Source organism: Candidatus Omnitrophota bacterium (assembly GCA_030695905.1).
Taxonomy (GTDB): Bacteria; Omnitrophota; Gorgyraeia; order 2-01-FULL-45-10; family 2-01-FULL-45-10; genus CAZHPY01.
The window spans coordinates 1-57671 of record JAUYOL010000036.1 but is presented as its reverse complement, the minus strand read 5'-3'; the positions used below and the strand labels follow the sequence as shown (position 1 = coordinate 57671).

The window sequence follows — 57671 nt, the reverse complement described above, 5'->3', positions numbered from 1 at the left end:
GCCGTTCAGTAAGCGCCATAGTGTATGAAAAAGGCGGAGCGAAAAAGCCCGTAGAGCGATTAAGGACGGATATAAAAAGCCTTTTATTAAAAGCAGCGGGAAGATTAAAATACGGAAGTTTCGAAGAAATGGCCGGGGATTTTCGGGGAGTAAAGGTAAAGTTTACGGAAAATATCAATAATCCTGATAGTGTAGATTTTCTTAATTCGATCAGGCCCGACCTGATTGTGGTTGTCGGGACGAGGAAACTAAAGAAGGAGGTATTCTCTATAGCGCCGGCAGGCGCTATAAATCTTCATTCTGGAATACTGCCGTTCTATCGCGGTTCGGACTCAGAGTTTTGGGCCCTTTACAATAATGAGCCTGACAGGGTCGGCGTCTCAATCCATTTCATAGACGAATCTCTCGATACCGGCGATGTAATAGTACAGGAAAGGCTGCGTGTACACCCTTGTGATACCATAGGCGGTCTGAGGATAAAAAATATATACCTGGGAGCGAAAAAAATAAACGAGGCCATCTCCCGGATCGAGGCAGGAGTTAAGGTCTATTCGGTGCAGGACAGTAATTTCTCAAAGACATACGGGAGGGCACGTCCCGAAGAAAAAGCCTCTCTAAAGAAACGGCTGTCAGAATGGCGGAAGCGCGATTCGGTGCTCAAAGTTTTTGGAGACGGATCAGTGTCGGTTGTGGAAGAGGTGGCAAAGAAGCCGCTTATTACTTACATGAAGGGCATGAAGATCGACTATCCGAATATATTTTGTTTGCGCATAGATGCAGACGAATATCATGAGGATACTATCTCTGCATTCAGCTCTTTGCTTACTAAATACCGGGATGCAATAACCATATTTGTCAATGCAGATAATTTTTCCGATAAACAGGACTTAATAAAAAGATGGCACAACGAGGGTATCGATATACAATCGCATGGGTTTTATCATCACACCTACGGCGATTATGAAAGCAACCGCCATAATATTAAAAAGGCGCGGTTATTTTTTGATGGCCTCGGCATTCCTACAAAGGGCTTCGTTTCTCCCGCAGGAAGGTGGAATCCGGGGCTCTCGCGCGCATTAGAAGACGAAGGCTATGAGTACTCTTCGGAGTTTTCATATGATTACTTGGGCCTTCCAACATATCCCAGCTTGGGCAGCAGGATATCGAATGTCCTGCAGGTTCCGGTCTTTCCCGTAGCTCCCGAATTATTTTTAAACGCGGGAATGAAGGATATCGATAAGATAACAACATATTACAAGAGAGCTATAGATGAGATGCTCTCATGCGGCCTTCCCGTTATCGTGTATGCTCATACAAGTAAATATAAAGAAGTGCCGATCATACTGAATAATATTTTGGAATACGCTATTTCCAAAAAATCCCTCATACCTTCCAACATGACGTTATTTTATAAATGGTGGAGAGGCAGACCTGCCGAGAATTGCTATCCAACCAGCGCCATATGCATAACAGGCTTTCCGAGCAGCGCTTTTTTAGGTAGCATTGTAAAAGAGAATTGTTATAAAATGCTTAAAAGGTTCGTAAGGCGATTAATTGATCTTGAACGGGTTACTCCTGCAGAAGAGTTAAAAGGGCCTCCAATAAGAAAAATAATGAAAAAATTTATTGTAAAAATGAAAGGGGATTGTTGATGAAAAGTTTTTATAAAAGTAAAAGAATATTGGTTACGGGGGCCGACGGTTTTATGGGTTCGCATCTTGCGGAAAGACTGCTTGCGGATGGCGCCAAAGTCTCGGTTTATGTGCGAGGTAATTCTACCATAGGGACTACTCAATATAACCTCAAGAACATAAAGCCGCTGGAAAGAAGGTTTGCAGAGATAATAACGGGCGATATAGCAAGTGCTGACTGCAGGACGCTGGTAAAGAATAATTGTCCGGAGATTATATTCCATCTCGCGGCCGATGCTTATGTGCCTAATTCCTTTACGCATCCCTTAGAAGTAATGGAAACTAATGTTTTAGGGACGCTGAACATGTTGCATGCTGTTATGGAAACGAAGTGCACAAAAAGGATCGTATGCACTTCGTCGAGCGAGATATACGGAATGACGCTGGGCAGGAGAATCAGTGAAGAGCACCCTCTTTATCCATCATCGCCATATGCGGCAAGCAAAGTAGCTGCTGACCGATATTGTTATGCCTATTGGAATACCTATCACATACCGGTTGCTATTATAAGACCATTTAATACTTATGGGCCGCGTCATACTTACGATGTCATACCGAAATTTATAGACCTTGCACTGAAAGGCGAAACATTGACGATACACGGTGACGGCAAACAGACCAGGGATTTTACATATGTTGATGATATGATCGATGCCTTCCTTGTTATGGGCTCTCATCCGAAAGCGGTGGGAAATGCAGTGAACTTTGGAAATGGTAAGGATGTCAGTGTGAATTATATCGCAAAGAAGATAATAGACATCTCAGGCAGCGATTCCAGGATAGTGCATACTGCCGACAGGGCGGCACAGGTTAGAAAATTGAATTGTAATTACGGCCTGGCAGAAAGACTATTCGGCTGGAAACCGAAAATCGGTATCGAGGAAGGATTGAGGAGAAACGTAGAATGGGCAAAAGAGAATCTAAGATAAATCCGGGTAAGGGCGTTACCATAGCAAAAACAGCTGTAGTGGATAGATCTGCCAGGATAGGAAAGGGGACCGCGGTCTGGCATTTTTCGCAGATCATGCGTGATGCCGCAATAGGAGAAGATTGTGTAATAGGTAACGGTGTATTCATCGACCGGAAAGTTGTGGTAGGCAACAATGTAAAGATCATGAGCAAGGCCCTCATCCACAGGGGTATTAAGATCGAGGACGATTGTTTTATCGGACCGGCAGCATGCTTTATCAATGATAAAAACCCCAGAAACTGTAAAACGCGGGATATAAGCTCTCCTGAATGGGTCATGGGCAAAGGCGCTTCTATAGGAGCGGGAGCCCTGATACTCTGTGATATCAACATAGGTAAGTATTCTTTAGTCGGGGCAGGCGCTGTCGTGACTAAAGACGTTGAGCCTCATGGCATAGTTGCCGGTAACCCGGCCCGCTTAATAGGGCATGTGTGTTTTTGTGGGGAGAAATTAGAGAAGCGTTCCGGGGATCATTATTGCAAGAGTTGTAAAAAGGCCGTACTTATATGAAGGTAGCAGAATTGAGATTAGAAGATAGAATAGATCTTGCCGCAGGCTGGTTCCTGAATTCAGGGATCCAATCCGAAGAAGGCGGTTTCTATGCCTGGCAGGACCTGAAAGATAAGAGTCATCCTTATATATATTCAGAGATCACAGGCTACGCCTTAACTCTCATGAGTTTCTTGTACACGGTTACAAAGAATGAGCTATTCATAAAGAAGGCCAGGCATGCGGCGCAGTGGATATTGCAGGACGCGCTTGACGCAAGCGGAGCTGTCCTGACGCGGAAGTATTTAAAAGACGTGGTGGAACATTACTCTTTCGAAAGAGGTAATATATATTCGTTTGATTGTGCAATGGTGGCTTTCGGGATGCTGAAACTGCATAAGATAACTGGGGAAAAGGATTATCTGGCGTGCGCGGAAAAGACAATAAAATTTTTGAATAATAGGATGGCGAAAGACATCGGTCTGTACTATCCTGTATTTGATACCAAAAAAGATAACGCATATGAATCTCCGGAGAAATGGTCGACCCAATCAGGAAGTTTCCACTCTAAGCTTGCGCTGTGCCTGTGTGAATTGGCATCGGTAAAAAAGGACAATACCTATAATGAGATGGCCGCGAAGCTGATAGATTCGTCGATAAAAAATTTCTATAAAGATAAAAGGTTCATAACAGGCATGCCTGAAGGGACGTCGCACCTTCATCCTTATAGCTACACCCTGGAAGGCATGCTTTATTATTCATATAAACTTAAAACCGACAAGTATAAAGATGTCATGCGGGATGCCTTCGGGTGGTTAGCCAGGTTTCAGCAGGAAAACGGCGGATTTCCGACGCGAATATCCGGCAGCGGAGCTATAGATATCGCGCATCAGCGCTGCGATATACAGGCGCAGGTACTGAGGCTTTCTCATTTTATAAGATCCGGTTCCGATAATAATAAACTCCTTGAAAGACTTTTATCTTTTCAGAATGTTGAGCAGGGCAGCAGGGGTGGTTTTATTTATGGCAGCGACCAGGATGGCGCCAGGCAGAATCATAGCAACTCGTGGTGCAGTATGTTTGCATTACAGGCACTTTATCTTGCAGTCGGTAAGATAAATAATTCTATGGTATTGGAATATATCATATGAGGAAAAAAATACTTCTTACTTTTATACTGGGGACAAGGCCCGAGATAATAAAACTTTCTCCGCTAATAAGGTTGTGCCAGAAAAGGCGCATCCCTTTTAATATAATCCACTCGGGCCAACACTATTCTTATGATATGGACAGGGTATTTTTTAAGGAACTCGGCCTGCCTAAACCGGATTATCGCCTGGATATAAGATCGAGAGCGCCTTACCTGCAGGGCGAGCATACCGGGAGAATGCTCATAGAGATCGAACGGATACTTTTGAAAGATATGCCCAGGGCGGTCATAGTCCAGGGCGATACTAACACGGTCCTTGCGGGTGCAATGACAGCAGAAAAGATCTCGACCACAAAAAGTTACACGGGGTTCGATATTAAAGTCGCTCATGTAGAGGCCGGTTTGAGGAGTTTTGACAGGACGATGCCGGAGGAGATAAACAGGTTCATAGTGGATCACATATCGGACTTTCTGTTTGTACCCACCGCCGTAGAAAAATGTCTGGTTTTAAAGGAAGGCGTGCCTGAAGGAAATATTTATATAACCGGCAACACTATAGTCGATGCCGTGTCTGCAAATCTGAAGCTGGCCCGCCAAAAAAATAACATTCTCAATGTGCATAAAATAAAAAAGAATAATTACATATTGCTGACTTTGCATAGGCAGGAGAATGTCGATTCGAAGGAGAGGTTTTCATCGATTGTGCGCGGTATTAAGCTGGTAGCGGAAACTCTCAGGATGCCTGTGATATTCCCGGCGCATCCGCGAACAGTAAAAAAGATGGAGAGGTTTAAATTGAGATTCGGCCGCAATGTCAGCGTATTGGCACCCGTAGATTTTCTATCATTCCTGAATCTTGAGGCATGTGCCTCTTTGATACTGACCGATTCAGGCGGGGTTCAGGAAGAGGCCTGTATACTAAAAGTGCCGTGTGTTACGTTGCGCGAAAACACGGAGCGGCCGGAAACAGTGAAAGTAGGTTCAAATATGCTCGGCGGGATAAAACCGGGTACCATCCTGAAGGCATCTTTAAAGATGGCTGATAAAAGAGGGGGTTGGGCGAACCCGTTCGGCGACGGTCACGCGGCAGAGAAGATGCTCTCTGTATTGTTAAAAAATTTAAGGTGAATATGCCAAAACAGATAAGGGTCGCATTCTTCGTATATCCTTCTGCGTTCCAGAATATAGGCGGCGGCGAAATTCTGCTTCTTAAGACAAGGGAGTATCTGGAAAAAGAGGGTATCTATTGTAAGCTTTTTGATATGTGGAATGACAAACTGGATGATTTCGATATCCTTCATGTCATCGGTGCCGTAAAGGATTGCCTCGGATTGATGAAGACCGCGAAAAATAAGGGCGTAAAGATAGTCCTGGACCCCGTATTCTTTTCAACCTTCCAAAGGGCGCTCTACGAACAGGGGAGCATGAAGAGCAAAATGATCTCATGTGTCCGCCATCTTACGAAAGTTCTATTCCCGTATTTTCCTTCTGGCAGGCGCAGGATGCTCCTTCTGGCAGACGCCTTGGTACCCAATTCATATATCGAAAAAAGGCAGCTTGAAAGGCTCTTCCTGATAGACGGGAAGAAGATGCATGTAATACCTAACTGCGTAGACAAAAGTTTCGCCGAAGGTGATAGAAATATTTTCATATCGAAATACGGGATAAAAAAATTTGTTTTATCCGTAGGGAGGATAGAACCGAGAAAGAATCAGCTGAATCTGATAAGGGCCCTGAAGGGTTTTGAGGTGCCATTGGTTATAATTGGTAGCCCAGTCTCTGATTATAAAGATTATTATGATAAGTGTAAATCCCAGGGCGGCGGCAACGTCGTATTTATCGAAAGGTTAGGGCACGAAGACCCTCTTTTAAAATCCGCTTACAATACTTGCGCTTGTTTCGTCTCGCAAGGGTGGTTTGAGACACCGGGTTTGGCTGCGCTGGAGGCAGGCCTGGCCGGCGCAAAGATCGCGACAACGGATAAAGGCTGTACAAAAGAGTATTTTCACGGATTTGCGGAATATTTTAATCCTGCCAATCCGGCAGATATAAGGCGCGCCGTGGAAAAAGTTTTACGCCAGGATAAGAATGATAATCTGAGAAACCATATAAAGAAAGAATTTTTGTGGGAAGTTGCCGCACGGAAAAACATAGAAGTATATAAGGGCATCCTGAAAATATAGTGCCTATGAAATATACATTTAAGAAAAATAGATACAAGCTCTTTATCCCGCTCCTTGATATTATAGGGAGCGTCATTTTTTTTCCCGCGAAGCTTTTAAAGCCGCCCGTTCCGTTAAGCCCAAAAAAAATACTTGTAGTTCGCCTTGATCACATAGGCGATTTTATATGCACAACCCCGTTATTCAAAAACCTTAAAAATAAATTTCCGGATGCAAAAATCACAGTTTTGATAAACTCGGTATCAAAAGAGTTGGCGTATAGAAATCCGTATATAGACAAAGTAATAACATTTTCGCCTTTTTATCTTGCGCGTAACGATAGGTCATCTATGCTGAAGGGATTGAGCCGTGTAATAAAAGACATAAAGGCCTTGTCCTTTGACATAGGGATAGACTCCCGCGGCGATCTCTTGTCGATATTATTGATGTGGCTGGGAGGTGTAAGATATAGAGTTGGTTACCCAATTACCGGCGGCGGTTTTCTTCTGCATGCAGAGGGCAGGTATGATAGAGATAGCCATATAATTGATAGAAATTTATCTTTGTTGGAAAAGATAAATATTCAGGTAGAAAGCAGGCTGCCGGAAGTTTATTTTAACGATAAAGATATAAGTGTTGTTAACGAGATTAAAAAGGAGTTCGGCCCAGGCAGCAAGAAATCCGTTGTATTGCATCCGTTTGCCGGAGCAAAGGCCAAAGAGTGGCCGATTGGTAATTTTCAAAAGATAATTAATTGGTTAAAAGAAAATGGCTATAATGTTTTTCTCGTAGGCTCCAAAGAAGATGCCGGTATTTTTAACGATGTTATTGATCTGAGAGGGGGTATTAACTTGCCTCAATTGGCGTACTTGATCAAAGATGCAGGATTTTTTATCGGGCTTGATTCAGGGCCTGCCAATATAGCGGCGGCATTGAATGTTTCGTCGGTAATAATATGTTCCGGGACCAATATACCCCAATTGTGGATTCAGAATAGTCCGAATGTAAAATTTGTGTATAAAGATACGAAATGCAAGCCATGTGAAAACAAGATCTGTCCCGAAGCAAAAACTAATGAATGCATGACATCGATATCTGTCGAAGAGGTAATAGATGCGGTGAAAGGGCTTGAACGATGAAGGTGTATTTCGATGCTCGAATGATAGACCATCCAGGAATAGGCAGGTATATAAGGTGTCTTTTGTCTCTTATTGGAGAAGCTGGGTCGGTTGACCTGTATCTTCTTGGCAATAAGAAAAAAATAAAAAAGCTTTTAGGTATAGAGAAGAATGTCATAGATTTTGACTATCCTATATATTCAATTCAGGAGCAGATCAGTTTCTTAAAACTAAAGAGTATTATTAAGGACGATATTCTTCACGTGCCTCACTATAATATCCCTGTTCTGGCAAAGTTTAGTCTTATTGCGACTGTCCATGATCTCATACATATTATTTATCCGGAAGGGGCCAGCGGAAGATTAGCTCCGGTGTATATGAGGTTTATGATGAATAGGATATTAAAGTCTGCTAAAGCAGTGATATGTGTTTCGCAGGCGACGAAGGATGAGTTGTCGAAGAGGTTTTTACCGCCGCGGTGTGCAAGTAGTTTTATGTGTTCCCACCGCCGCGGTGTGGCGGTTATTTACGAAGGAGTCGATGATGTTTTCAAAAAAATCACTGATTCGGCATACCTGCAAAGTGTAAAAGAAAAATACAATCTGCCGGATAAATTCTTATTATATGTCGGAAGCATCAGGAGACACAAGAATATAAAAACTCTTTTAGATGCCTTTAGTAACCTCAAACAAAGAGTTCCCGAAGCGCATCTTGTTATGGTGGGCAGGCTAAGCCAGGATATTGATATAAAGAAAGATGGGGTTCTGTATTTAGGTGAAGTGGAAAGCGATAAAGAGCTGGCTGTAATATATAATCTCGCTTCTTGTTTATTTAACCTGTCATTGTACGAGGGGTTTGGGCTCACTATATTGGAAGCTCAATCCTGTGGGTTGCCCGTGGTCTGCAGTGACATACCCGTTCATAGAGAGATAGGTCACGATGGCATTTTACCGGTCAACCCGTCTTATATTGACCAAATATACGAAAATCTGTATAATGTACTGTCTAATAATGATATAAGAAAAGCGCTTATAGCCAAAGGCTTGGAAAATACCAAGCGATTTAATTGGCAGGATACTGCCGATAGAACTGTAGAATTATATAGAAAGATCTATAATGAGGGTGGCGATAGTTCACGATTGGCTTCTGGGGATGCGCGGAGGAGAAAGAATCCTCAATGTTTTCTGCAAAATATTCCCCCAAGCTGAACTATTCACGCTTATTCATGATAAGGGTTCCGTAGATTCTATTCTTGAAGAGCGGCCCATCCATACATCTTTTTTACAGAATTTCCCCGGCATCAAGACAAAATACAGAAATTATTTACCTCTTTTCCCATTAGCGGTGGAAAGTTTTAACCTAAAAGGGTACGATCTTGTCATAAGCTCTTCGCATTGTGTGGCAAAGGGGGTTAAAAAGCCCGAAGGATCCTTCCATTTTTGTTACTGTTACAGCCCTATGCGCTATATGTGGGTGCTATTTGATCAGTATTTTGGTTCATACCCTCCATGGAAAAGATCGCTTGTACGATTATTTGGTGAATATCTGAAGAAATGGGATTTGAACACATTGCCAAGGGTAGATGAATTTGTCGCGATTTCAAATACCATAAAAGACAGAATAAGGGATGTATATAATCGAGATTCGACAGTAATATATCCTCCGGTTGAAATTGACAAGTTCAGATTTAATCCATTACGCAAAAAAGGTGATTACTATGTGTGTGTATCGGCCCTTGTGCCGTATAAGAGAGTTGATATAATGATAGAAGCTTTTAACAGGATGCCGGATAAAAAATTGGTCATTGTGGGAGATGGCAATGTCCGGAAGGAATGGGAAGCCAAGAAAAGCTCTCCCAATATCAAATTTACCGGATGGGTTAATCACGACGAGGTTGTTAAGATTTGTGAAGGGGCAAAAGCTTTTTTATTTGCGGCTTTCGAGGACTTCGGCATAGCGCCCGTAGAGGCGCAAGCCCTAGGGCTTCCGGTAATAGCGTTTGGCTTGGGTGGCATGACAGAGACGGTTATCCCTATAAATGGCGCTTCAAAAAATACTAATCCCACAGGGTTATTCTTTTTTGAACAGACTGCGGATTCACTCATAGAAGCTATAAATGAATTCGAAAAGAGAGAGGGTGAGTTTAATCCCACAGATTGCAGGCACAATGCTGAAAGATTTTCTGAAGATAAATTTGTTAGCGGCATAAAAAATTTTGTAAAGGAGAGGGCGGGAAGGGTTATTGTATGATATCCATTCTGAATAAAAAAAGGCTTAACATGTTCTTCTCCGGCCTCCTGATGGCGGGAGATTCTCTCGTTATATTCTTCGCGCTATTTCTTTCGTATGAAGTACGTTTTCATTCCAACTTTTTTTCAACTCCTTTGGGCATACCATCCTTGGACCATTACTATTTACCCGTATTATGGATAGCGGTCCTTCTTATTTTGGTAATGAACTCACAAAGTCTTTATCGTCCGGATCCTACAAAAAAATTTATCGATTATTTCTTTTCCATATTTAAAAGCGTCGGAATAACGATGCTCTTTGTTCTCGCAGGCACGTTTTTTTACAGAGAGAGGGCTTACTCCAGGTCCCTGATATTTATTACATGGGTAAACCTGGTCATATTGCTCGCGTTTTCCAGGTATCTGTTGGGCATATTTTATAAAAGAAGAATTTTGCCCAAAACAAGAAAGAGGATAATTATAGTCGGCAAGCCTGAAAGCATGGAGATAATCAAATCTCACGAGCGGTATTTCAGGCAATATGGCGATATCGTGGGTGTTGTATCTTCCAGAAAAGTTACGCAGGAATATCCTATCCTGATGAAAAATTTAGGGTCCATTGAGAATTTCGAAGAGGTTCTTAACGCAGTAAAGCCGGATGAGGTAATACTGTCAGATCTTGAATTACCCAGGAAGAAGATCATTGCCATGATACTTGAATCGGAAAAAAGGCTGGTAACATTCAAGATAGTAGCGGACCTATTTGACGTTCTTATTCAGCAATTCGAAGTGGAGAATATAAATGGTTTAAATCTGATCAGGATAAAAGAATCGCCCTTGAATTATGCGCATAATAGGTTCCTGAAAAGAGTTGTGGATTTTTTAGCTTCAGGCATTGGTATCGTCGCTATTTCTCCTTTTTTAGCCCTCGTAGCCATTATTGTGAAACTGGATTCAAGGGGGATGGTTTTATTCTTGCAGGAAAGAGTGACCGAAGGGGGCAGAATATTCAAAATATATAAGTTCAGGACGATGCGTCCCGAGGCAGAGGTTCAGACAGGTCCGGTATTTGCGCAGGAAAATGATGAGCGATGTACAAGAATAGGACGATTTCTAAGAATGTACAATATTGATGAGCTTCCGCAGCTATTCAACGTTCTCAAGGGCGATATGAGCCTTGTTGGACCCAGGCCGGAAAGACCTTATTTTGTAGATCAATTTAAAGACGGCATACCGCGCTACATGAGCCGCCACCATATAAAGGCCGGTATGACCGGATGGGCACAGGTGAATGGGTTTAGGCAGGGAACGCCGATAGAATCCAGGGTCAAATATGATTTATATTATGCTGAAAACTGGTCGATATGGTTCGATCTTAAAATAATACTTATGTCGCTATTTGCGCTGAAAAATGCTTATTAATACATTTAATATTTTGACCGAAGCTTCTATATATCTCCTTTTACTAGGTATTACTTTTTCAAATTCCGCAACAGAGATATTTGCTATATCCACAATATGCTTTTTCATCGTAAAGAAGTTATTCCTAAAAAGCTACAAGCTGCCTAAAACACCTATTAATTTTCCAATATATATATTGTGTGCAGTTATATTGGTGACATTTTTTAGGAGTGCCTACTTTAACGAGAGTATACGAGGGTTTTTGCGAATAATTAAATTTGTATTCCTATTCTTCGCCCTTACCGACTTTTTTAGCGGTAACAAAAAACTGCTCGGCAGAACATTTTGGGTGATTGTGGGTATATCATGCTTTACTTTTTTTAATGGGATATTTCAGTCGGTATTTAATTTCGATATGGTGCGGCATAATGAGATCGCCCTTACCGACAAATTACACAGAATATCGGGTTCATTTGCTCATCCCAACGATTTTGCGGCATATATAATAGCCATTTTACCTATATCGCTCTGTTTTTTATGTCCTTACTTTAAAAAGAACCACAGGGCCTTTATTGCAATAAACTGTATCTTGGGAGCCTACTGTCTTATAAGGACCTCGTCCAGAGGGGCATGGGTAGCTTTTCTGTTAGGCATGATAGTCTACTTCTATTTTTATAATAAGAAAATTTCGGTTATTATTCCTTTAGCAATAATATCGGTTGTTATGTTGTCCCCGCATGGCTTCGACAGAATTAAGGGACTTTTTGCTTTTGAACAAAATACGGTATGGGAGAGGACTCAGCTATGGAAGGGCACATGGGAGATGATTAAAGTGCATCCTTTTTTTGGTTTTGGTGTCAATACTTTTTCCAGGTACTTTCCTATTTATAAGCCATCGGAATATTGGGGTATTATGTACTCTCATAACTCATATCTGCAGATGTGGTCTGAGATAGGAATATTCGGGCTTGCCGCTTTCCTTTCAGCCATATTTATTGTAGTAAAACAAACAGTGCGAGATCTAAGGAAGAAAATAAAAAGCGGCGTCGAAGGATTTATACTTTTAGGTGCACTGGCCGGCTATGTGGCATTTCTTATACAGTCTGGGCTGGATACCAATCTATTTTCTCTAAGGCTTACCACTCTTTTTTGGGTGATGACCGCATACATAGTGTCGTTAAATAAGTTTTTGGAAGAAAAAATTTAAATATGCCAAAGAATTATTCCATATCTGCAGTGGTTCTGTCCAAAAATTCGGAAAAGAAGATAGGCGATTGCCTGAAATCGCTTACCGGCTGGGCGGATGAAATTATTATTGTTGACGGCGAGAGCACTGACAATACTGCCAAAATAGTGGAAAGTTTTAACGCAAAAGTTTATCCACATAAATTTCTCGGAGAGTTTTCAGCCGAAAGAAACTTTGGTAGCGACAAAGCCTCCAGCCAATGGGTGCTGCAGCTTGACAGTGACGAGGTCATAACGGATGACTTTAAGCAAAAGTGCGACCTGATTTTGCCGGCCACGAATTATAACGCCTTTAAGTTCAGGAGAAAGAATATATTTTTGGGCCACGCTTTTACTTATGGCGGATGGTATCACTGGTCCCAGCATCTTTTTAGGAAAAATAAGGCTCGATATGAAGGAAGGGTGCATGAAAAGATGATAGTTGACGGGGATGTGGGACACCTTGATGCCGATATTATGCATACCCCGTTTGATTCGATATCGGAGTTTATCGATAGACAGAATAGATATACGGATTTGCAGGCCAGGGATATTATCGATACGGAGAAAGATCTTTCCATTAGGAACATAAAATATAATCTTAGAGCGAAACCAGCCAAGCTATTTAAAAAGATGTATATTAAAAACAAGGGTTATAAAGAGGGACTGTATGGATTTGTATTTGCTATCCTTTTTTCATGGGTGCATTTCTTAAAGTGGGCGAAGGTTTGGGAGTTAGTCAAAGATAGAAAAAACATTCTCGTTATGAGAAATGACAGATTTGGTGAATTCTTGCTCAATATCCCGGCAATACGCGCGTTAAAAGAAAAATTTCCAGCCTCAAAAATAATATTGGCTGTGGATAATCATGTAAAAGAAATTGCTGCGAAGATTCCTAATGTTGATGAAGTTATCGTGTGGAAGAGTGGAAAGCATTCTATGGTCGATATCCTTAAATTCTCCGGCCTGCTAAAGAAAAAGAGTATAGATATTGTATTTGTAATGAATCCTTCGAAAGATTCCAATATAGCGGTAAAGATAGCCGGTATCCCGGAGCGTATTGGTTATGCGCATAAGTGGGATTTTCTTCTGACGAAAAAGATAGAAGACAGGAAATATCTTGCACAAAAGCACGAGATTGAATATAACCTCGATCTTGTAAGAATAGTCGGAGCCGATACGAAAGATAAAAGCCTTTCTTTGAAAATTAACGAAACGGAATTACGCTGCTGCGGCGCTATGCCAATTAGCCGGGATTTCACCGCGGCGGTGGGATTAATCGTCATCCACCCCTGGACAAGTGACGCTATAAAACAGTGGCCCGTGGAACGGTTTCGCGAATTGGCGCTAAAGTTGGTAAAAGAATTTAACCTGGATGTTGTGATTGTGGGCGGCAAGGATGAAATAGAAAAAAGCGCAAGCTTCAATTATATAAATGACCGCATATTGAATCTAACAGGTAAGACGACGCTGCCGCAACTGGCGGCTATATTAAAGAAGTCAGGGCTTTTAATTTCCGGAGATTCGGGTCCGGTGCATCTTGCCTGCAGCGTAGGGACGCCAGTAATCGCGTTATTTAGAAATGATATGCCGGGTAAAGGTCCTAAAAGATGGGGGCCGTGGGGAAGTGGAAATATAGTTATCGAAAAAAATAACCTCTCCGATATCAGCGTAGAAGAGGTTTTAGATAAGGTAAGAGAGTGGAAAAATTCCTCATCATCAATCCTTTCGGTATAGGCGATGTATTGTTTACAACGCCTGTCATCAAAGCCATAAAAGAGAAGCATCCTGGTAGTTATATAGGTTATTGGTGCAATGAAAGAGTGGGGGAGTTGCTAAAAGGTAACCCCGATATTAGTAAGGTCTTCCCGCTATCAAGAGGTGATATTAAAAGGATCTATAAGGGCCTAAAAGGGATTAATAAGGGGTTAAAAGGGTTGGGGGCGTTATCGGGTTTGATAATGGGAATAAGAAGGGAAAGGTTTGATGCGGCTTTTGACTTTTCGCTTGATACTAGATACGGCTTATGGTCAAAACTGGCAGGAATAAAGAAACGCATAGGTTTTGACTATAAGGCAAGAGGCCGGTTTCTCACCGATAGGATTGTTTTAACGGGTTACTCCGGCAAGCATGTGGTCGAATATTACGCTGACCTTTTAAAGCTTATAGAAGTTTACCCAAAAGATAAATCGCTTTACCTAAATGTGTCGGATGAAAATAAGGCTAATGCAAGAAGAAGGTTGTCACAATCAGGAGTCGATCTATCCAGGCCCGTAATAGGGATAGCGATGGGCGGAGGGGCCAGCTGGGGGAAAGATGCTTTTTATAAGCAATGGCCGGCAGAAAATTTCGGACAGTTGGCGCAGAAAATATCCAGAGAAGCGGGTGCTCATATAGTTTTATTGGGTAGTTCGGATGAAAAATTGCTTGCCGGTAAAATAATTGATATTGCCGGCAATAAAAATATAGCAGATCTTACAGGAAAGTTCGACTTGGAAGAATTGGCGGCCGCTATAAAAGAATTAAGTATTTTAGTCTGCAACGATGGCGGCCCTTTGCACATGGCGGTAGCGTTGGGGGTAAGTACGGTTTCTATATTCGGCCCTGTCGATGAAAAGGTATATGGCCCTTATCCGCCCGGCCAAAAGCATGCGGTGATAAAGAAGGATGTATCCTGCAGGCCGTGTTATAAGGATTTTCGTTTTAATGGATGCGACAACGACAGGCGATGCCTCGAAGATGTGAGCGTTGATGAGGTATTTCAAAAAGTGAAAGACATGTTATGCGCTGCGACATAGTCATTCCGGTATGGAATCAACTTGAGCTTACGAAAGATTGTATAGACTCAATAGTAAAAAATACCGGAGATGTGGATTATAGGATAATTGTAATAGATAACGCGAGCGGTGAAGAGACCAAAAGCTATCTTGAGGGCTTGAGACAACCGCTGGGCAGGAAGCTGCTTCTTATAAGGAATGAAAATAATCTTGGGTTTGTCAAAGCGGCGAATCAGGGCGTGAGGTTGTCGGATGCCTCATATGTTTGCTTACTGAATAACGATGCCGTAACCGCAAACGGTTGGCTTGGCGAGATGATAAGAGTTGCCGAAGCTTCGTCTATAATAGGCCTTGTAAATCCTTCGAGTAATACTATGGGTCAGAAGCCCGATAAGGGGGCATCTATAGAGGAATATGCTTTGAGTATGAGAAGAGAGCCCGGGACATGGGAAGAGATAGGCTCCGCCATAGGTTTTTGCATGCTCATTAAAAAAGATGTCATTAACAAGATAGGCGTATTCGATGAAATATATGGTATGGGGAACTTTGAAGATACTGACTATTCCCGTCGCGCGATAAAAGCCGGATTTTTATGCGCGAGGGCAAGCGGCGCTTATGTTTATCACAGGGAAGGGACGTCATTCGGCCGCGATCAAGTCTTTGATGAAAATTTTGAACGTAATAGGCAGATCTATGAATTCAGGTGGGGCAAGCGCAGGTGGATAGCCTATATCCTGGATCCGGTAGATGAGTATATGCTGGTCAAATTCAATAAAGACGCGCTCAATACGGCCAGGAACGGTTTTTGGGTGTGGGCGTTTTCAAGAAAACGTTTGGATTTGCCGCGCCATTCCAATATAATAGCAGCTGAATTCGGCAAATTCTTTTGCATGAAGACGCTTTTTAAGATTTTATTCAAAAAAAAGAGATTCAGTGAAATATACGTTGCGGATGAAAGATTGATAAAAGTCTTAGAAGGGCTATCGTTTATCCACAAAGCAAAAGTCTACTCTTATTGATGAATTACACCGCCCCGGTGTCATAGTAGCATGCTACACTTCCACCGGGGCGGTGTAAAAGGAGTTACAATGGAGAAAGTTCCAGTTCCAGTTTCAGTGGTAGTGATAACAAAGAATGAAGAAGGCAATATAGCCGATTGCCTTAAAAGCGTATCGTGGGCTGACGAAATAATCGTGTTGGATGATAATAGTATCGATAAGACAGTAGAGATAGCAAAACAATTTACGGGAAGGGTATTTTTTAGGAAAATGGATGTTGAGGGTGCTCATAGGAATTATGCTTATAGTTTGGCGAAGAATGATTGGGTGCTTAGTCTTGATGCTGATGAGAGGGTCAGCCAGGAGCTTGCGAGTGAGTTACGGGAGTTGTTTAAAAAACCCATAAAAGACGTAGTTTTTTGCATACCAATAAAAACATATTTGGGAAAAAAATGGATCCGATACGGAGGATGGTACCCCGCCAGCAAAGACAGGCTTATAGACAAACGCATTGTCAGGTACGAAGAGAAGGGTGTGCATCCAAAGATAATATATCATGGCAGCTGCGGCCGTTTCTTAAAGGGGGATATCATACATTATTCTTATAATAATTTTCATGATTTCTTCCAGAGCCTCAACAACCAGACTACGCTCGAGGCAAAGAAATGGTTTGAAGAGAAGAGAAAAATCGGATTTCTCAAGGCGTATCGTAAATTTTTATCGAGGTTTTTAAGATATTATTTATTCGAGCAGGGATTTAGAGATGGGCTGGTGGGTTTAATGGCAGCCTGGGGTGGAGGCTTCTATCAAATAATGTCGTATGTTAAATATTGGGAGATGCTGCAGAATGAAAAAGAAAGGAAGGTCAAGTGAGCGCTACACTTTCCGTCGTAATGCCCGTATATAATGAAAAAAATACAGTTTTAAAGATTGTCGATAAGGTATTAAAGCTCAATATTGTAAAAGAGATAATAGTTGTTGACGATTATTCTACTGATGGAACCAGGGAGCTATTAAAAAGTGCAAAATTAGACAGTCGAGTTAAGCTATTATTTCACGATAAGAACATGGGTAAGGGCGCGGCTTTACGAACGGGTTTTAAAAACATAACCGCGGATGTTGCCGTTATACAGGACGCTGACCTGGAGTACGACCCTAATGAATTCACTGAAATGATAAAGCCTATTCAGGCGGGCTTAGCCGATGCTGTGTATGGCTCCAGGCTGTCAGGAGGTAAGCCGCAGAGGGTGCACCTATTCTGGCACAGAGTCGGCAATGATTTTCTCACATTCTTGACTAACCTTTTATATAATACAACACTCTCTGATATGGAAACGTGTTACAAGATGTTTAAGAAAGATGTTATAGCTGCAATTTCTATAAAGTCCAATGATTTTTCTGTAGAGCCGGAACTTACAGCCAAAATATTAAAGAATAAGAACCTTAGGATATATGAGATGCCGATATCGTATTATGGTAGAAATTATGCCGAAGGTAAAAAGATCAATTGGACACATGGATTCGGTGCATTGTGGGCGTTGCTAAAATATAGGTTTGTCGATTAGAATGGGCAAGAAAGCCGTAGTCAGGATCATATTAGCGGCCTGGGTCATCATCTGGGCCGTATTTTTAATAAGGCCGTATTTTAAAAAGGGCCTTTTGAGCGAATATACCAGCCTTATTAAGCTTTCCACGGAAGAGAAGAGAGCCCATGTAACGGGCGCGGAGCTCTATGCTTTTATAAATTTTTGTAAAGATTCCATAAAAGAGCCTTCGACATACGAAATTGCAGGAATTGAGAAATACTCCATCGAGCACAGGAGGATGCGTTATTATCTTTATCCGAATATCGAAAAAGAAGATCCGGAGTACGTCTTTGTTTATAAAACAAAAGGTTTTTTTCGGGATAAGTATAAAATTTTTAATAGGCTTGATACCCAAACATACATTTTAAGAAAGACGGGTTAATGATGGTTTCGGCGGTATTTTTTTTAGCTGAAAGAATAGCTCTCTTCTATTGCATAGGGCTCGGTTTTTTAACCTTAGAGATGGCCATGCTTTCATTAATTGGTATCAAATTTAGCATGCTTTCTTTAACTGTTTGTATTATCCCGCTTATAGTTGCGGCCTTATTAATTAAACCGGGGAAAGGAAAATCATGTAACCATAATGGAACAGATCCATTATCCGCCCTGGAAAATTTTTTTATATTAGGCATATCTTTCGAACTATTGTACGCTTTCTTTAGGACGCTTATAATGCCAATGGAGTCATATGACGCGATAGCGATATATGCGTTAAAAGCCAAGGTATTCTATATCAACCAATCTATACCGCATGATTTTTTCAGCTCTTTTAAAAACTTCGTTCCTCATATAGAGTATCCGCTGTTAATACCTCTTGCGGAGACATTTTTTTATACGCTTTTTGGTTCGCTAAATGATCTCTTGGTGAAGATTATCTTCCCTTTGTATTATGTAGCGCTTCTGGTAGTTTTTTATTCCGCTTGCAGAAGGTTCATAAGCAGAAGGCAATCATTATTTTTTACATTTCTACTTGCGACCATTCCCCAAATAACGGATTTTGCTACTAACGGATACGCGGACCTGCCATTCGCATTTTATTGTTCATCGGCTATATTTTACCTATATCTTTGGATCAGGGAAAAGAAAGGTGTATTTTTAATACTTTCCTTTATACTGTCGGCGCTGGCTATTTGGACCAAGTCCGAAGGAATAATGTTCGCATCCATAAATGCCGTTATCGCTGTGATTTATACGGCCAGGGGGAAGCCTTTTAACGTTAAAGGGTATGCTTACGCCGTCTTTTCCGTTCTTATGGTTGTAGTTTATGTGTTTGCGTGGGAGTCAGTGGGGCTTACAGTTAATTCCGACTTTGCATCTTCACAGTCTTCTTTTTTGACGAGATTAATATCCGGATTTGAAAGAATACCGCAGATATTATACGAATATCAAATACAATTTTTTGGCCCTAAGAAGTGGAATATAATATGGATACTCTTGATAGCGGCCACAGTATGGGGAGCTTGTGTAAAAGTGCTATCAAAGGATATCCTGCCTTTGGCCATTAGTATATTGCTAATACTCTTTGGATATTCGATGGTTTATATACTCTCTTCCGCGCCCCAGGGCATAGGGTGGCATCTTAGCACCACCGGTAGCAGATTATTTATGCATTTTGTGCCTGTGGCGGTATTATTCCTCGCCGTTTTATTTAATAAACTTAAACTGGAGATATAGAAGTGTTAAGTTGTCCGGCCTGCGGCTCTACAAAATGGGTTGATCGGTATAGAATAAAGAATTGGAATATACAAGAGTGCGCTCTGTGCTGTTTTGCCAAGATAGATCCCATGCCCGCAAGAGAAACACGTGCGGAATGTTATTCCGAAGCAAAGATAATCGAGAGGAATGTTAAGCGGAAGAATATTTTTCAGAAATTATCAAGAATGCTGAAGAGGTTTTTTGGTAGAATAGCGAAGCGTGATAAAAGCGCCATATTTTATAATAAGCTGCGCCGATATTTAGCGCCCGGGTCTAAAATTCTCGATATAGGTTGCGGAGACGGCAGTTTTCTAAAGTTAGCAAAAAAAGACTTTGTATGCGCCGGCATAGAGATATCGGATCATCTGGCCTCTTTAGCCAGAAAGGATCCTGAGATAAAAGTAATTACAGGTAATTTTATAAGCGTCGACTTCAGTAAAGAAAAATACAATGGCATAACGATGATATCTCTTCTTGAGCATCTGGATGATCCTCTGGCAGCGCTTAAAATTTGCTTCGAACACTTAAATGCCGGAGGTGTATTGTTATTAAAGACGGTAAATTATGGTTGTTTAAACAGGAAAATTAAAAAAGGGCGTTGGACGGGTTTTCGTCCGCCTGACCACATGATATATTTTGATCCCGTAAACTTAAAGAGCATATTGCAGAAGGCTGGTTTTAGGAAAATAAATATTTCAGCATGGTCTTTTAATGATAATATGTATTGCGAGGCCTGGAGATGAGCCGGCGTGCAAGTATAAGTTATATCTTCATAGATAGAGATGGTGTTATTAATAAAGATCCGTCCGGATGGACAGAACATAGCTATGTGACAGACTGGACCGAGTTTCACTTTTTGCCCGGAGTGTTTAAGGCGCTGAAGTTATTGAAGGAAAAGGGTATCAAAGTGATAATAGTTTCGAATCAGGGCGGCGTGAGTAAAGGTTTTTACACGCAGGAGAAGCTGGGCAAGATCAACGGTCTTATGCAAAAAGAGATAAGAAAAAACGGTGGTGAAGTCAAAGAGTCTTTTTACTGCATCCATAGGAGTGAAGATAATTGTAATTGCAGAAAGCCAAAACCCGGTATGTTCGAAATGGCGGCCAAGAAGCATAACATCGATCTTAAAAAAACATATTTTATCGGCGATGATAAAAGAGACGTTATAGCGGGAAAGAGCGCAGGCTGTAAGACAGTGCTTGTTTTGTCCGGTAAAAGTTCAAGGGAAGATGTAAAAGACTGGCCGGATAAACCTGATTATATATTTAAGGATCTTCTTGAGGCAGTTAACGGGTTAGTTAAGGGGGAATTATCATGAGAGTTCTTGTTACAGGCGGAGCGGGAATGGTGGGAAGCCACGCTGCCGAATATTACGCTAAAAAAGGCGATAACGTTGTAGTGCTGGACAACCTGATGAGATCGAAGCTGTTTAAATGTGATAAAAAGAGCGTGGAGTATAACTGGAATTATCTAAAAGGTTTCAAGAATATTAAAAGGATAAAAGGCGATGTTAGGGTCAAGAAAGATGTTTTAATGGCCATAGGCAAGGGCGTGGACTTATGTATACATACTGCGGGGCAGCCTGGAGTCGGCTTATCATGCGAAGAGCCGATGGAAGATTTTAGCATAAACGCTTTCGGCACTCTAAATGTTTTAGATGCCTTAAGGCTAAAATCGAAGAAAGTGACTTTTATATATTGCTCTACCAATAAAGTGTTCGGCGAGAATATCGATGTGATAAACCTTATAGAGAAAGAGAAGAGATATGTATATGATGGTGTATCCGGCGTCGGGGAGGATATGCCGATAGATTTGACCGGTCACACGCCTTACGGCGCAAGTAAGTATACGGGTGATATATACGTTCAGGAATATGCCAATACATACGGTATGAAGACGGCGGTATTCAGAATGAGTTGTATTTACGGTACAAGACAGTTCGGGTTCGAAGATCAGGGCTGGGTGGCGCATTTTGTCATATCGAATATAATGAAGAGGCCGATAACTATTTATGGTGACGGCAAACAAGTCCGCGACGTATTGTATGTTGATGACCTGGTCGAGGCGTATGATAAATTTTACAGATCTGGCATAAAGCACGGTGTATACAATATAGGCGGCGGACAGGGGAATACTATGTCGCTGCTTGAATTTATAGATATATTGGAGGCAAATACCGGGAACAAGATGAAGTATAAATTCGCCGGTTGGAGGCCGTCCGATCAGAAAGTTTACATATCAGATATATCAAAAGCTTCAAAAGAATTAGGCTGGAGTCCGAGGACAGGTCCGGTCGATGGCGTGGATATGCTGGTAAAATGGGTCAAAGAAAATAAGGAGCTATTTAAATAATGGCCAAGAAAAAAATATTAGTGGTTTACGCTACTGCTGGGATAGGGCACAAGAAGGCGTCAATAGCGGTAAAGAAGGCGTATGAAGAGATGAACCTGCCGGACGTAGAAGTTACGCTGATAGACGCGCTCGATTATACGAATAATTTCTTTAAATGGTCGTATCTGCAGGCGTATCTATTGATGGTGAATAAGTTACCGACATTCTGGGGGTTATCTTATTATCTTACCGACATCCCTTTTGTGGATCTTTTTGTGTCGGGCTTGAGGCGCATCAATAATTGGGCAAGTTCCAAAAAACTGGTGAGCCTTATCCTTGATATGAAGCCGGATGTGGTAATTTCGACACACTTTTTCGCAAGTGAAGTCATAGCGGACATGAAAAGGAAGGGTGTTGCGCATACAAAGCTCATTACGGTTATCACCGATTACCGGGTTCATGCATGGTGGATATCCGAGGGGACCGACTACTATGTTGTTGCCAGCGATGATGTGGGGCGTGAGCTTGAAGTTCGCAAAGTCGATCCTTCGATAATAAAAGTAATGGGTATTCCGGTTGAGCCGGTATTCTCGAGGCATTCGGACAGGGCCAATATATTTAAGGCAACCGGTTTGAAAGACGACCTATTTACTATCCTCGTTATTGGCGGCGGATTTGGCGTGGGGCCGATCGAAGGAATAGTGAAAGTTATAGCCCAGATAAAAAGAGATCTGCAGGCGGTGGTTGTATGCGGCCGCAATGAGGAACTGGTGAAAAAGATAGAACAGTTAAAAGCAGATCTGAAACTCAACATAAAAGTTACTGGCTTTATTGATAATGTGTATGAGTATATGGAGATCTCCGATATACTCATTTCAAAATCGGGCGGGATAACCGTTTCCGAAAGCCTGGCAAAAGATGTGCCTATGGTAGTAATATCGCCAATAATAGGGCAGGAAACAGCAAACTGTAATTTCCTTATTAAAAATGACGCGGCGGTTAAAGTTGACAAGTTAGAGGATTTAAAAGGCGCGCTCGAGGAGTTAATAAGTAATCCGATGAAATTGGATAGCATGAAAGAGTCGATAAGGCGCGTAAGAAAACCCAATGCCGCCTACGATGTGGCTAAGTTAGCGTATGAGTTATAGTTCTGAACTTAAAGACATAGTAGCTTCAATAAAGTCTTATATCGAACTCGATAAGGCATCGGGTATCGACGAAATATTTACGGCGCCGCGAAGTTGCCCGGCCGGAAGTCAGGATGGAGGCGTTTCGAATGAATTGGAAGCCTTAAGAAATAATGCGCTGACATGTAAATGCTGTGGTCTGCATAAGACGCGTCGCAATGTTGTATTTGGCGCGGGCAACCCGAAGGCAGAGCTTATGTTTATAGGCGAAGCGCCCGGGCAAGACGAAGATATCCAGGGCCTTCCATTTGTCGGTAGGGCAGGGAAGCTTTTGACCAAAATAATCGAAGCCATGGGTCTTAAAAGAGAAGATGTATATATAGCTAATATCTTAAAATGCAGGCCGCCGAACAACCGTATCCCGTCCCCTGAAGAGATAGCGGCATGTGAAGACATTGTAAAAAAGCAAGCCCAGATAATAAAGCCCAAGGTTATATGCACCTTAGGTAAATTTGCCAGTCAAACATTATTGAAGACCCAGACGACCATAAGTGTATTAAGAGGCCATTTTCAGGAATATAACGGCATCAAGGTTATGCCTACCTTTCATCCGGCATATCTTCTTCGCAATCCTAATGATAAGAAGCTGGTTTGGTCTGATATGAAGAAGATTATGAAGGAATTGGCATGTCAAAATTCGCAAAGATAGCGATAGCGCTGCCCATCGACAGGCTTTTCCATTACGGCATTCCCGATAATCTTGCAAGTAAAATAGCTATAGGTAAACGTGTCTTCATTCCTTTTACTAATAGAAGGGTCGTCGGCTATGTGGTTGACTTAAGTGATGAGGCTGATGTTAAAGATGTCAAGAGTATCGAAGGCGTCATAGATAAAGAACCGATTCTTTCCCAGGAGATGTTAAAGCTTACGCATTGGATAAAAGAGACATATTTTTGTTCATGGGGAGAGGCTATAGCTGCCGCCATTCCATCCGGAATAAAACAGGGAAAGAGAGAATTGGGCACGAGATTAAAGGATTCTCATATAAATTTCAATGACTTTCCTATTACGGGCCCGCATAAAGCCACTGAAGAACAGTCCAAGGCAATAAAGCATGTAATAGATGTTATAGATACAAAAAAATACGAGACATTTCTTTTGCACGGTATAACTTCAAGCGGCAAGACAGAAGTATATCTGCAGGCCATAGACCATGCTTTGAATAAAGGCAGGTCCGCGATAATGTTAGTGCCAGAAATATCCTTGACGCCTCAAACTGTTGAAAGGTTCGTCTCGAGATTTGGCGATAAGGTGGCCGTCATACATTCAAAACTTACTCCGGCGAATCGATTTCTTGAATGGAAAAGGATAAAAGACGGCCTGGCCAGTATAGTCGTTGGCCCGAGATCGGCAATATTCAGCCCTATGGCTAATCTGGGGGTTATCATAATAGATGAAGAGCATGAAACGAGTTACAAGCAGGACGATGTGCCGCGGTATCACGCGCGGGATGTCGCGGAAGAGAGGGCCAGGATCAATAATTGCCCTCTTATACTCGGAAGCGCGACACCCTCACTCGAGTCTTACTACAAAGCCAAGCGCGGAGAATATAAGCTTGTCAGGCTGACGAAGAGAATCGATGAGAGGTTGCTGCCCAAGGTTAAGATAGTTGATATGCGTATGGAGCTTGCGACGCGCAAAAAAATAGCGATATTCTCCAAGGTCCTTCTGGATGCCATAGATAGCACACTGAAAAAAGGCAAGCAGGCGATAATATTCTTAAACAGGCGCGGGTTCTCGACATTTGTAAGCTGTAAGAAATGCGGCCTTGTATTAAAATGCAAAAGATGTGATACGGTTATGGTTTATCATTTTGACGAGAAGAAGATGATATGCCACTACTGTGATTATAAGCAGCCGGCCCCTGATATATGCCCCAAATGTAAAAGTTCATACATAAAATATTTTGGCTTAGGTACGGAGCGTGTGGAATCGGAGATAAGTCATCAGTTCGCGAACGCGCATATCGCGAGAATGGATTCGGATACAACGCAAAAAAGAGGCTCGCACGATAAAATATTAGGCGATTTTAATTCGGGGGATACGAGTCTTTTGGTTGGCACTCAGATGATAGCGAAGGGGCTCGATTTTCCAGAGGTAACTTTAGTCGGCGTCGTGTCTGCCGATGTCACCCTGAATCTGCCTGACTTCAGGGCGAGTGAAAGAACATTTAATTTATTGACGCAGGTCGGGGGCAGGGCCGGCCGTGGCGAGCATGCCGGTGAGGTGATAATACAGACATACGCGCCAAGTCACTATTCCATACTCACAGCCGCGAAGCATGATTATGAGAAATTTTATGAGGAAGAGATAAAGTCACGCAAAGAATTACTCTTCCCTCCGTTCGTAAATCTTGTTAAAATAACTGTCAGGGCAAGAAACGACGAGCTTACTTTGAAATCGGCTCAAAACCTTGCGGAAGCTATTAGGGGTGCGGACAAAGATTTGATGGTTGCAGGTCCGGCGCCTGCACCGATAGCGAGAATGCGCGGATATTTCAGGTATAATATACTATTGAAGGGCTCCGACCGAGCCGCAATGTGCGCGTTTTTACGCAAGGTTCTTGGCTCATTTCGCAAGCCACACGGTGTTTTAATAGCGGTAGATGTTGACCCTATAGCGATGTAGAAAGGATATGACATAGCAGATAAAGTATGTCCTAGCTATGCTCTTTCTCGCAGCTTGCATATATCTATATCTGAAGATCCATTTTGGAAAAAAAGGATTGACAAGTAGATACTTATGATATATACTTTTAGTGTATACTAGAAGAGGAGGCATGATATGAGAGCTGAACATATAAATATAACCATCCCGGCAGGCTTAAAAGTCCGCATAGACGAAGAATCAAGGCGTGAACATATAGGCAGAAGTACGTTGATCCAAAAAGCGCTATCTTTTTATTTAGAGCTTTTAAAAAACAAAAGGATGAAGAAACTTCTTGCTGAGGGCTATGCTGAAATGGCCAGCGAATCGCTGAGGATAATGAAAGACTTTGAAGGTCTTGACGAAGAGGCGATGAAATATGTCAATTAAGCGGGGAGACATATTTTATGTCGATCTTAATCCGACAAAGGGTTCAGAGCAGGCGGGTAGAAGGCCGGTGCTCGTGATACAAAATAATGTGGGCAATGAAGCCGCGCCGACAGTAATAATAGCGCCTCTTACAACAAAGAAGTTTTCCAAAGAATACCCCACAAATGTACAAATTAAAAAAGGTACGGCCGGCCTCAAAGAGGATTCAACTGTTTTACTGTCCCAGATCCGAACTATAGACAAGGATAGGATTGAAAGAAAGGTTGGAAGTCTTTCGGCAGAGGAAATCCTTATGGTGGACGAGGCGATCAAAGTTAGTTTAGGCCTGGCATAGGAAGCGGAACATATTCATGAACATAGTGTTTTTCGGGACATCGGATTTTGCGCTTGGCATACTGCATAGGCTTATAGACTCGAAGCACAAAGTGCTCGCGGTCGTGACACAGCCTGACAGACAGAAGGGCAGGGCCCTAAAGATTTCTCCACCCCCAACCAAGGTTCTTGCCGAAACCAAAGATATTCCCGTCTATCAGCCAATCGACGCGTCTAGTGAGGAGTCGCTAAATTATCTCAAAACTCTTGGCGCGGACTTATTTGTCGTAGTCGCATTTGGCCAGATACTAAAAAATGAAGTGCTCAAGATCCCAAGTATATATTCGATAAATATTCATAGTTCGTTATTGCCTAAATACAGGGGTGCCGCGCCAACAAATTGGGCGATAATAAACGGCGATACAAAATCTGGTGTGACGATCATAAAGATGAATGAGAAGATGGATGAGGGCGATATCATATTAAAGAAAGAGACCGTAATCGATACAGAAGATACGAATATTACTCTAAGCGAAAAATTGTCCGATCTTGGTGCCGATGCGGTGCTGGAAACGATGGATCTGATACGGGCGGGCACGGCAAAATTGGTGCCGCAAGATGCCGGCCAGGCGACCTATGCGCCCAAGTTAAAGAAGGATGACGGCTTGATAGATTGGGGTGAGCCGGCCTTAAATATCCATAATAAGGTGCGTGGGTTCCTCCCATGGCCCAGCGCCTATACCCATTTTGGCAAAAAGATCCTGAAGATCTTGAAGACGGAAGTTCTTGATATAGGAAATAGAGATGTCCAAAATGGCGAGGTTATAGATATTCCAAAGCACAAAGGTATCGTAGTTAAGACGGGCGCCGGAAGCCTGTTGATACAATATGTTCAAATCGAAGGCAGGAAGCCCTTCGATACGGACGCCTTCCTCTGCGGCCATAAAATCCAGCCCGGTTACGTATTCGACTCCTAGAATTTTTATTGCATATTAGACCGATTATGCTATAATCTTGAAATTACCATGCAGAGAAAAGTTGCGCCAAAGGAACTGATTCAAGAGGATTTTCGGCATCTTAAGTCTTCAGAACGTCTTTATACAAGCCCCAGGGTGGAAGATCTTATATTTATGCAATCCATCGAAGGAAGGGCTCATAATGGGGCGGGAAGTTTCAATAAGCGTTTCTATGTAAATACGACTATTGACGATATAGTAAGGGCGCTGGGGCGGTCCCCTAAAGCGACAAAGGCTAAGCGGCAAGAAGCTATCGATGAGATAGTTGAGTTCGTTGATAGTGCTCTGGGCGATGACCCAAGGGACAGGCTCGTAACGAGGAACGGTAAGCCGTTTTTAGGCATTCCGTTCTTTAAAGAAAAGACAGTAAACTACCACGATATATTAAAAGGCCTGTATCTGGGGGGCTTAAGGGACGACCCCGATATAAGGCACGCGACAGAAGAGCTCTTTAAAATAGAGATCGGTTACGGCCAGTGTTATTTGGTCAATACCGATATAATGGAAGAGATGGGCCTCGACGGTGAAATGCTGGCGCATCAGGAGAATCAGGACAGGCTCGAAGAGTACAAAGAGTGCGGCCTGATAATCGAAGAAGAGAAGATAAAATACCGGGACTCCAAGCACATAAAGTATCTATATATACGCCACCATGTCGGGCCGGGTCAATCGGATGATACCGCGATAGTCGCAAGCGGACTTCTCTATAATATAGACGTGGCTCTGGGCGTATTTTTAGCGGATGCTATAGATACCTTGGAGAAATATGTTACTGTTTATCGCGATCAGGACAATGACCTGGCAAGGTATATAAAAGATAATTATGCGTTCCTGGATTGTGAAGAGCGCGACGCGTGCGAGCTTTCGTATCTGGCGGCAATACCAAAGGATAAGATAGACAGGGTTCCCGACAGTTCGCTAAGGTACCTGCTTACGATAGACGAAGATAGCGGCCAGTCGGCGCTTGAGACGCATATAAATTTTATAGAAGGGAAGCCTATACAGCAGATACCGATAAGCCATAAACACATACCGGTTACAGAATTATACGAATTTATAAAGGAAAAATTAAGAAGCATAAAAAAAGATGTGGTATTCAAGATCCCGGAGTTGGGCAAGCAGCTGGAAAGCTCCGTGACGCAGGTGATGCAGCGCCGCTTCATAACGGTAGGGCCTCACACGTCGTTAAAGACGGCGTTACAGAAGGCGGAAGCGAGAAAGAGCGAACTTATAATAGTCAAGGATGAGAACGGTAATATCCTTGGAGTAGTTAACCCCGGCGATTTTTTAGTTTTCTTAAAAGGAGAGAGTAATGCCTGAATTAAGACGTGATCCTGTTGTGGGTAGATGGGTAATAATCGCAACAGAAAGGGCGAGACGGCCTGACCAATTTAGTTCGGGCGTTGAAAAAGAAGAGATGGCGCAGGGAGAGAAGTGTCCGTTCTGCGAAGGCAATGAAAGCATGACGCCGCCGGAAATATGCGCTTTGAGGAAACAAGGAACAAAGCCTAATACGCCGGGTTGGGATGTGCGCGTGATTCCGTACAAGTTCCCGCTTCTGATGCCGGGTGGCGATTTAAACCGTCACGGCCATGGTATGTACGATATTATGGATGCGATAGGCGCGCACGAAATAATAGTGGAAACACCTAATCATATAGTCGAGGGGGCGCCTTCTAATGAGAACATGGCCAAGGTTTTTGGCGTTATGATAGATAGAATTAAGGATCTTGAAAAAGACCCCCGTATTAAATACGTGCTTGTGGTTAAGAACCACGGCAGGGCGGCAGGCGGCGGGCATTTGAAACATCAGAGACTTCAGCTTATAGGCACCCCGGTAAATTTAAAGAGAGTTAAGACCGAGCTTGAAGGAGCCAAAAAATATTACGATTATAAAGAGCGCTGCATATTCTGCGATATTATAAAGCAGGAAGTCGAAGCCGAGAAGAGAGTCGTTATGGAGACGAAGCATTTTATAGCCATAATGCCTTTTGCGTCGCGCTTTCCGTTCGAAACGTGGTTTCTCCCCAAAGAGCACTCATGTGATTTTTATAAGACGCCTAAAGACAGGGCCGAGGATTTCGGAGACATCGTCGGCCAGACATTCGCTAAACTGCGAAAAGTCATAGGCGATTTCCCGTACAATGTTGTGCTGCACACAGCGCCTTTTAGACGCGATGTGGGCAGGAGAAGGTATTGGGATACCATAGATTACGATTATCATTGGCACTTCGAGGTCCTGCCTATACTGACACGTGTCGCGGGATTCGAATGGGGCAGCGGTTTTTATATCAATCCGCTTCCGCCCGAGGACGCATGTAAGAGCGTCAGGGAGGCGAAAATATGAACGAACTAAGGCGAGAACCTGTTACGGGTAGATGGATAGTGACCTTCTTAGACAGGATCCCAAGCGTCGGTGATTTTAAGATAGAGTCGAATGAGAAGAAGGGGCAGGCTACGTGTCCTTTCTGCTGGGGTAAAGAGAATGAGACGCCTCCGGAAATCCTGGTTCACAGGAAATACGGGCCGCCGAATAGCCCCAACTGGACATTGAGAGTAGTGTCTAATAAATTCCCGGCGCTTCGCATAGAAGGGGAATTAAATAAACAGGGTTTCGGCGTATTCGACCAGATGAACGGTATCGGCGCGCACGAAGTTATAATAGAGACGCCCGACCATTTTAAAGATACGGCGGACCTTACATATCAGGAGGCCGAAGAGGTTATATGGGCATATGTATCGCGTTCGATAGATTTAAGGCGCGATAAAAGATTTAAATATTTACTCATATTCAAAAATTACGGCAAGATAGCGGGCGCGTCTTTGGAGCATTGCCACAGCCAGCTGATAGCTCTTCCTATAGTGCCAAAAAGAGTCCATGAGGAATTAGACGGCGCCAAAACATATTACAATTATAAAGAGCGCTGCGTATTCTGTGACATGATACGCGAAGAGCAAGACGAGAAAGAGCGCGTAATTTACGAAGACGCTAAAGTTATCGCATTCTGTCCTTATGTGTCGAGATTTCCTTACGAAGTATGGATAATGCCCAAACGCCACGCTTCCGATCTTACGACGCTCGATAGAGACACCGTTCCGAGCGTAGCTAAGGCGCTTCGCGATTGTTTATTAAGAATAAAAAAATACCTGGGTGACCCAGCTTATAATTTTATAGTCCACACCTCTCCTATAAACGGCCACGAGAGGGAGGACTACCATTGGCATATAGAGATTATGCCAAAACTTGTTAAGGTTGCCGGCTTTGAATGGGGAAGTGGATTTTATATTAATCCTGTACCACCTGATATAGCTGCGCAGAATCTTCTGAGTGTGAAGCTCGAAGGATAAGAGGGAGGAGACACAAAATGGCGGTAAAGATAGGCATCAACGGTTTTGGAAGAATAGGAAGGATGGTTGGGAGAGCTATATTAGAGAGGAACTCTAAGAATATAGAGCTTGTAGCTGTGAACGATATCACAGATGCGAAGAGTCTGGCGCATCTATTAAAATATGATTCTGTGCACGGCCGTTTTCCGGGTGGTAATGTAAAAGCGGGGACGGATTCGATAATCGTTAATGGCAAAGAGATAAAGGTGTTGGCAAAAAAAGATCCCGCGGAATTACCCTGGAAGCAGCTTGGCGTTGAAATAGTAGTTGAGTCAACCGGGCTTTTCACAGTGAAGAATGACGGTGTAAACAAAAAGGGTAAAGAGGTAAAGGGAGCTATAAACCATGTCGCAAAAGGCGGTGCGAAGAAAGTTATTATCTCTGCCCCGGCCGAAGGCGAGGACATTACTATAGTTATGGGCGTAAATGAAGATAAATACGACCCGAAGAAAGACGTTGTTATATCCAACGCGTCATGTACAACCAACTGTCTTGGGCCTGTGGCAAAAGTTTTGAATGACAACTGGGGTATCGAAAAAGGCTTGATGACGACCATACATGCTTATACAAACGATCAGCGCGTGCAGGATCTGCCTCACTCTGATATGAGGCGCGCCAGAGCCGCGGCGGTATCCATGATACCGACTTCAACCGGAGCCGCAAAGGCTATAGGCCTTGTAATCCCTGAATTAAAAGGCAAATTGGACGGGTATGCGGTAAGAGTGCCGATAGCGAACGTTTCCGTAGTAGACTTAACGTGTGTCTTAAAGAAAGAGGCAACCGCGGAAGATATTAACAAAATGTTAAAGTCTTATGCTGACGGCAAGATGAAAGGCGTGCTTGATTATACAGATGAAGATGTCGTATCAGTAGATTTTAACCACTATCCCGCATCGTCAACAGTTGATTCGAAGCTTACCAAGGTTATAGGCGGTAATTTCGCGAAAGTCGTCGCGTGGTACGATAACGAGTGGGGCTACTCATCGAGAGTGGTTGATTTAATCGAGTACATGATAAAGAAGGGGCTGTAGGATAAATGGCGAAGAAGACTATCAAAGACGTAGACTTGAAAGGTAAGCGTGTATTGATGAGGGTGGATTTTAATGTCCCTCTCGATGATAAGTTAAATATAACCGATGATATAAGGATACGCGCGGTCTTACCGACAATAAAATATGCTCTTGAGAAAGGCGCCAAGGTGGTTCTGATGAGTCACCTCGGAAGGCCGGAGGGCTCGGTAGTCGATTCCATGCGCCTTACGCCTGTCGCCAAAAGGCTTGAAGAGCTTTTTGGTAAAAGGATAGTAAAGACCGACGACTGTATAGGCGATGCGGCCAAAAAGGCTGTCGGCGCAATGAAGACAGGCGATGTGGTTCTTCTGGAAAACTTGAGGTTTCATGCCGAGGAAGAGAAGGACGATCCCGCGTTTGCCAAAGAATTAGCGAGCATGGGTGATATATTTGTGAACGATGCTTTTGGCACGGCTCACAGAGCGCACGCGTCTACGGAAGGCGTGACAAAGTATCTGCCTTCCGTTGCCGGATTTCTGCTTGGAAAAGAGATAGAATATTTGGGCGGCGCGGTAGATAATCCGAAAAGGCCGTTTGTTGCTATATTGGGTGGCGCGAAAGTTAAGGACAAGATAAAGGTTATAGACAATCTTCTGAATAAAGTAGACGCGCTTATAATAGGCGGCGGTATGGCTTATACATTTCTGAAGGCCAAAGGCAAGACTATAGGCACCTCGAAACTCGATAAAGACGGTTTCGAGACAGCAAAAGTTGCTTTAGGCAAGGCCGTGAAGAAGAATATACCCATCCTTCTTCCCATAGACAATATTATCGCGGACAAGTTCGACGCCAATGCCAACACCAAGTTGGTTGGTGAGGATATCCCGGATGGGTGGATGGGCCTGGACATAGGCCCTAAGACTATCAAATTGTTTGAGGATACCCTGAAGAACGCGAAGACCATTGTTTGGAACGGCCCTATGGGCGTATTTGAGATGGATAAGTTTGCCAAAGGCACGGAAGAGATAGCGAAATTCCTTGCCGGCCTAAAAGGCGCGACAACGGTTATAGGCGGAGGAGACACAGCGGCCGCTATGTCAAAATTCAAAGTTGAAGATAAGATGACGCATATTTCCACGGGCGGCGGAGCTTCATTGGAGTATCTTGAAGGGCGCGGCCTGCCGGGAATAGACGCATTACAGGACGGGCAGTCAGGCAGGTAATATGAGAAAGATAATAATAGCAGGCAACTGGAAGATGAATAAGAATATAGGCGAGTCGATAGATCTTGCCAATTCTATAAAACGCTCTGTCTATGATATAGAAGAGGTGGAGATGGTTGTATGCCCGCCTTATACTTCGTTAAGCGACGTCAGGGAAGTCCTGATGGATACAAATATAAAACTGGGCGCCCAGGATTGCTACTGGGAAAGGGAAGGCGCTTTCACGGGTGAGGTTTCGGCGCCGATGCTTAAAGATGTGGGCTGTGAATATGTTATTATAGGCCACTCGGAACGCAGGCAATTCTTCGGCGAGACGAACGAGACAGTAAATAAAAAGGCAAAAGCTCTTTTAAAAGAAGGGTTGAAACCGATAGTTTGCGTGGGAGAGAAGCTTGAAGAAAGAAAGAGCGGCAAGACATTCGATGTTATAAAAGACCACGTAGCTAATTCTCTCACAGGCCTTACCAAAGATGAAATGCTAAAGACCGTAATCGCTTATGAGCCTGTATGGGCTATAGGCACTGGTGTGAATGCCACTAAAGAGCAGGCGCAGGAAGTCCATCAATATATAAGAAAGTTATTGAAAGAGATCTTTGGAGAAGAGGTGGCGAAGGCCGTGAGGATACAGTATGGCGGCAGCGTAAAGCCGGATAATATAAAAGAGTTGATATCGCAGGAAGATGTTGACGGCGCGCTTGTAGGTGGAGCAAGCCTAAAAGCCGATTCGTTCATTCAGTTAGTGAAAAATTGCTTATAACAGAGAGGTAGAAAGATGCTCTACGGGTTGATTATCACGGTACATATAATAGTTTCGCTTATTCTTATAGCCGTAATACTGCTGCAGGCAGGCCGCGGCGGAGGATTGAGCGAGTCTTTTGGCGGAAGCCAGACGCAGACGATACTCGGAACGAAGTCATCGGTGTTTTTAAAGCGAGCGACAGCTGTTTCCGCGGTGCTCTACATACTGGTATGCCTGCTTTTAGGTGTAATGACGAGCCATAGGGGCAGGTCATTGGTAGCTAAAGGCGGAGGATTAATGCCGCCTGCCACGACGAGCGGGTCTTATCCTCAACCGCTTGCAGATGATTCGCCGCTGATGGATTATTAAAAAAGAAGGCCTATGCCTATTTATAGAAAAATACCGCTGTTAACCGCAGCGGTATTTTTTTTACTCTTAACCCATTCCGCACCGGGAGGGGAAAATTACCCTCCCGGTGCGGATAACGGTACGGCGTACGGTGACGCGATAATCGTCGCATCCAGCGGTGACGCGCGTACTCTCGTGCCTATTCTCGCCTCCGACTCAACCTCAAGCGACATATGCGGCAAGGTATTTAACGGCCTGGTAAAATATGATAAAAATGTGAATATTGTCGGTAGTCTTGCCGAGAAATGGGATATAGAGGACGAAGGCAAAATAATAATATTTTATCTGAAAAAAGGCGTCTTTTGGCACGATGGTGCTCCATTTACCGCGCGCGATGTAGAGTTTACGTATAAAAAACTTATCGACCCTTCGGTAAAAACCCCTTACAGCGGAGATTTTGAGCGGATAAAGGATTTTGTTGTTATAGATGATCACACAATAAAGATTGAATATAAAGAGCCGTTCGCTCCGGCCCTTTCGAGCTGGGGCATGTGGATAATGCCCAAACATATTCTGGAAAAGGAAGACCTCAATAAAACAAAATTTTCCCGCGCGCCCATAGGTACGGGCCCGTATAAATTTAAGATCTGGAAAACGGGTGAGAAGATAGAATTAGTATCAAATCACAGCTATTTTGAGGGTCGGCCTTACATAGATAGATATATAGTGCGCATAATTCCTGATGAGGCGACAACATTTCTGGAGCTGCAAACTCAAGGAGTCGACATGTCGCATCTTACGCCGCTTCAATATATACGCCAGACAGATAATAATTTTTTCAAAGACCACTATAATAAATTTAAGTATCCCAGTTTTGGGTTTACCTATATGGGATATAATCTCTCCGAGCCAAAATTTCAGGATATAAGAGTCAGGAGAGCGATAAATTACGCTGTGAACAAAAAAGAGATGATCGATACCATATATTTTGGGCTCGCGAGAGTGATAACAGGGCCGTTTATACCCGATGCATGGGCCTATAATAGGGATGTTAAATCTCCCGAATACGATCCCGCGCGGGCAAGGGTACTTTTGAAAGAAGCGGGATGGGTAGATTCGGATGGCGATGGATTAGTGGAAAAAGACGGAAATATATTCGAATTCACGGTCCTGGTAAATCAGGGCAATGCCGAACGCTTGCGCTGCGCAGAACTTATGCAGGGGTATCTTAAAGATGCCGGCATTTTAATGAAGATACGTGTCCTTGAATGGTCGAGCATGATAAATGAGTTTATCATCAAGAAGCGGTTTGAGGCGGTGCTCATGGGATGGTTCCTCTCGCAGGATCCCGATTGCTACGACATATGGCACTCGTCAAAGACGCGCGAGGGCGAGTTCAATTTTATCGGGTACAAGAATGAGCGGGTCGATAAATTATTGGAAGAGGGCAGACGCACGTTTAATCAGGCAAAGCGTGCCGAGATTTATCACGAGATACACAGGCTCATATATGAGGATCAGCCGTACTTATTTTTATTTTCATCCGATACATTACCGATTGTCAATTCACGTTTCAAAAATGTAGAATCATCACCCATCGGTATCGGCTACAATTTCATCGAGTGGTACGTGCCGAAAAGTGAACAAAGATACAGATAGCGGTAAATTTTCACATCAGCATGTAGGCGGACACAAAGGTTCCGCAGGACCCGCTATCAATATATTAGAGAGACAGGAAAGTTTTATATCATAAGGGAAGTATGCTGAAACATGTAATTCGGAAACTTTTGGGATTGATTCCGACGCTGATTGGGATTACGCTGATCTCGTTCTTCGTGATACATCTTGCGCCGGGAAAGCCGACGGATATCGAGACGAGTATGAATCCGAAGGTGTCGTATGAGGCGCGCTTGAGGCTCGAGAAGCTTTATGGGCTCGACAAGCCGCTGCATGTGCAATATTTTGATTGGCTCAAGCGGTTCGTGACGTTCGACTTCGGCCGCTCATATCTGGATGATAGGCCCGTATCCGAGAAGATCGCCGAGCGCATTCCGGTAACGCTGCTTATAAATTTTTCAGCGATTACACTGACTTTAGCTATAGGTGTTCCATTAGGTGTTCTATCCGCCGTAAGAAGAGGGAAGTTGTCCGATAAGCTCTCCACCATATTCGTATTTATAGGATTTTCCGCGCCCGAATTTTGGCTGGCTCTTCTTGCGATGAACTTATTCTGCATAAGTTTAGCATGGCTGCCTGTATCTGGCATAGTGTCCCTGGATTTTGAGAACTTCAGTCTGCTTGGCAGGATATTGGATGTAGCGAGACATCTTGCGCTGCCTGTTGCGATATCGGCATTTGGTGGCCTTGCCGCAATCTCGCGGTATATGCGCACAGAGATGATAGGAATAATGGGGCAAGACTATATAAGGACCGCCAGAGCCAAAGGGCTTAGCGAGAAAACCGTAATATATAAACACGCTTTGAAGAACGCGCTCTTACCTATAATAACGATACTCGGGCTTTCCGTCCCGGGCCTTATAGGCGGCAGCGTAATATTTGAATCTATATTCGCGATCCCGGGTATGGGCAGACTTTTTTATGAATCTGTCATGGCAAGGGATTACCCTGTGATAATGGGCGTGCTTTCGATAGGCGCTATCCTGACATTATTAGGAAATTTTCTGGCTGATGTCGCGTATTCTTACGCAGACCCAAGGATAAAAGCTCCTCCGGAAGAAAGCTTGTATGAGAGACTTTATAAATAATAAACTGGCGGTTGTCGCGGCGGCATTCATTCTGTTAATGGTTGTTTCAGCCTTGTTTGCGCCATTCATAGCTAATCATAGCCCGACAGTGGTAGATTCTAAATCGGTCCTTACTGCTCCGTCTAAAGAGCATATATTCGGAACCGACCGGCTCGGTCGCGATATATTTTCGCGGATTGTTTATGGCTCGAGAATATCATTATCTATAGGCTTTGTAGCGGTCGGCATCGCCGTGCTGATAGGTATGGTCTTTGGAGCGGTAGCCGGTTATTACGGAGGGAAGCTGGATAATATACTGATGAGACTTGTGGACCTCATGCTCTGTTTCCCGACAATATTTCTAATACTTGCCGTAATAGCCTTACTTGAGCCGTCCATATTTAACATAATGGTCATCATAGGCGCGACTGGTTGGATGGGCGTAGCGCGGCTTGTCCGGGCGCAGGTATTAACGCTGAAAGAAAGAGATTTTGTTTCTGCCGCGAAAGTTATGGGCGCGAATGATACATGGATAATATTCAAACATCTTATTCCCAATGCCATAGGGCCTGTCTTAGTCAGCGCGACGCTCGGTGTGGGCGGCGCTATACTTATCGAATCAGCTTTAAGTTTTTTGGGTATAGGGGTGCAACCGCCGACTCCCAGCTGGGGGAATATACTGATGGATGGCCGCTCTACGCTTGGTGTGGCGTGGTGGCTTACGGTATTTCCGGGCCTATTCATATTATTTACCGTGCTGTCATATAATATTCTTGGAGAGGCGCTGCGGGATCATTTGGAGCCGAGGCTGAAGAGATGAATATATTAGAAGTCATGAATCTTAAAACTTACTTTTATACATCGCAAGGCATACTTAATGCGGTAGATGGCGTAAATTTCAATATAGAAAAGGGCAAGGTCTTCGGCATTGTGGGAGAATCCGGCTCGGGTAAGACGCTGACAGCCCTGTCTATCCTAAAGTTAGTCTCTTTTCCGGGCAAAGTTGTCGATGGGCAAGCTCTATTTAATGGAATAGATTTATTGAAGACTGACGAAGGTTCGTTAAAGAGTATAAGGGGAGCGAAGATCTCTTTCGTTTTTCAGGAGCCATCGAGTTCATTTAATCCCGTATTTACGATCGGCGAGCAGATAATCGAAGCTATCCTTGCGCATAAAAGTATGAGTAAGGCAGAGGCTAAAGCCAGGGGGCTTGAATATTTGAAAAAAGCTCGAATAGCCGATTACGAAAGAGTGCTTAATGACTATCCTCACCAACTATCCGGCGGGACTAAGCAACGTGCCATGATAGCGATGGCGCTCGTTAATTCTCCGGAGCTGGTCATATTGGATGAGCCTACCACCGCGCTTGACGTAACCACGCAAGCTCAGATCCTTGATATGCTCGATGGCATAATCCATAAAGAAAATCTCTCCATTTTATTCATAAGCCATGATTTTGGCGTAATATCAAGGATGTGTGACGATGTGGGCGTAATGCATAAGGGTAAAATAGTTGAGGTAGGGCCCGTGAGAGAGGTTTTAAATAATCCTAAAGATGCATATACAATTTCACTGTTGAGTTCCGTAAAGGCGTTATCATGATGATAAGATGTGAAGATGTAAAAAAATATTTTAAGGGCAGGGCCGGCGTTATAAAGGCCGTTGACGGAGTCTCTCTTGAGATAGAAAAGGGCGATACGTTCGGTATCGTGGGAGAATCCGGTTGCGGCAAGACCACTTTGGGTAAGATGATGCTGGGGATTTTAAGTCCGGATTCAGGCAATATTGTTCTCGGGACAGACAATGTGCAGGTTATATTTCAGGATCCGTATCATAGCCTTGATCCAAAGATGAAGATATTTGATATTCTGGCAGAGGGGCTGATAGTTGGGAGATCAGACAATATTAAGCAGCGCGTGGAAAGAATCCTTGATCTTATAAAGCTGCCTGAGAATGCGCTAAAGAAATACCCGCATCAATTTTCCGGAGGAGAACGCCAGAGGATAGCCATAGGCCGTGCCGTCTTAACCAATCCTGAGTTTATAGTATGCGATGAGCCTGTTTCGAGCCTCGATGTTACGATACAATTTCAGATATTGACCCTGCTTAAAGATGTCCAGAAAAAATTCAATATCACATATCTGTTCATAAGCCATGACCTTAGAGTGGTAAAATTTATGTGCAATAAACTGGCCGTAATGTACGCAGGCAAGATAATAGAATCCGGCAATGTAAAAGATGTGTATGCCGATCCATCGCAAGGCTATACTAAGACCTTGTTATCATCGGCTTTTTATGATACCATAAAAAAGTAATGGAAAATAAGGCTTATAAAAAAAGCATAAAGACAGAGATCTTGAGCATAGTCCTTCTTTCCGTTTTTATCATCACCGCCATACTGGGCTATCTTTCATTTACCTTCAGCAAAACCCGTCTTAACTCAATGTTGTCCGATTCGGTAAAGGGTATCGCGGCCACAACCGCGAGCTTCATAAAACCAGAAGACATTTTACTGATCCGCCTTTATTCAGACAAGATAAAAGAGCGGTATATGTCGACAAGTTCCGTAACTTTTTCCCATATTTATGAAAAGATGGGCGAGGCCGCGCAGCCGTCGGCGCCGGATCGTTTAAATGACGCTATAGCCGCGTATATAAAATATAAAGATCTCCTTACAAATATCAAGAAGATGAATAAAATAGACAGTCCTATAAATGTATACGTTGCCGACAACCAGGAATTAAACCTAATACTTACGACTGAAAATATATTATTGGCGAATGCCGTTTATAATCTAAGGCCGGAATCTAAAAAAGCGCTTTCGGAAAACTTCGCGCAATCGACAGGCGTTTATCGCGATAAGGACGGGACCTGGATATCTGCGTACGCGCCCGTTCCTTCCGTCTATTCTGTCCGGGACAAGATACTGGTCGAAATAAACTACAAGATAGACTCTTATATAGCAAGATTAAGGAAGGAATTGGGCATAATAGTCCTCATCTGCCTGGCAGGTTTTTTAATAACCGCTTTGATGGGATATAAACTTGTGACCGCGCTGGTATCGGCCATACAAAAACTTGATAAGGCCGCGCATGAACTTGAGAATGAAAATTACTACACTCCTATAGATGTAAAAAGTGATGATGAAGTTGGCCATCTGGCCGATACTTTCGAGAAGTTAAGGGTATCCATCGGAGAGAAGATAGATGAATTGAAGCTTTCTATAGTGCGCGAAAAGAGGGCGCATCTGGAGTCTGTGGTCGCGCTTACAAACGCTATCGAGATGAGAGACCCCTACACTAAAGAGCATCTTAGTAGAGTTGTAAAATACGCTCTGTTGATAGCGAAAGAGCTCGGCCTTAGTAAGGACGAAATGATTGAATTGAAATACGCCTGTTTTCTCCACGATGTAGGCAAAATTTATATCGAAACAGAACTTCTTAACAAGAAGATAAAGCTGGATGCCGGTGATATGGAGGAGATAAAGAAACATTCCGAAAGAGGCGCCAAAATAATAGAAGGCATAAAGTTTCTTGAGGGAGTCAAGTCCGCGGTGCTGTACCATCAGGAGCGCTATGACGGAAAAGGCTACCCGGAGGGGCTCAAAGGCGACCAGATACCGCCTTTAGCAAGGATAGTGTCTGTGGCGGATGCTTTTGACGCCATGACAAGCGATAGGCCGTATAAGCCCAAGATGAGCTTCGCCGAAGCTATGGATGAAGTAGAGAAACACGCCGGGACGCAGTTTGACCCTAAGATAGCCAGGGCATTTTTAAAGTACAGGAATAGCATAGAAGACATAGCGAAGAAGCATTTCGAATCCTCCGATTAAGCCCACAAAAATACCCTTGCCAATATCCGCCTTTTAGACTATAATGTTACACTCTATTACCAAAAAATAGGGCATATACAATGATAAGAAAAGCTACGGTAAGTGACGTAAAGAAGATTCAAAAGCTGGTTAATTATTACGCTAAACGCGAACGAATGCTCCCCAGATCTCTCAATGAGCTTTATGAGAACATAAGGGACTTTTTCGTTTACTGCGAGGGTAATAATATATACGGATGCTGCGCGCTTCACATAGACTGGGAAGATCTCGCTGAAATCAAGAGCCTTGCCGTGGCAAGCTCAAAGTCTGGCAAAGGCATAGGCGCGAAACTTCTTGCCCAATGCCTTAGGGACGCAAGAAGCCTTAAGGTGCGCAAGGTATTTGCCCTCACATACATTCCTGAATTTTTTGAAAAATTCGGATTCAGCATAGTCGACAAAAAAGAATTGCCCCATAAGATATGGAGCGAGTGCATAAGGTGCATGTACTTTCCGGGCTGCAAAGAAATAGCGATGGCAAAGGAACTATAAAAAATGGGTTATACAATAACTGAAAAGATTCTATTAAAGCATACAAAGGCGAAAGATATCCATCCGGGAGAGTTTATAAAAGCCAAGATAGATTTTTGTCTCGGTAACGATATAACGGCGCCTCTGGCCATAGAAGAGTTCCAGCGCCTTGGGTATAAGGAAGTATTTGACAAAAAGAGAATAGCTTTAGTGCCGGACCATTTTGCTCCCGCCAAAGATATGAAGAGCGCCAACCAGTGCAAGGTCATGGCCAATTTTGCTAAAAAATACGGGATAAAAAATTATTTTGAAATAGGGAAGATGGGCATAGAGCATGTGTTGCTTCCCGAGATGGGGCTTGTTCTGCCGGGCGACCTTGTAATAGGAGCCGATTCCCATACATGCACTTACGGCGCGCTTGGCGCTTTTTCTACAGGTATTGGCTCTACGGATCTCGCGGCGGCGTTTGCTACGGGCGAGTGCTGGTTTAAAGTTCCGGAATCGATAAAATTTGTATTTTCAGGCAGGCTGAGCAAGTGGGTGGGCGGCAAGGATCTGATATTGCACATTATAGGCAAGATAGGCGTCGATGGCGCGTTATATAAGTCGATGGAGTTCTGCGGGCCTGTGATAGAAGAGTTACCCATGGACGACAGGCTGTCGATGTGCAACATGGCGATAGAAGCGGGCGGCAAGAACGGTATAATAGCCCCCGATAAAATAACTAAAAAATTTGTTAAGAATTCCATCGCGCTCGGTAAGAAACATGGCATATCCAGGCAAACCGTGGGTAGATTTTATTCCAGTGACCCTGACGCCAAATATTCCACCGTATATGAATATGATGCGCGCAAACTCGAGCCTTTAGTGGCCTGCCCGAACTTGCCAAGCAACGTAAAGCCGGTAAGCGCGTTAAAAGATGTGGGCATAGATCAGGTAGTCATAGGTTCGTGCACAAATGGCCGGATCTCCGATTTAAGGATCGCCGCAAAGATATTGCGCGGCAAGAAGGCAAAATCGAATATAAGGCTTATAGTAATACCGGGAAGCCAGCACGTATATTTGGAGGCTGTCAGGGAAGGCCTGGCAAAGATATTTATTGAGTCGGGCGGAGTGTTTTCGACTCCCACATGCGGGCCATGTCTTGGCGGGCATGTCGGGATTCTTGCTGCGGGCGAGAAGGCGATATCCACGACAAACAGGAATTTTATCGGCAGGATGGGAGACCCGACGAGCCAGGTGTTCCTTTCTAATCCTGCTGTTGCGGCCGCCAGCGCGATTAAGGGGCGGATCGCTCATCCGGAAGAGGTATTATAAAATGGCATACAAGGGAAGAGTGTTTAAATTCGGCGAGGACGTAAATACCGATGATATAATAGCGGCTAAATATTTAAACACGACAGATAAAAAGGAACTTGCCAGCCATTGCATGGAGCATATAGATAAGGACTTCGCCGGCAAAGTAAAGCCGAGCGACATTATAGTCGCGGGCAAGAATTTCGGTTGCGGCTCTTCAAGAGAGCACGCTCCCGTGGCGATAAAGGCCGCCGGTGTGGCATGTGTTATTGCCCAAAACTTTGCCAGGATATTTTTTAGGAACAGCATCAATATTGGTCTTCCGATAGTCGAGTGCGAAGAGGCATCGAAGAAGATAAAGGCCGGCGACACCGTTGCGGTCGATACCGTGAAAGGCGTAATAAGGAATTTAACGAGAAAAGAGAATTACAAGTTTGAAAAGTATCCGCCCTTTATGCAGAAGATAATAAAGGCGGGCGGACTTATAGAACAGATAAAAAAAGCAAAGTAGAGGAGGTTGGGATAGAAGCGATGGGTAATAGATCTTATAAAATTGCGGTAATAGGCGGAGACGGGACAGGGCCAGAGGTTATAAGGGAAGGCTTGAAAGTCCTGGAGGCCGCGTCGAAGAAATTCGGATTCAAATACGCCAATACGATGTTTAGCTATGGCGGCGAGAGGTATCTTAAGACAGGCAAGATCATTTCCGACAAAGAGATCAGAGATTTAAAAAAGTTTGACGCTATATATTTGGGGGCCATAGGCCATCCTGATGTTAAACCCGGCATATTGGAACAGGGGCTTCTGCTGAAATTAAGATTTGGTCTTGATCAGTATATAAATTTAAGGCCGATAAAATTATATAACCCCGACTTTTGTCCCATAAAGGACAAAAAACCGGAGGATATAGATTTTGTTGTCATAAGAGAAAACTCCGAAGGCCTTTATAAAGGTCTTGGCAAATTTATAAAGAAGGGCACAAAGAATGAAGTCGCGATACAGATATCGCACAATACCAGGAAAGGCGTTGAGAGATGCGTACGCTATGCCTTCGACTATTGCAGAAAGCGTAACAAGAGGAAAAAATTGACGTTATGCGGTAAGACGAACGTTCTTACGTATGCCTGGGACCTTTGGCAGAGGACTTTCAACGAGGTTAAAGAAGAATACCCTGATATACAGACAGATTATGCTCATGTTGACGCGACTACCATGTGGTTTGTGAAGAATCCGGAGTGGTTTGATTGTATAGTCACTGACAATATGTTCGGGGATATCATTACTGACCTGGGCGCTATGATACAGGGCGGCATGGGTATAGCGGCGGGCGGCAATGTCAACCCAAAAGGCGTTTCGATGTTTGAGCCTATAGGCGGTTCGGCGCCTAAGTATACAGGCAAAAATGTTATAAATCCTCTCGCGGCTATATGCGCGCTTGCTATGCTTCTGGAGAATGTCGGCCAGACCGAGGCGGCTAAAGCCATTGAGGATTCCGTAATAAAAATAACCAGGACGGAATTAAAAAGCCTCGCGGCTGGCAAGATGGGTTATTCGACTCAGGAAGTCGGCGACCTTGTGGTAAAGTTTTTGTAAGAGGAAGAGAAGATGGGAAAGCTTTATAATGTAGCGGTAATGGGCGCGACCGGAGTGGTCGGAAGCTGTTTTTTGGATATACTCCAGCAGCGGAAGTTTCCGATAAAAAATTTGCGCCTTCTTGCCTCGGATCGTTCAAAGGGTAAGAAATTAAAATTTAACGGCAAGCTATATCCTGTTGAGGTGCTTGGCCACGATTCATTTAAAGATATAGATATAGTGCTATCGAGCGCCGGGGCTTCCAGGAGCTTGGAATTTTTGCCCAGCGCTGTAAAAGCGGGCGCGGTATGCGTCGATAATACAAGCGCGTACAGGATGGATAAAGATGTGCCTTTGGTGGTTCCGGAAGTTAACGCGCACCGTATAAAAGAGCATAAAGGAATAATAGCTAATCCCAATTGTTCCACCATACAGATGGTGGTAGCTTTGTATCCAATACACAAGATAGCGAAGATAAAGAGGATAGTCGTAACGACTTACCAGTCTGTCTCAGGGGCGGGCCAGAAGAAGATACAGGAGCTTCGCGACCAGACGAAAGATTTCCTTGATGGCAAAAAAATAAAACCCGTAGAATTTTCGCATCCTATAGCGTTCAATTTAATACCTCAGATAGACGTCTTTCTCGATAATGGATACACAAAAGAAGAGATAAAGATGGTCAACGAGACCAAGAAGATAATGGAAGACGATTCAATACAAGTCAATGCCACATGTGTAAGAGTGCCTGTCTTCTACGCGCATTCGGAGAGCGTAAATATAGAGACCGAGAAGCATATCACGGCCGATGAGGTAAGAAAGATCCTGTCAAAATCACCCGGTGTATCTGTGGTCGATGACCCTAAGAATAAATCTTATCCTATGCCTATTTACGCGGAAGGTAAGGATGATACTTTTGTGGGCAGGATACGCCAGGATGAGTCGATTAAAAACGGCATCTCTATGTGGGTCGTCAGCGATAATATTCGCAAGGGCGCGGCATTGAACGCTATCCAGATAGCGGAAATTTTGGCAAAGTGATTATAAATATCTCGATAAACGACGTTGAATATCCGGAAAATTTAAAAAATATTCACAGGCCTCCCGCGCAGCTCTATGTAAACGGTTCTTTAAAAAAAGATGATTCGAACGCCATAGCGATAGTAGGATCACGCCGCGCCACGATATACGGCTTAGAAATGGCTGAAAAAATAGCCTTTGATATTGCGTCGCACGGTATTACAGTGGTTAGCGGTATGGCGCGCGGGATAGATTCGGCGGCCCATAAAGGAGCCCTGAAGGCTAAAGGCAGGACCATAGCGGTTATGGGAAGCGGGCATGGTCATATATATCCGCCTGAAAACAAAAAATTGTATGACCAGATAGCCGAGTTCGGCGCGGTTATAACAGAATTCGAAGACGACATGACGCCGCTGCCAAGGAACTTTCCGATACGCAACAGGATCATAAGCGGCCTGTCTTTAGGCCTGGTCGTTGTTGAGGCGGCGCGCAATTCCGGAGCGTTGATAACCGCAGGCTTAGCGCTTGAACAGGGGCGCGAAGTATTCGCGGTGCCCGGAAAGATATCGTCGGCTACATCGGCCGGCACTCATGACCTGATAAAGGATGGCGCCAAACTTATCCAGTCGGTGGATGATATATTTGAAGAGCTGCAGCTTCATGATATTGAGCCTGTGACCGGTAAAGATAAAGAGCTTATGGATGACAGGATAGCCAAGAAGACAAAATCCTATATCTATAATTCTCTTACGGATGATGAGAGAAAAGTTTATAAGATACTGAACGATGAGCCGTTGTATATAGACGATTTAGTCAAAGAGTCAAAAGTGCCTTTGAATATAATATCAAAGGTTGTGCTCGGCCTGGAGATGAAGAGGCTTATTAAGCAGTTACCGGGTAAACAATTTGTGAGGGCGGCCAATGTCTAAAAAGCTTGTAATAGTAGAATCTCCCGCAAAGTCAAAGACGATAAAAAAGTTTCTGGGTCCCGATTATACGGTAGAGGCGAGCATGGGTCACATAATAGACCTGCCCAAGAGTAAGATCGGTGTCGATGTAGAGAATAATTTCGAGCCGGAATACATAGTCATTCAAGAGAGAAGAAAACACCTTGCCGTACTGAAAAAAGCCACCAAGTCCAAAGAAGCCGTATATCTCGCGCAGGACCCTGATAGAGAAGGTGAGGCTATAAGCTGGCACTTAAGGAACGTCCTTTCCGAAGATAAGAAGGCCAAGTCTAAATCCAAGTCCAAAGATGAAGTTAAGCCCAAATTCTACCGCGTAACATTCGATGAAATTACAAAAGAAGCCGTAACCAACGCCTTCAAGCATCCGCGCGACATAGACATGAACCTTGTTAACGCCCAACAGGCGCGAAGGATTTTGGATAGGCTCGTAGGATATACATTAAGCCCGCTATTATGGAAAAAGGTCTCCAGGGGCTTAAGCGCGGGCCGTGTTCAGTCAGTCGCTGTGCGGATAATAGTGGAACGCGAGGATGAGATAAATAAATTTAAACCCGAGGAGTATTGGCATATAGAAGCCGAGTTGAAGAGAAAAGGCGACACGCCGAAAGAAAAATTCAGAGCGAAGCTTGAAAAGTATCAGGGCGAGCCAATAGATGTTAAAAAGCACGCGCAGTCCGAAGAAGTTCTGGCGATTCTTAAAAAAGAGCATTACGTAGTAAGTGATATCCGCGAGACAAAGAAGAGGAAGAAGCCTTATCCTCCGTTTACTACAAGCAAGCTACAGCAGGAAGCGTTCAATAAATTAAGGTTCTCCAGCGTAAAGACTATGCATGTAGCGCAGACGCTTTATGAAGGCGTCGAGATAGGCGACGAGGGCAGCATCGGTCTTATCACTTATATGAGGACCGACTCCGTAAAGATATCGAAAGAAGCGCAGGAAGACGCGAAGAAATATGTGCTGGAAAAATACGGCAAAAAATATTATCCTGACATACCCAACGTATACAAATCCAAGAAGAGCGCCCAGGAGGCGCATGAAGCGACACGGCCGACACTCCCCCTAAGAGAGCCGAATGATATCAAAGATTATCTGACGCCTGATCAGCTAAAATTATACACATTGATATGGAACCGGTTTATTTCAAGCCAGATGACAGAGGCTATTCTCGCCCAGACATCCGCGGATATAAAAGCAGGGGAATATCTATTCAGGACGACTACTACGAAGGTTGCCTTTGACGGATATATGGTCCTTTACGATATCGACGCGGAAAAGGAAGAGGAAAAAAAGATTGAAGGCAAGATGCCTCTTCTTTCCGTAGATGAACCGCTTGATCTATTGGAGCTTATACCAAGCCAGCATTTTACCAAACCGCCGCCAAGATATTCGGACGGTTCTTTGGTAAAGGCCCTTGAAGAGCTGGGTATCGGCAGGCCGTCCACATACGCGCCGACAATGCAGACGATAGTAATGCGCGATTATGTAAGGCGCGAATCGGGTTATCTAAAACCGACAGAACTCGGAACCATAGTTACGAGGCTTTTAATGGAGCATTTCCCAAAAGTTCTCGATGTGGAGTTTACCGCGAAGATGGAAGACGAGCTTGACGGTATAGAGGAAGGCGAAATTGACTGGAAGATACTTTTAAAGAGTTTCTACTCTCCGTTCATGCATACCGTGGATAAGGCCAAGGTGGCGATGCAGGATGTGAAGAAAGAGGTTATTCCGACCAATGAAGTATGCACTCTCTGCGGCAAGCCTATGGTAATAAAGTGGGGCCGCCGCGGAAAGTTTTTAAGCTGTTCGGACTATCCAAGATGCAAGCACGCCAGGTCGATAACCAGCGGCGTAAAATGTCCTTCGCCCGGTTGCGAAGGGGAACTTGTTGAGAGGCGCTCAACGCGGGGTATATTCTACGGCTGCACAAAATTTCCTACCTGCAGGTATACGGCAAGGAAGCTGCCCGGCAAGGAAGAGACAAAAGAAGAAGCGGTAGAAGAGGTCTGATGCAAAGGTTTATCGACAAATTTATAAATTATTTAAAAGTCGAGAAGAATGCATCCGAACATACAATAAAGAATTACACGATAGACCTTGACTCGTTTGCCGATTTTTTGGCCGATAAGGACATCGCCCAGACAGACCACCTCGCGTTAAGAAGATTTTTGGCAGAGATGCGGGCCAAAAATTACGCCAAGAGAACTATCGCCCGCAAACTTGCCAGCTTACGCAGTCTTTTCAGGTTTCTCTACAGGGAAGGATATATAAAATCAAATCCTATAACGTCTATAAGCTCTCCGAAATTAGATAAAAAACTTCCTAAGTTTCTCGATGTAGACAAGATTACAAAAGTTATTCTCAAGCCTGATACGAGCACATTGCCCGGCTTAAGAGACAGAGCCATTTTGGAGACATTATATTCAACGGGCATACGAGTAAGCGAGCTGGTGGGCCTTGATTCGGGCGACGTAGATTTTATAAGCGGTGTAATAAAAGTATTCGGCAAGGGCTCAAAAGAGAGAGTGGTGCCTATCGGCGACGAAGCGCTGGGTTCTATAAGAAGATATAATGATAAGAAGAGCAAAAAGGACAAGGATAAAGACACGATATTTTTAAATAACCGCGGCGGCAGGCTTACGGATAGAAGCGTGCGAAGGATGCTGGACAAATATATACACGCCTGCTCGATAGAAGAGAAGATATCGCCGCATTCATTTCGCCATTCGTTCGCTACGCATCTATTGGATAGAGGCGCTGACTTAAGAAGCGTTCAGGAGCTGCTGGGCCACATGAATCTTTCCACGACCCAGATATATACACACGTAACAATGGATAGGCTTAAAACGGTTTACGATAAGGCTCACCCGAGGGCTTAAATTTTATGCACCCTGTATTAGCGAAGATAGGACCACTGTATATTTACTCATACGGCCTGATGGTCGCGTTGGCCTTTGCGGTGGCGATACTGCTTTCATATAGAGAGGCGCCGCGCTTCAATATCGACAAGGACAAAATAGTAGACTTTGGTATCGTGATACTGATCGGCGGTCTTATAGGCGCGAGACTATTTTTTGTGCTGATGAATTTTAGATATTATATAGCGAATCCGATCGAGATAATAAATCTTACAAAAGGCGGGCTTGTCTGGTATGGAGGTTTTTTGATAGGTATCTTAGTCGGGATAGTATTCGTAAAAAAGAATAATATAAATTTCTGGGACGGCGCGGACCTATTGGCGCCTTTTATGGCGCTGGCGCAATCCATAGGAAGGATAGGCTGTTTTCTAAACGGCTGTTGTTATGGGATTCCCGCGCACAAAGATTATCCGCTTGGCGTGATCTTTCCCCAGGAACCTATATTAAGGCATCCGGCTCAAATTTATGAATCGATTACTATGCTTATAGTATTCCTGGTCTTGAGGAGATGGCAGAAGTCGCGCCATTTCAAAGGAGAGATATTTTTAGGATACGCGATGCTTTATTCCTTATCGAGATTTTTGATCGAATTTTTAAGAGGGGATAATCCCAAAATATTTATCGGCCTTACGATAGCCCAGGTCATAAGTATTATGATATTACCGGTTTGCGCAATTATACTAATAGTAAGGTTCTCGTTATGGAAGAAAAACTCCTCAAGATCCGCGTAGACGCGGCGCACAAAGGTAAGCGGCTGGATAAATTCTTAGCTGAAGAATTTTCCGAAGAATTCTCGCGTTCCTACCTGCAGAAATTATTAAAAGAAGGAAAGGTGCTGTTAAACGGCGGTGTTCCAAAAGGCCACCACATAATAGACACAGGCGAACGCGTGGAGATAATCGTGCCCGCCCCGGTAGAGTCCGTGATAAAAGCCGAAAAGATACCTCTCGATATCGTATATGAAGATAAATATCTTCTGGTTGTAAATAAGCCCCAGGGCATGGTGACGCATCCCGCTCCCGGAAATTACACAGGAACTTTAGTTAACGCGCTTTTAGGACGCTGCCGCGACCTGTCGGGCATAGGTGGCGTGCACAAGCCGGGTATCGTGCATAGGCTCGATAAGGGGACGTCCGGCCTCCTGGTTGTGGCGAAGACAGACGAAGTCCACAGGAAGCTGTCGAAACAGTTTAAGAACAAGACCACCAAAAGAGTTTATATCGCGATAGTAAGGGGAAATGTAGAGCTTGATCATGGAACGATAGAACTTCCTATAGGAAGAAGCGTGCGGGACAGAAAGAAGATGGCTGTGAAATTTGATGATGAGAGAAGCAAGTCCGCTACGACACACTATAAGGTGATAAAGAGGTTCGGGGATTTTACCATTTTAGAATGTGTTCTGGGCACAGGCAGGACTCATCAGATAAGGGTGCACTTATCTTACATAGGGCATCCGATACTTGGCGATGAAAAATATGGAAGCAAGGGAAAATTCAAGTTTCCAATGCTTCATGCCGCGAAGATAGGTTTTACTCATCCTATCACTAAGAAGTTTATGGAATTTTCCCAAGAGCCGCCCAGGGAGATGGCGGATGTTATAAAAACCGGTGAACTGTAGTATAATGGAAAGGTTGTAGGATCTTAGTAGCATAGGGTCAATAGGGTATGGAAATAAAAATAAAACCAGCTAAGAAAGTTTTGGGCCAGATAACTGTTCCTGGAGATAAGTCGATTTCTCACAGAGCTGTCATGATCGGCTCTATCGCGCGCGGCATAACCACCGTAAAGGGCATGGCCGAATCCGACGACTGTAATTATACTATAAATGCCTTTAAAGCGATGGGGGTAGGGATAAGCAGTGAAGGCAATACCACGGTAATAGAAGGCAAAGGCTTAAAGGGATTGTCCAGGCCGAGCAACGCAATAAACGTAGGAAATTCAGGTACCACCATGAGAGTTCTTGCCGGTATATTGGCTGGCCAGAATTTTGAGACAACGTTAACCGGTGATGAGGGCCTGCAAAGAAGGCCGATGAAAAGGATAGTTGAGCCGTTGTCCAGGATGGGCGTTGATATAAGCGCGCGTAAAGGTGATTACCCTCCTATCCGCATAGAGGGCGGGATTGTTAAGCCCATAATCTACAAGACGCCGGTGCCCAGCGCGCAGATAAAGAGCGCGATTCTCTTCGCGGGGCTTTATGCGAAAGGCACGACGAGGGTTATAGAAAAGTTCAAATCACGGGATCATACCGAAAGGATGCTAAAGTATTTCGGCGCCGATATCAGTTTTAACAGTAGGAGCGTGTCTATAAGCGGAGGCAAGGAGCTGTTGGCAAGGTCTTTTGAAATACCCGGTGATATATCGAGCGCGAGCTTTTTTATTGCGGCAGCGATCATTCTTAAGGGGTCCAGTATAAAAGTAAAGAATGTTTCCATTAATCCTACGAGAGCCGGGATACTTAAAATATTGAAAAAGATGGGCGCGAAAGTTAAAGTGGTTAACAAGAAAGACGGCTTTGAGCCGGTCGGAGACATAATTGCCCAGTATTCAAAGACGCGCGGTATAACGATAGATAAATCGATGATACCTTCTGTCATAGACGAACTGCCCATAATATTTGTTTTGGCGGCGCTTTCTAAGGGCAGGACCGTAATAAAGGGCTCGGAAGAGTTAAGAGTAAAAGAGACCGATAGAGTAAGTTCTATGGAATATAATCTCAAGAAGGCGGGCGCCGTATTTAATATAAGGGGCAACGATATTATAATAGACGGCGTGGATAAATTACACGGCGCGCGCTTGAATAGCTTTCAGGACCACAGGACTTGTATGTCGATGGCTGTGGCAGCGCTGTCAGCGGATAGTGAAAGTGTGATAAGAGGCGCGGAAAGTGTTTCCAAATCGTTCCCGGGGTTTTTCGATACCTTATTTAAATTGACAATAGTATGATTTTTTGTTAATATCACTGAACTACTGAACTAAGCCTGCCTGCCGGCAGGCAGGGAGATAATGTAATGAGGCCAAGGTTTTTAGATTTACTTACCGGAGCATATAATAAACTTTTCGGTTTCTTTTCTAACGATATCGGTATAGACTTAGGGACCGCCACAACATTAGTTTATCTTAAGAATCAGGGTATAGTCCTGTGCGAGCCGTCAGTAGTTGCTGTCGAAGCCGGCACTTCAAATGTTTTGGCCGTGGGAGAAGAAGCTAAAAGGATGCTCGGCAGAACCCCCGGCAATATAGTCGCTATCAGGCCCATGAGGCACGGCGTAATTACCGATTTCGAAATATCCGAAGCAATGCTCCGCTACTTCATACAAAAAGTAAATAAATCCAAAAGGTTTGTCCGTCCGCGCATAGTCATTGCGATACCTTCAGGTATAACTGAGGTTGAAAAGCGCGCGGTTGAAGATTCGGCGCTTCACGCCGGCGCCCGCGAAGTTATTACTATAGAAGAGCCTATGGCAGCGGCCATAGGCGTAGGCTTGCCCATATCCGAGCCCTCCGGAAACATGATAATAGATATAGGCGGAGGCACCACCGAGATAGCCGTTATATCCTTGACGGGCATGGTATTTTCTAAATCTGTCAGGATCGGCGGGGACGAGATGGATGAGGCAATAATAAATTCGCTTAAGAAAAACTACAACCTGATGATAGGGGAGAGAACGGCCGAAAATATAAAGATGAAGATAGGTTCTGTATATCCGCTCGAAGAAGAATTGACGATGGAGGTAAAGGGGAGAGACCTCGTTGCCGGACTGCCGAAAACGGTCTCTGTGACCAGCGAAGAGATCCGCGAAGCGATGTCCGAGCCGATGTCCCAGATAGTCGAAGCGGTGAGAATTACGCTCGAAAGGATTCCTCCGGAACTTTCCGCGGATCTGATAGAAAAAGGTATAGTGCTTGCGGGCGGAGGCTCTCTTTTAAAAGGCATAGACAAGCTGCTTTCCGAAGAAACCGGGTTGCCGGTTCATCTCGCGGAAGATCCGCTTACCGCAGTCGCGCTTGGCACGGGAAAAGTGCTTGGCGAGGAAAAGATATTAAAGGCAATCGTTAAACTGCAGAAGCGCAAGCGTTAAAATAAAATAGATGTGCGCAATCAAAAGAAAAGCATTGTAAAAGCCCTCGTAATAATATCCATAGCCACCCTCATAGTATTAACATCTTCAGCAGCGCGCCTTATAAGAATAAATATTACGGATACCACAAGCCCTGTTTTAAAAACTTTCCATTCTTTCCTGGGCCTCCTGGATAACATTGCCCCGTTCGCCGCCTTAAGGGAAGAAAATAAAATATTACACGACAGGCTGGACTTATTAACGAGGATGGCCGAAGAGACCCAGGCCATACACGATGAGAATGCCCGCTTAAGAAACCTGCTCAATTTCCAGAAGATAATACCGTACACAAGTATCGCCGCCCAGGTTATAGGCAGGGATTCGTCCAACTGGTCGAATTCCATAATAATAGGTAAAGGCTCTTCCAGCGGAATAAGACAGAACATGGCGGTCATGTCTACTCGCGGACTTGTGGGCAGAATAGTCGAAGTCGGAAAAAATTTAAGCAAGGTGCTATTAATTACCGATCCCAATTTAAAAGTAGGCATCATGATCCGCCGCAACAGGCAAGGCGGCGTTATGGTTGGCCGCCCCGGAGGACGGTGCAAGGTGATATATATATCGCTGGATTCCGATGCGAAGGCCGGTGACAAAATAATAACCGCTGGGTTCGGCAGTGTATTTCCCAAAGGCATACTCATAGGCGATATAGAAAAGGTCGATAAGGAGCAGGGACGCCTATATAAATACGCGATAGTAAGGCCTTCACAGGATCTGTCGAAGCTGGAAGAGGTACTGTGCATAATAAAGTAAATAGAATGCAGATGTATCTTATTCTGTTAACCGCGTTTTTTTTACAGGTAACGCTTCTCGATTTTATAAGGATAGCCGGCACAAAGCCCGACCTGGGCGCTTTATTCGTGATATTTATCGCGATATTTTTTGGGTGGAGCTCCGGCATAGAGGCCGGATTTGTATTTGGTTTATTAAAAGACATATATTCCGTAGATATATTCGGCATCAATACAGCCACTCTCGCTATTACCGGATTAATTGCCGGATTATTAAGCCCTAAATTTTTAAAGGAATCGAGGGCGATCCAGACTCTCATAGTATTTGTACTCACACTGTTCTATTTTTTTATACACTATTTTATCTCATCGGCAATCTCTAATATTACCTACATAAGCCTTGCGGAATATATCATCCATTCTTTTATCCCGGTCTCTTTGTATACAGCCTGCCTGGCATTCCTTATATTTCCTTTTTTTGTAAGCAGATTTGGTCTTGAAGAGACCGCGGAATATTTATGAGAGAAAAATATCTGCAGGCGCCGATACGGGTCCTTTTTATCTTATTAGTATTGGGGCTGGCCTATACCCAGGTCTTGAGATTTCCTTATTACTCCAGATTGTCCAAGGACAATGCTATAAGGATAATACCCATTGAGGGGCCTCGCGGAACCATATTTGACAAAAACGGTGTCCCCTTAGTAAATGATAGGGTCTCTTTTAATGTGGCGGTTGTGTATCAGGAATTAAGGAATAGGGAAAAACTGATAAGGCTTCTTACAAATCTATTGGATGTGCCGCGTAAAAAGGTGGAAGACGCTGTGGATAAATCGGCAAGGAAGCCTTACGCGCCCGTTACTATCGTTGAGGACATAGAAAAAGATAAGGCATTTATACTGGAGGAGGAAAGTTTTGACATAAGAGGGCTTGTAATAGAGACAAAGTCTGTGCGTAATTATGGTTATGGCAGTGTCGGCAGCCATATATTCGGCTATTTAAGCGAAATAAGCGAGCGGGAGTTGGAAAGCCTTAAAGAATACGGCTATCGCATGAAAGATCTTGTGGGCCGCGATGGCCTTGAAAAATATTATGATAAAGACCTTGCGGGAGTGGACGGTGGAATACAGATACAGGTCGATAATAGAGGCAGGCAGGTAGGTGTCCTTGGGTACAAAGAGCCGCGAAAAGGAAAAGATCTGTATTTAACCATAGACCTTAACTTACAGAAAGTTTGCGATAAAGCTCTTGAAGATAAATCCGGAGCGATTATGGTAATGGATCCGGGCACTGGCGAGGTGCTGGCGTTGTCCAGCAGCCCTTCATATGATCCCAATATATTCATAAAGCCGGAAGGATCCTCTGAAAGGTTGAAATTGCTGAAAGACAAGATGAGGCGTCCGTTATTAAACAGGGCGATATCGGGAGCGTATCCCCCGGGTTCTATCTTTAAAATTGTTGTGGCATCGGCCGCCCTGCAGATTAAAAGGATAAATACGCGCACACATTTTAATTGCACCGGAACCTATATTTTAGGTAGAGGCAGATTTGACTGCTGGAAAGAGCTCGGCCACGGCCCGCAGGATGTTGTCAACGCTATTATGAATTCCTGCAACGTATTTTTTTATAATATAGGTAGGGCTGTAGGCGTGGATAATATAGAAAACTTTGCCCATATTTTTGGATTTGGCAAAAAGACCGGCATAGACCTTCCGGACGAAGTAAAAGGTGTAGCGCCCGGCAGACTGTGGAAGAAATTGCATAAAAAAGATGTATGGTATGAAGGTGATACCGTAAATTATGCTATAGGTCAGGGGTATGTGCTTGTTACGCCGGTACAGATACTTGATATGACGGCTATAATAGCCAACAAAGGGAGCATCGTTAAGCCCTATATAGTCAAGCGCATAGATACAAGAGATTTAATGCCGGCTGAACGCAAACCCGCGGGCCTGAACAGCGGTGTTATCAAAACTGTCCGTGAAGGCATGTACAAAGTTGTGAATGCTGAATTTGGTACGGGCAAGCGTGCCAAGATAGAGGGCGTGGCTATAGCCGGTAAGACGGGCACCGCGCAAAATCCTCAGGGCAGGACCCACGCGTGGTTTACCGGATTTGCGCCTTTTGACCCTTCGACTTCGCTCAGGGTCAATGGTGAGCGTAGTCGAACCATTGATAATTCCAGGATCTGTGTAGTCGTCTTTTTAGAGCATGGCGGTAAGGGCGGCATGGAGCCGAGCGAAATAGCTAAGGATATATTTGAGGAAGCGAAGAATAGAGGATATTTGTGATTTTTGATAAGAGGCTCATAAAAGATTTTGACAAGACCATACTTGCCGTTGTTTTTATTTTATGCTTGATAGGCCTGCTTACTTTATACAGCGCGACAAAGGTTAAGGACCTGTCTTTTGTAGAGAGCTTTGTATTTAAGCAGATCAACTGGATAGCTTTTGGCGCGATACTTCTTGTGTTGGTAATAAACATTTCCTACCAGAAATTTGTGGATATTTCATACATACTGTATGGTTTGAATATAGTTTTGCTTATGCTCGTATTGGTAATAGGTCGCGAGAGGCTCGGAGCGCAACGCTGGTTTACAATAGGCAATTTTACGCTTCAACCGTCAGAATTTATAAAGATAAATTTTATCCTGATGCTTGCTAGCTACCTTGGGTCTAAAAAAGGAAAGATGGAAAGCTTTAGCGGTTTTATCGTCCCTCTTATCTTATTAGCCATACCATTTTTGCTCGTAGTCATACAGCCGGATCTTGGTACCGCGCTTTTACTGATTCCGATATTCCTATCTATGATGTTTGTGGCGGGCGCCCGCACGAAATATTTAATTACTCTCATCATTATGGGTTTAGTTTCGATGCCGATATTCTGGCATTTCTTAAGAGACTACCAGAGGCAGCGGCTTATGGTATTTTTGAATCCCAATGTTGATCCGTTGGGCGCGGGCTACACCATAATACAGTCGAAGATAGCTGTCGGTTCCGGCGGGCTCATAGGGAAGGGCTGGCTTGCCGGCACGCAGAACCAGCTGAACTTTCTTCCGGAGCGCCACACAGACTTCATATTCTCGGTTATAGGTGAAGAGTGGGGACTCTTTGGCGCGCTTATCCTGATACTTCTGTTCTTCATGATAGTAAGGCGCGGACTCGACATAGCCTACTCGACCAATGATATGCATGGCAAACTTATCGCGACAGGCATAGTTGTGCTGTTGGCGTTGCAGGTTACGATAAACATAGCGATGACGATAGGCATGATGCCGGTTGTCGGTATTCCGCTGCCGCTGATAAGTTATGGTGGCTCGAGCATGCTCACAACATTTATCGCCGTGGGCCTCTTGCTTAACATCGGCATGCGCCGCTCAAGGTTTTAGAAAATTTTCTCTTCCGAGAGGCAGTCCCCTCTCGGGGCTGTGCTTCACATCAGCATGTAGGCGGTTACCTTTGTGTCCGCCTTCTGCTGACGTAAATTGGTATTAGGCATACCAATTTACTCCGGAAAAATTCTTTACTATATCGCCACAAGGAGTCAGAATTTTTGACGGCAGCTTCAGGCGGGCCACAAAGGTTCCGCCTGCGACATGGATGCATAAACCTAAGCCTACGGTTATGGGAAGCACAATAAAAATGTTAGGTCTTTTGTGATGACGAAAAACGGTTAAAAAGGGCCGAGGATGTTCGCCTTCGTTTTAAACTTAGGCGATACCGCCGCTTTTTGGCGGGATGAGGCCCCGTTTAGGGGCCGAGTTCCGCAGGCCCCCGTTTTTCGACAGAACAAAAGACCGACCTCACCGTAGCATCTGGTCTACTACATAGTTGATTGCGAAGGCGGGGGAACATTTTTCCTGCCACCTATACATGACTATCTTACATACT

Annotated in this window: 56 protein-coding genes (1 of these 56 running past the window's edge); all 56 read left to right on the top strand. The window is 43.9% G+C overall.

Annotation, left to right across the window (positions count from 1 at the left end; all coding sequences use genetic code 11):
- Positions 1-1652, top strand: partial view of a formyltransferase family protein gene (locus Q8R38_05660; protein MDP3791508.1) — the 3' portion only. It extends 70 nt beyond the left edge of the window; 1652 of the gene's 1722 nt are visible here — the last part of the coding sequence; its start codon lies off the left edge, out of view; it ends in the stop codon at positions 1650-1652.
- A complete protein-coding gene (locus Q8R38_05655; GenBank protein ID MDP3791507.1) occupies positions 1652-2620 on the top strand; it encodes a GDP-mannose 4,6-dehydratase in 969 nt (322 codons plus the stop codon). The genes Q8R38_05660 and Q8R38_05655 overlap by 1 nt, the downstream gene beginning before the upstream one ends.
- On the top strand, positions 2596-3171 hold the full coding sequence (locus Q8R38_05650) for an acyltransferase (GenBank protein MDP3791506.1): 576 nt from the start codon (positions 2596-2598) through the stop codon (positions 3169-3171). Before Q8R38_05655 ends, Q8R38_05650 begins: the two co-directional genes overlap by 25 nt.
- Positions 3168-4301, top strand: coding sequence for a glycoside hydrolase family 76 protein (locus tag Q8R38_05645; GenBank protein ID MDP3791505.1), 1134 nt, complete (start codon positions 3168-3170; stop codon positions 4299-4301). The genes Q8R38_05650 and Q8R38_05645 overlap by 4 nt, the downstream gene beginning before the upstream one ends.
- Positions 4298-5428 carry a UDP-N-acetylglucosamine 2-epimerase (non-hydrolyzing) gene (wecB, locus tag Q8R38_05640; protein ID MDP3791504.1) on the top strand — a complete coding sequence of 377 codons (1131 nt, stop codon included), beginning with the start codon at positions 4298-4300 and terminating at the stop codon, positions 5426-5428. Before Q8R38_05645 ends, wecB begins: the two co-directional genes overlap by 4 nt.
- A 2-nt stretch (positions 5429-5430) precedes the next feature.
- On the top strand, positions 5431-6483 hold the full coding sequence (locus Q8R38_05635; protein MDP3791503.1) for a glycosyltransferase: 1053 nt from the start codon (positions 5431-5433) through the stop codon (positions 6481-6483).
- Positions 6484-6488: 5 nt separating this feature from the next.
- Positions 6489-7601 carry a glycosyltransferase family 9 protein gene (locus Q8R38_05630; protein MDP3791502.1) on the top strand — a complete coding sequence of 371 codons (1113 nt, stop codon included), beginning with the start codon at positions 6489-6491 and terminating at the stop codon, positions 7599-7601.
- Positions 7598-8788, top strand: coding sequence for a glycosyltransferase family 1 protein (locus tag Q8R38_05625; GenBank protein MDP3791501.1), 1191 nt, complete (start codon positions 7598-7600; stop codon positions 8786-8788). The genes Q8R38_05630 and Q8R38_05625 overlap by 4 nt, the downstream gene beginning before the upstream one ends.
- Complete coding sequence (locus Q8R38_05620) at positions 8697-9830, top strand: glycosyltransferase (GenBank protein MDP3791500.1); 1134 nt, start codon at positions 8697-8699, stop codon at positions 9828-9830. The genes Q8R38_05625 and Q8R38_05620 overlap by 92 nt, the downstream gene beginning before the upstream one ends.
- Positions 9827-11230: a sugar transferase gene (locus tag Q8R38_05615; protein MDP3791499.1), complete on the top strand. Its 1404-nt coding sequence runs from the start codon at positions 9827-9829 to the stop codon at positions 11228-11230. Before Q8R38_05620 ends, Q8R38_05615 begins: the two co-directional genes overlap by 4 nt.
- A gap of 241 nt (positions 11231-11471) precedes the next feature.
- On the top strand, positions 11472-12416 hold the full coding sequence (locus Q8R38_05610) for an O-antigen ligase family protein (protein ID MDP3791498.1): 945 nt from the start codon (positions 11472-11474) through the stop codon (positions 12414-12416).
- A gap of 2 nt (positions 12417-12418) precedes the next feature.
- On the top strand, positions 12419-14170 hold the full coding sequence (locus Q8R38_05605; GenBank protein MDP3791497.1) for a glycosyltransferase family 9 protein: 1752 nt from the start codon (positions 12419-12421) through the stop codon (positions 14168-14170).
- On the top strand, positions 14134-15231 hold the full coding sequence (locus tag Q8R38_05600; protein ID MDP3791496.1) for a glycosyltransferase family 9 protein: 1098 nt from the start codon (positions 14134-14136) through the stop codon (positions 15229-15231). Before Q8R38_05605 ends, Q8R38_05600 begins: the two co-directional genes overlap by 37 nt.
- Positions 15216-16229 carry a glycosyltransferase family 2 protein gene (locus Q8R38_05595; GenBank protein MDP3791495.1) on the top strand — a complete coding sequence of 338 codons (1014 nt, stop codon included), beginning with the start codon at positions 15216-15218 and terminating at the stop codon, positions 16227-16229. Before Q8R38_05600 ends, Q8R38_05595 begins: the two co-directional genes overlap by 16 nt.
- A 69-nt stretch (positions 16230-16298) precedes the next feature.
- The gene (locus Q8R38_05590; GenBank protein ID MDP3791494.1) at positions 16299-17081 is read left to right on the top strand and encodes a glycosyltransferase family 2 protein; all 783 of its coding nucleotides are present in this window, start codon (positions 16299-16301) and stop codon (positions 17079-17081) included.
- The gene (locus tag Q8R38_05585) at positions 17078-17773 is read left to right on the top strand and encodes a glycosyltransferase family 2 protein (GenBank protein MDP3791493.1); all 696 of its coding nucleotides are present in this window, start codon (positions 17078-17080) and stop codon (positions 17771-17773) included. Before Q8R38_05590 ends, Q8R38_05585 begins: the two co-directional genes overlap by 4 nt.
- Position 17774: 1 nt before the next feature.
- On the top strand, positions 17775-18176 hold the full coding sequence (locus tag Q8R38_05580; protein ID MDP3791492.1) for a hypothetical protein: 402 nt from the start codon (positions 17775-17777) through the stop codon (positions 18174-18176).
- Positions 18176-19468 (top strand): glycosyltransferase family 39 protein, encoded by a 1293-nt coding sequence (locus Q8R38_05575; protein ID MDP3791491.1) that lies wholly within the window; start codon positions 18176-18178, stop codon positions 19466-19468. The genes Q8R38_05580 and Q8R38_05575 overlap by 1 nt, the downstream gene beginning before the upstream one ends.
- 110 nt (positions 19469-19578) lie before the next feature.
- Positions 19579-20232 carry a class I SAM-dependent methyltransferase gene (locus Q8R38_05570; protein ID MDP3791490.1) on the top strand — a complete coding sequence of 218 codons (654 nt, stop codon included), beginning with the start codon at positions 19579-19581 and terminating at the stop codon, positions 20230-20232.
- Complete coding sequence (locus tag Q8R38_05565) at positions 20229-20807, top strand: HAD family hydrolase (protein MDP3791489.1); 579 nt, start codon at positions 20229-20231, stop codon at positions 20805-20807. The genes Q8R38_05570 and Q8R38_05565 overlap by 4 nt, the downstream gene beginning before the upstream one ends.
- On the top strand, positions 20804-21841 hold the full coding sequence (locus tag Q8R38_05560) for a GDP-mannose 4,6-dehydratase (GenBank protein MDP3791488.1): 1038 nt from the start codon (positions 20804-20806) through the stop codon (positions 21839-21841). Before Q8R38_05565 ends, Q8R38_05560 begins: the two co-directional genes overlap by 4 nt.
- A complete protein-coding gene (locus Q8R38_05555; GenBank protein ID MDP3791487.1) occupies positions 21841-22968 on the top strand; it encodes a glycosyltransferase in 1128 nt (375 codons plus the stop codon). The genes Q8R38_05560 and Q8R38_05555 overlap by 1 nt, the downstream gene beginning before the upstream one ends.
- Entirely contained in the window at positions 22958-23656 is a 699-nt protein-coding gene (locus tag Q8R38_05550; protein MDP3791486.1) for a uracil-DNA glycosylase, read from the top strand. The genes Q8R38_05555 and Q8R38_05550 overlap by 11 nt, the downstream gene beginning before the upstream one ends.
- The gene (gene priA / locus Q8R38_05545; GenBank protein ID MDP3791485.1) at positions 23635-25635 is read left to right on the top strand and encodes a primosomal protein N'; all 2001 of its coding nucleotides are present in this window, start codon (positions 23635-23637) and stop codon (positions 25633-25635) included. Before Q8R38_05550 ends, priA begins: the two co-directional genes overlap by 22 nt.
- Positions 25636-25791: 156 nt before the next feature.
- Positions 25792-26043 (top strand): hypothetical protein, encoded by a 252-nt coding sequence (locus Q8R38_05540; protein ID MDP3791484.1) that lies wholly within the window; start codon positions 25792-25794, stop codon positions 26041-26043.
- Positions 26033-26377 (top strand): type II toxin-antitoxin system PemK/MazF family toxin, encoded by a 345-nt coding sequence (locus Q8R38_05535; protein ID MDP3791483.1) that lies wholly within the window; start codon positions 26033-26035, stop codon positions 26375-26377. The genes Q8R38_05540 and Q8R38_05535 overlap by 11 nt, the downstream gene beginning before the upstream one ends.
- A gap of 16 nt (positions 26378-26393) precedes the next feature.
- Positions 26394-27332: a methionyl-tRNA formyltransferase gene (gene fmt, locus Q8R38_05530; GenBank protein MDP3791482.1), complete on the top strand. Its 939-nt coding sequence runs from the start codon at positions 26394-26396 to the stop codon at positions 27330-27332.
- A 48-nt stretch (positions 27333-27380) separates the two neighbouring features.
- The gene (locus Q8R38_05525) at positions 27381-28691 is read left to right on the top strand and encodes a CBS domain-containing protein (protein ID MDP3791481.1); all 1311 of its coding nucleotides are present in this window, start codon (positions 27381-27383) and stop codon (positions 28689-28691) included.
- Positions 28684-29718 carry a galactose-1-phosphate uridylyltransferase gene (locus Q8R38_05520; protein MDP3791480.1) on the top strand — a complete coding sequence of 345 codons (1035 nt, stop codon included), beginning with the start codon at positions 28684-28686 and terminating at the stop codon, positions 29716-29718. The genes Q8R38_05525 and Q8R38_05520 overlap by 8 nt, the downstream gene beginning before the upstream one ends.
- A complete protein-coding gene (gene galT, locus Q8R38_05515; GenBank protein MDP3791479.1) occupies positions 29715-30719 on the top strand; it encodes a galactose-1-phosphate uridylyltransferase in 1005 nt (334 codons plus the stop codon). The genes Q8R38_05520 and galT overlap by 4 nt, the downstream gene beginning before the upstream one ends.
- A 17-nt stretch (positions 30720-30736) precedes the next feature.
- The gene (gap, locus tag Q8R38_05510; protein ID MDP3791478.1) at positions 30737-31789 is read left to right on the top strand and encodes a type I glyceraldehyde-3-phosphate dehydrogenase; all 1053 of its coding nucleotides are present in this window, start codon (positions 30737-30739) and stop codon (positions 31787-31789) included.
- Between the two features lie 5 nt (positions 31790-31794).
- Positions 31795-32991 carry a phosphoglycerate kinase gene (locus Q8R38_05505; protein ID MDP3791477.1) on the top strand — a complete coding sequence of 399 codons (1197 nt, stop codon included), beginning with the start codon at positions 31795-31797 and terminating at the stop codon, positions 32989-32991.
- Position 32992: 1 nt separating this feature from the next.
- Positions 32993-33748: a triose-phosphate isomerase gene (tpiA, locus tag Q8R38_05500; protein MDP3791476.1), complete on the top strand. Its 756-nt coding sequence runs from the start codon at positions 32993-32995 to the stop codon at positions 33746-33748.
- A gap of 15 nt (positions 33749-33763) precedes the next feature.
- Positions 33764-34099, top strand: a complete 336-nt coding sequence (secG, locus tag Q8R38_05495) for a preprotein translocase subunit SecG (protein ID MDP3791475.1) — start codon at positions 33764-33766, stop codon at positions 34097-34099.
- Positions 34100-34111: 12 nt separating this feature from the next.
- A complete protein-coding gene (locus Q8R38_05490; protein MDP3791474.1) occupies positions 34112-35737 on the top strand; it encodes a peptide-binding protein in 1626 nt (541 codons plus the stop codon).
- 101 nt (positions 35738-35838) lie between these two features.
- Positions 35839-36843 (top strand): ABC transporter permease, encoded by a 1005-nt coding sequence (locus Q8R38_05485; GenBank protein ID MDP3791473.1) that lies wholly within the window; start codon positions 35839-35841, stop codon positions 36841-36843.
- Positions 36824-37642, top strand: coding sequence for an ABC transporter permease (locus Q8R38_05480; protein MDP3791472.1), 819 nt, complete (start codon positions 36824-36826; stop codon positions 37640-37642). The genes Q8R38_05485 and Q8R38_05480 overlap by 20 nt, the downstream gene beginning before the upstream one ends.
- On the top strand, positions 37639-38424 hold the full coding sequence (locus tag Q8R38_05475; GenBank protein ID MDP3791471.1) for an ABC transporter ATP-binding protein: 786 nt from the start codon (positions 37639-37641) through the stop codon (positions 38422-38424). Before Q8R38_05480 ends, Q8R38_05475 begins: the two co-directional genes overlap by 4 nt.
- Complete coding sequence (locus tag Q8R38_05470) at positions 38421-39137, top strand: dipeptide/oligopeptide/nickel ABC transporter ATP-binding protein (protein ID MDP3791470.1); 717 nt, start codon at positions 38421-38423, stop codon at positions 39135-39137. Before Q8R38_05475 ends, Q8R38_05470 begins: the two co-directional genes overlap by 4 nt.
- On the top strand, positions 39137-40654 hold the full coding sequence (locus Q8R38_05465; protein MDP3791469.1) for an HD-GYP domain-containing protein: 1518 nt from the start codon (positions 39137-39139) through the stop codon (positions 40652-40654). Before Q8R38_05470 ends, Q8R38_05465 begins: the two co-directional genes overlap by 1 nt.
- A gap of 80 nt (positions 40655-40734) precedes the next feature.
- Positions 40735-41184, top strand: coding sequence for an N-acetyltransferase (locus Q8R38_05460; protein ID MDP3791468.1), 450 nt, complete (start codon positions 40735-40737; stop codon positions 41182-41184).
- 3 nt (positions 41185-41187) lie between these two features.
- On the top strand, positions 41188-42480 hold the full coding sequence (gene leuC, locus Q8R38_05455; GenBank protein MDP3791467.1) for a 3-isopropylmalate dehydratase large subunit: 1293 nt from the start codon (positions 41188-41190) through the stop codon (positions 42478-42480).
- Between the two features lies 1 nt (position 42481).
- A complete protein-coding gene (locus Q8R38_05450) occupies positions 42482-42970 on the top strand; it encodes a 3-isopropylmalate dehydratase small subunit (GenBank protein MDP3791466.1) in 489 nt (162 codons plus the stop codon).
- 20 nt (positions 42971-42990) lie between these two features.
- On the top strand, positions 42991-44052 hold the full coding sequence (locus Q8R38_05445) for a 3-isopropylmalate dehydrogenase (protein MDP3791465.1): 1062 nt from the start codon (positions 42991-42993) through the stop codon (positions 44050-44052).
- A 12-nt stretch (positions 44053-44064) separates the two neighbouring features.
- The gene (locus Q8R38_05440) at positions 44065-45069 is read left to right on the top strand and encodes an aspartate-semialdehyde dehydrogenase (protein ID MDP3791464.1); all 1005 of its coding nucleotides are present in this window, start codon (positions 44065-44067) and stop codon (positions 45067-45069) included.
- Complete coding sequence (gene dprA / locus Q8R38_05435) at positions 45066-45977, top strand: DNA-processing protein DprA (GenBank protein ID MDP3791463.1); 912 nt, start codon at positions 45066-45068, stop codon at positions 45975-45977. The genes Q8R38_05440 and dprA overlap by 4 nt, the downstream gene beginning before the upstream one ends.
- Entirely contained in the window at positions 45970-48024 is a 2055-nt protein-coding gene (gene topA, locus Q8R38_05430) for a type I DNA topoisomerase (protein MDP3791462.1), read from the top strand. Before dprA ends, topA begins: the two co-directional genes overlap by 8 nt.
- Positions 48024-48893: a tyrosine recombinase XerC gene (xerC, locus tag Q8R38_05425; GenBank protein ID MDP3791461.1), complete on the top strand. Its 870-nt coding sequence runs from the start codon at positions 48024-48026 to the stop codon at positions 48891-48893. The genes topA and xerC overlap by 1 nt, the downstream gene beginning before the upstream one ends.
- Before the next feature lie 5 nt (positions 48894-48898).
- Positions 48899-49663, top strand: a complete 765-nt coding sequence (gene lgt, locus Q8R38_05420) for a prolipoprotein diacylglyceryl transferase (protein MDP3791460.1) — start codon at positions 48899-48901, stop codon at positions 49661-49663.
- Positions 49633-50550, top strand: coding sequence for an RluA family pseudouridine synthase (locus tag Q8R38_05415; protein ID MDP3791459.1), 918 nt, complete (start codon positions 49633-49635; stop codon positions 50548-50550). The genes lgt and Q8R38_05415 overlap by 31 nt, the downstream gene beginning before the upstream one ends.
- A gap of 47 nt (positions 50551-50597) precedes the next feature.
- On the top strand, positions 50598-51878 hold the full coding sequence (gene aroA / locus Q8R38_05410) for a 3-phosphoshikimate 1-carboxyvinyltransferase (GenBank protein ID MDP3791458.1): 1281 nt from the start codon (positions 50598-50600) through the stop codon (positions 51876-51878).
- Positions 51879-51943: 65 nt separating this feature from the next.
- On the top strand, positions 51944-53014 hold the full coding sequence (locus tag Q8R38_05405) for a rod shape-determining protein (GenBank protein MDP3791457.1): 1071 nt from the start codon (positions 51944-51946) through the stop codon (positions 53012-53014).
- A gap of 12 nt (positions 53015-53026) precedes the next feature.
- Positions 53027-53806: a rod shape-determining protein MreC gene (gene mreC, locus Q8R38_05400; protein ID MDP3791456.1), complete on the top strand. Its 780-nt coding sequence runs from the start codon at positions 53027-53029 to the stop codon at positions 53804-53806.
- Positions 53791-54306 (top strand): rod shape-determining protein MreD, encoded by a 516-nt coding sequence (gene mreD / locus Q8R38_05395; protein MDP3791455.1) that lies wholly within the window; start codon positions 53791-53793, stop codon positions 54304-54306. The genes mreC and mreD overlap by 16 nt, the downstream gene beginning before the upstream one ends.
- Entirely contained in the window at positions 54303-56072 is a 1770-nt protein-coding gene (gene mrdA / locus Q8R38_05390; protein MDP3791454.1) for a penicillin-binding protein 2, read from the top strand. Before mreD ends, mrdA begins: the two co-directional genes overlap by 4 nt.
- Entirely contained in the window at positions 56069-57169 is a 1101-nt protein-coding gene (gene rodA, locus Q8R38_05385) for a rod shape-determining protein RodA (GenBank protein MDP3791453.1), read from the top strand. The genes mrdA and rodA overlap by 4 nt, the downstream gene beginning before the upstream one ends.
- The last annotated feature ends 502 nt before the right edge of the window (positions 57170-57671 follow it).

Coding starts and splice junctions, on each gene's coding strand:
- Q8R38_05655 (MDP3791507.1), top strand. CDS start 1,652: ATGAAAAGTTTTTATAAAAGTAAAAGAATATTGGTTACGGGGGCCGAC.
- Q8R38_05650 (MDP3791506.1), top strand. CDS start 2,596: ATGGGCAAAAGAGAATCTAAGATAAATCCGGGTAAGGGCGTTACCATA.
- Q8R38_05645 (MDP3791505.1), top strand. CDS start 3,168: ATGAAGGTAGCAGAATTGAGATTAGAAGATAGAATAGATCTTGCCGCA.
- wecB (MDP3791504.1), top strand. CDS start 4,298: ATGAGGAAAAAAATACTTCTTACTTTTATACTGGGGACAAGGCCCGAG.
- Q8R38_05635 (MDP3791503.1), top strand. CDS start 5,431: ATGCCAAAACAGATAAGGGTCGCATTCTTCGTATATCCTTCTGCGTTC.
- Q8R38_05630 (MDP3791502.1), top strand. CDS start 6,489: ATGAAATATACATTTAAGAAAAATAGATACAAGCTCTTTATCCCGCTC.
- Q8R38_05625 (MDP3791501.1), top strand. CDS start 7,598: ATGAAGGTGTATTTCGATGCTCGAATGATAGACCATCCAGGAATAGGC.
- Q8R38_05620 (MDP3791500.1), top strand. CDS start 8,697: ATGAGGGTGGCGATAGTTCACGATTGGCTTCTGGGGATGCGCGGAGGA.
- Q8R38_05615 (MDP3791499.1), top strand. CDS start 9,827: ATGATATCCATTCTGAATAAAAAAAGGCTTAACATGTTCTTCTCCGGC.
- Q8R38_05605 (MDP3791497.1), top strand. CDS start 12,419: ATGCCAAAGAATTATTCCATATCTGCAGTGGTTCTGTCCAAAAATTCG.
- Q8R38_05595 (MDP3791495.1), top strand. CDS start 15,216: ATGCGCTGCGACATAGTCATTCCGGTATGGAATCAACTTGAGCTTACG.
- Q8R38_05590 (MDP3791494.1), top strand. CDS start 16,299: ATGGAGAAAGTTCCAGTTCCAGTTTCAGTGGTAGTGATAACAAAGAAT.
- Q8R38_05580 (MDP3791492.1), top strand. CDS start 17,775: ATGGGCAAGAAAGCCGTAGTCAGGATCATATTAGCGGCCTGGGTCATC.
- Q8R38_05575 (MDP3791491.1), top strand. CDS start 18,176: ATGATGGTTTCGGCGGTATTTTTTTTAGCTGAAAGAATAGCTCTCTTC.
- Q8R38_05570 (MDP3791490.1), top strand. CDS start 19,579: ATGCCCGCAAGAGAAACACGTGCGGAATGTTATTCCGAAGCAAAGATA.
- Q8R38_05565 (MDP3791489.1), top strand. CDS start 20,229: ATGAGCCGGCGTGCAAGTATAAGTTATATCTTCATAGATAGAGATGGT.
- Q8R38_05560 (MDP3791488.1), top strand. CDS start 20,804: ATGAGAGTTCTTGTTACAGGCGGAGCGGGAATGGTGGGAAGCCACGCT.
- Q8R38_05555 (MDP3791487.1), top strand. CDS start 21,841: ATGGCCAAGAAAAAAATATTAGTGGTTTACGCTACTGCTGGGATAGGG.
- Q8R38_05550 (MDP3791486.1), top strand. CDS start 22,958: ATGAGTTATAGTTCTGAACTTAAAGACATAGTAGCTTCAATAAAGTCT.
- priA (MDP3791485.1), top strand. CDS start 23,635: ATGTCAAAATTCGCAAAGATAGCGATAGCGCTGCCCATCGACAGGCTT.
- Q8R38_05540 (MDP3791484.1), top strand. CDS start 25,792: ATGAGAGCTGAACATATAAATATAACCATCCCGGCAGGCTTAAAAGTC.
- Q8R38_05535 (MDP3791483.1), top strand. CDS start 26,033: ATGTCAATTAAGCGGGGAGACATATTTTATGTCGATCTTAATCCGACA.
- fmt (MDP3791482.1), top strand. CDS start 26,394: ATGAACATAGTGTTTTTCGGGACATCGGATTTTGCGCTTGGCATACTG.
- Q8R38_05525 (MDP3791481.1), top strand. CDS start 27,381: ATGCAGAGAAAAGTTGCGCCAAAGGAACTGATTCAAGAGGATTTTCGG.
- Q8R38_05520 (MDP3791480.1), top strand. CDS start 28,684: ATGCCTGAATTAAGACGTGATCCTGTTGTGGGTAGATGGGTAATAATC.
- galT (MDP3791479.1), top strand. CDS start 29,715: ATGAACGAACTAAGGCGAGAACCTGTTACGGGTAGATGGATAGTGACC.
- gap (MDP3791478.1), top strand. CDS start 30,737: ATGGCGGTAAAGATAGGCATCAACGGTTTTGGAAGAATAGGAAGGATG.
- Q8R38_05505 (MDP3791477.1), top strand. CDS start 31,795: ATGGCGAAGAAGACTATCAAAGACGTAGACTTGAAAGGTAAGCGTGTA.
- tpiA (MDP3791476.1), top strand. CDS start 32,993: ATGAGAAAGATAATAATAGCAGGCAACTGGAAGATGAATAAGAATATA.
- secG (MDP3791475.1), top strand. CDS start 33,764: ATGCTCTACGGGTTGATTATCACGGTACATATAATAGTTTCGCTTATT.
- Q8R38_05490 (MDP3791474.1), top strand. CDS start 34,112: ATGCCTATTTATAGAAAAATACCGCTGTTAACCGCAGCGGTATTTTTT.
- Q8R38_05485 (MDP3791473.1), top strand. CDS start 35,839: ATGCTGAAACATGTAATTCGGAAACTTTTGGGATTGATTCCGACGCTG.
- Q8R38_05480 (MDP3791472.1), top strand. CDS start 36,824: ATGAGAGACTTTATAAATAATAAACTGGCGGTTGTCGCGGCGGCATTC.
- Q8R38_05475 (MDP3791471.1), top strand. CDS start 37,639: ATGAATATATTAGAAGTCATGAATCTTAAAACTTACTTTTATACATCG.
- Q8R38_05470 (MDP3791470.1), top strand. CDS start 38,421: ATGATGATAAGATGTGAAGATGTAAAAAAATATTTTAAGGGCAGGGCC.
- Q8R38_05465 (MDP3791469.1), top strand. CDS start 39,137: ATGGAAAATAAGGCTTATAAAAAAAGCATAAAGACAGAGATCTTGAGC.
- Q8R38_05460 (MDP3791468.1), top strand. CDS start 40,735: ATGATAAGAAAAGCTACGGTAAGTGACGTAAAGAAGATTCAAAAGCTG.
- leuC (MDP3791467.1), top strand. CDS start 41,188: ATGGGTTATACAATAACTGAAAAGATTCTATTAAAGCATACAAAGGCG.
- Q8R38_05450 (MDP3791466.1), top strand. CDS start 42,482: ATGGCATACAAGGGAAGAGTGTTTAAATTCGGCGAGGACGTAAATACC.
- Q8R38_05445 (MDP3791465.1), top strand. CDS start 42,991: ATGGGTAATAGATCTTATAAAATTGCGGTAATAGGCGGAGACGGGACA.
- Q8R38_05440 (MDP3791464.1), top strand. CDS start 44,065: ATGGGAAAGCTTTATAATGTAGCGGTAATGGGCGCGACCGGAGTGGTC.
- topA (MDP3791462.1), top strand. CDS start 45,970: ATGTCTAAAAAGCTTGTAATAGTAGAATCTCCCGCAAAGTCAAAGACG.
- xerC (MDP3791461.1), top strand. CDS start 48,024: ATGCAAAGGTTTATCGACAAATTTATAAATTATTTAAAAGTCGAGAAG.
- lgt (MDP3791460.1), top strand. CDS start 48,899: ATGCACCCTGTATTAGCGAAGATAGGACCACTGTATATTTACTCATAC.
- Q8R38_05415 (MDP3791459.1), top strand. CDS start 49,633: ATGGAAGAAAAACTCCTCAAGATCCGCGTAGACGCGGCGCACAAAGGT.
- aroA (MDP3791458.1), top strand. CDS start 50,598: ATGGAAATAAAAATAAAACCAGCTAAGAAAGTTTTGGGCCAGATAACT.
- Q8R38_05405 (MDP3791457.1), top strand. CDS start 51,944: ATGAGGCCAAGGTTTTTAGATTTACTTACCGGAGCATATAATAAACTT.
- mrdA (MDP3791454.1), top strand. CDS start 54,303: ATGAGAGAAAAATATCTGCAGGCGCCGATACGGGTCCTTTTTATCTTA.